The organism is Exiguobacterium sp. s28 (genome assembly GCF_018618135.1).
Taxonomy (GTDB): domain Bacteria; phylum Bacillota; class Bacilli; order Exiguobacteriales; family Exiguobacteriaceae; genus Exiguobacterium; species Exiguobacterium mexicanum_A.
In genome coordinates this window covers 57,384-105,575 of record NZ_JACSLL010000010.1, presented here as the reverse complement: position 1 = coordinate 105,575, position 48,192 = coordinate 57,384, and the positions used below count along the sequence as shown (strand labels likewise).

The window sequence follows — 48,192 nt, the reverse complement described above, 5'->3', positions numbered from 1 at the left end:
AAACGGCTTGAGCCCTGTCGAATACAGGGCTCAAGCCGCCTAGGCTAGTTTTCATTATTTGCCCTGTCTACTTGACGGGGAGCAGTTCAACTTGCAATGGGGCCTTTCGACTCTTTTTATGATTAGCATTATGACGGGGCCATGAATCAACACTGAATTACTTGTGAACGGAGAAACAAGGCTGTAAGCAAAATGAGATAAAAATTATCTGGTTCTCTATATCGCGTTTTAAAATGAGGTTCTGAGTATAAAGTGAAAAAAACTTTCAGGGAGATGGGATAAACTCATGAAAGAAGACAAACACGAACACTCAAATATTCCGATTTGGGCTTATGAGACTATTGAAATAGAAGATTCTAATGTGCAGTGGGCACGGTTAGGTCTACAAGAAACAAGAGAGTTGTTCGACTTACTTTCAAAGTTTGACATCAAGGAAGCAGAACACATAGGTAGTACGGCCGTTCCTGGTCTACCCGCAAAACCTATTATAGATGTGATGATTAGTATCGAATCGTTTGAAAAAATCCACGATATTGTTGATACGTTAACGTTGCATGATTGGCACTATGTACCACCTGAACTAGATGGACAAGCCTGGCGGAGATTTTTTGTGAAAGTAAAAAATGATAAGCGAGTTGCTCATTTACACATCATGAAAGTGACAGAAGATCGTTGGGGAAAACAGATTGAGTTTCGAGATAAATTACGAGACAATCCTTCGCTTGTAAAAGAGTATGGGCTTCTTAAAAGGCATTTAGCAAAAGAATTTCGTAATGACCGAGAAAAGTATACTCAAGCTAAAGCTGCCTTTATAAATCAAGTATTAAACACCTGACTTGGAGGCACGGAAACACGAATTGGGCAAACATGACTGCAGCAATGCTTCACTTTGGGCAGAACCATCAATAAAAAAAGAATCAGACCGCATGTTGCGATTTGATTCGTTAAAAGCTCGAGACCCCATCGCAGTTTAATCCGCGATGGGGTCTCGTTTATTTCTGGGCGACAAAAAAGATTCGTTCTGCGTTCGGGCCCGGGGCTTGGTCCGTGAAGTCAGCGGTGACCGATTTCACATGGAAGCCGGCCCCGATGAGCCACTGCATATATTGCCCCGGCTCGTACGTCCGTTGCTCGTGTGTCTCTTCAACACGCTCATACGTGCCATCTTCGAGGGCGACGAAGAACGTCAAATCGTGAACGACCGAGAGCGGTGCTTCGCCCGGGTCGGCGAACCAGATGTACGAGCAATCTTCTCCGTTCGAGGCATACGTCTTCTGATTGAAGAGCGTCTGCATCTTGTTCGGCGAATGTACATCGAAGATGAACATGCCACCCGGTTTCAATTGTTCGTACACCGCCTCGAACGTGTCGATGACGTCGGCCTCATCCTCGAGGTAGCAGAGCGAGTCACAAAGGATCGTCACGGCGTCGACCGGGTGTGGCAATTCAAGCTCCCGCATGTCCTGTTGCCAGAGCGGGAGTGTGATGCCTGCCTCGAGCGCCTTCTCTTGGGCGACTTCGAGCATCGACTCGGATAAATCGAGTCCGATCGTCTCGTAATGTTCCGCCAAGCGAATCGTGGCCGAGCCCGTCCCGCATCCGACGTCAGCAAGCGATGCACCGTCTTGGACGTGGCGACGCACGAAGGCGACCCAGTCATCGTACGGGGCATCTTTCATTAACTCATCGTAGACGTAGGCGAACCCTTCGTACGCCATTAGCCGACTTCCACTTCAACGTGTGGCGCATCTGCCCACAATTTTTCAAGGTTGTAGTAGTCGCGGTCATCGCGATGGAAGATGTGGACGACGACGTTTTCGAGGTCAGCGAGCACCCAACGTGCCGAGTCCATGCCTTCGAATTTGTGGAGCGGAAGCTCATGCTCGCCGGCCACGTCTTTGATTTCGCGTGCAATCGCTTGGACTTGCTTCTCTGAGTTACCGTGGCAGATGACGAAATAATCTGCGACCGGTGAGATGCCTTCCATGTCGAGGACGACGATATCTTCGGCACGCTTATCGTCAGCGGCCTTCACGATCAATTCCAATTCTTCTTTTACAGTCATACTGTACCTCCTAGGGTGTTTTCACAAAATGGTTATACGTCTCAATCGTCAGTGGAAAGATTCGCACCGACTTCTTCAATAAATAATCGATTGTCTGACGCAACGTCGCGACGACGGCCGCTTCGAGCGAACGGTCCGCGAGGTCACGCAACGTGTCGACGCCCGGATACGACCGGTTCGGTTCAATCGCGTCCGCGACGAATAAAATCTGGTCGAGGCGTGACATGCCAGGCTCTCCGGTCGTATGGTTCTTAATGGCCGATACAACGGCCGGGTCAAGGTCATACGCCCGGTCTAACAGAATCGCGCCGACCGGTGCATGCAGCAGTTCGTCATCGAACGCAAGCAAGCTCGGGTCAAGGTTTTCCTCGACCACGACTTGGCGCATCATATCGCTATCCAAATATTTCGCATAGTCATGCAACATCGCCGCGAGACGTGCTTGCTCCACATCGGCACCGTATAAACGGGCCAACCGATCTGCCGTCTCAACGACACCGAGCGTGTGGATATAGCGTTTCTCCGGTAATGTCACCTCAATCAATGATTGTGCTTCCTCATACGTCATACAAGTTGCGCTCCTTGATATAAGTTTCGACATCGCGTGGGACGAGATATTTGATTGATTTGTCCCGTTTCGCCCGTTCCCGGATATCGGTCGATGAGATCTCGAGTTGCGGCATATCGATTGTGCGCACATCTGCCTGTCTCGGGATGCGGTACCGGCTACCCGGACGCGCAACGGCCCCGAACGTGACGAGGGTCACGAGCGTGTCGTAATCGTACCACTTCTCGAGTGACTCGAGCGAGTCCGCCCCGATCAAGAAGAAAAACGTGTCCTCTGGGTACATGTCCCGCAACCGTCTCATCGTCTCGACCGTGTAAGACGGTTCGTCGCGTTCAAACTCGATCAAGCTCAGCTTGAAATCGGCTTGGTCCGCGATCGCCCGTCGTGTCATCTCGATCCGATCCTCGGCCGGACTGAACCCCGCCTTGTGAGGCGGGGTTGCCGCCGGTAGAAACCAGACCTCGTCGAGGGCGAGCTGTTCACGTGCCTGCTCGGCAATCAACAAATGACCGAGATGCGGCGGGTCGAACGTGCCTCCCATCAGGCCGATGCGGCTCATGGGAGTTTGATTTGGCGATTTTCTTTCTCAGTCGCCTGTTTGTACAAGACGATGACTTTTCCGATCACTTGAACGACTTCGGCTTTCGTGCCCTCAGCCAATTCACCGGCTACATCTTTCGGCGTATCGGCACAGTTTTGGAGCACTTGAACTTTCAAGAGCTCACGTTTTTCGAGCGCGTCGCTGATGTCTTTGCACATCGCTTCGCTGACTCCATTTTTCCCGACCTGGTAAATCGGTGAAAGGTGGTGTGCTTCAGCACGTAAAAAGCGTTTTTGTTTACCTGATAACATACTATTTATTCCTCCAATAAGCTTTCAATTAACTTCATTCCGACATGTTGATCCGGTCTCACACCTGTCCAATATTCAAACGCCAAAGCACCTTGTCCGACGAACATGGCAGTTCCGTTGACGATTTTCGCGTCATTTTTGGCGGCTTCCTTTAAAAACGGTGTGACGAGTGGACGATATATGATATCACAAACGACGGTGTTTTGTCGTAAACCTTTTAATGATCGAGGCGAATGGATACCATCCATCCCCACCGAAGTCGTCTGGATGATCACGTCATAGCATGAGGGATCAACGTCGGTGAGCGCCTGCGCTTCAATGCCGAACGTCTCCGCGAGGCGCTCCGCTCGTTCAATCGTTCGGTTCGTGACCGTGACGGCTCGGGTCGGCAAGGCGCTGATAATCCCGCGCGCTGCCCCACCTGCCCCGATAACGAGCACACGTCCCGTCCAATCGGTATGACGGTCGAGTGCGCTGACTAGACCCACACCGTCCGTATTCGTCCCAATCAGCTTTCCGTCCCGTTTATAGACGGTGTTGACGGCACCGGCGGCTTCAGCCGCCTGATCAAGTTCGTCGAGATACGGGATGACCGCCTCTTTGTACGGAATCGTGACGTTAAAGCCGTCCCAGACGCCGTCCCGCATCGCTTGAAACAAGTCCCCGAGCTCGTCCGGGGCGACATCGAGTGCTTCATAGCGCCCGAAAAGCCCAGACGCGCTCAGCCACTGCTCGTGCAGGACGGGAGAGAGCGAATGAGCAATCGGGTGACCGAGAACGGCCAGTCTCATACGAGCGCCTCACGCAATGTGACGGCCACTCCTTTTGGTGCCCATGCGGCGATGCGTCCACCTTTTCCGTGAATCGCAACCCAACCGAGTCCGCTGAAGACTATGTCGGTCTTGACGCCGTCACGGAGACTGAACTCGTGACGCACGAGCGGAGGCAACATTTGTAATGTCTTCTCGTTCGGCGGGTTGAGCATCTTACCGATATGGTTTTCGTATAGTTCATCTGCTTTGTCGAGCTTCGTCCGGTGTGTCTTCAACTCGTTTGACATGTAGACAACGAATGAGCGCTTGTTGCCTTCCATGTAGTCGAGACGGGCGAGTCCACCGAAGAAGAGCGTCTGCTGCGGGTTCAACTGGAACACGTGGGGCTTGATCTCTTTTTTCGGGGTGATCGTTTTCAAATCTTTCGCATCGACGTAATGCGCCATTTGGTGACGGTTGATAATCCCTGGCGTGTCATAAAGGTTCGCATCATCATCGAGCGGGATATCGATCAAGTCGAGCGTCGTTCCCGGGAAATGACTGACCGTGATGATGGCCTCGTCCTCTGCCCCAAAACGTTTGATGACTTGGTTGATGAGCGTCGACTTCCCGACGTTCGTACAACCGACGACATAGACGTCCTTGCCTTTCCGATAATATTCGATTTTTTCGGCGAGCTCGTCGATCCCGTGACCTTTTTTCGCACTGATCAAATGGACGTCAATCGGTTCCAAACCGAGCTCTTTCGCTTCGGCCTTCATCCAGTTGGACATCCGGTTCGGGTTAACCGATTTCGGCAACAAGTCGACCTTGTTCCCGACCAAGAGGACGGGGTTCGTGCCGACCGAGCGTTGGAGCCCCGGCAACCAGCTACCGTTGAAGTCGAAGATGTCGACGATTTTGATAACGAGCGCTTCTTTCGCGCTGATGCCGTTTAAGATACGCAAGAAGTCGTCATCTGTCAGTTCGACGTCTTGAATTTGATTATAGTGCTTTAATTTGAAGCAGCGTTGGCAAATGACGATCTCGCGATCGAGTGCCGATTTTGGTGCATAACCGACACCGGTCGGGTCTTCCGTTTGAATGGCGACGCCGCAACCGGCGCAATAACGTTTTGTTTCTTCCATAGTGTTGTCTGCTGTCATTTGAGTTGCCTCTTCTTCATTCACCGTAGCGCCTCGCCGCTACTCCTGAAGCGTTAATTCCGACGCCTTACGCGCCGTACATGGACAGCCTCCTTCTTCCTGTGCGTTCGAGGTCCTTATTCATCTTTTTTATGTGAATCTTCGGAACGAGAGTGCATCGCTTCACCGATTTTCTCAGCGACCGCCACTTTGGCGCGCTTCGCATCGACAGCGATTTCCTCAACTTTTTTCGTGATCAACACGTACTTCCCGCGACGTTTCATATGGGCGAACACGACTTTTTCAAGCATTCGATTGAACTTGGTGACGAGTCCGTCCGTCTTGACGACCGGTTGCACGTGGATGACGTGAATCCCGGCAATATTGGCGCCGAGCACGTCCGTGAACAATTGATCGCCTAAGAAGATGGCTTCTTTCGTCGAGTATCCATATTTTGCGAGCGCCTGTTTGAATCCAGACGGCAACGGCTTTTTCGCACGCGCCACATAGTGAAGGCCGAGCGGTTCCGTGAACGTACGTACGCGGTTCTCGTTGTTATTCGAGACGACGATGACATCGAGTCCGTGTGATTTCACTTTTTCAAGCCATAGCAAAAGAAGCTCCGGTGCGTGCGGGACGTCCCAGGCCACGAGTGTATTATCAAGGTCCGTCAAAATGACGCGAACCCCACGGTCTTTCAATTCTTCAAGGTCGATGTCAAAAACTGACGCGACGAACTGTTTCGGATAAAGTCGATTAAACACGTTTAAATTCCTCCAATTAGCTAAAGCGATTCAACTACTATACATGTAGTGATATCCCTTCTATGGTAAACGAAAACCGACCAAACGACTAGTGTATCGTTCGGTCGGCCTGAAAAAGTTTTTAAAATCAATCGTTTTGCATCGTACCGATGACTTCTCCGAGTCGCACCGGACCGATTTTGGCTGGGTCGATCGTGACGCGGTCTTTCTCAAAACACAGGATGACGGTCGAACCGAACGAGAAGTATCCGACCTCTTCTCCTTTGGCAGCGCGGCCGCCGTCAAGCGTCCATTCGATCGTGTTGACGTTTAAGGCGCCGACCATGATATGTTCGTACAACCCGGCCGCCGTTTCAAAGCGTGTGACGCGGCGATAGTTTCGTGAGAGTGGACGAACCGTCTCCGTCAAGCCGATGTCATTGACCGGGGCCGAACGGTCACCGAGCTCGTAGTGGCTGAGCACCCGCCCGGCGAGCGGGACGTGAACGCGATGATAGTCGCGTGGACTCAAGTAGAGAACACAGACCGTGCCGCCGGCGTAACGTCTCGCTTCTTGTTGCGACCCGAGCAGTTCGGCGAGCGTGTACGATTGTCCCTTCACTTCGAAGCGGCTATCGTCCGTGATATCGGCCACGATGGATAGTTTCCCGTCACATGGCGAGACGACCGAGTCCGGACTTGCATCGATCGGCCGGACCCCTTCTTTCAAGTGCCGTGTGAAAAAGGCGTGCAAACTCGGATAAGCCTCGATCGGCTCCGCCGCTTCATCAAGATTGATTTGATACGTTTTCGCAAACGAAGGGATCAAGGACCGGCTCGCTGACGATTCAGCGAAGGCACGGAGTCGTTTGGCAATGACCGGGGTCGCGTTCAACTCAAACAAAGTCTGATACAAGCGGCTTTTGATCACTGTGCGCCCTCCTCGTTTTTAAAGAACGTCTCGTATTGTTGTTCAGAGACGGCACCTTCCACACGACCGACTTCTTTTCCATCTTGGAAACGAATCATTGTCGGTGTTCCGTTGATGCCGTAAGTCGTCCAGACGTTGTGGTCGGCCAAGTTGATCGACACGGCGTCATATTCTTCGATGAGTGGCTCGACGTACGGTTTGACTTGCTCACAGTATTCGCAACCAGTCTGCCAGAAGTAGACGACGACTTCCTCTTCTTCTGAAATCTTCGTTTCAAGCTCGTCCGGTGTGACAGCGTTGACGCCTGTCTCCTCGTTCGCATTGTTCAAGAAGAACAAGAGAGCGATCCCAACGATGATGATGACACCGATGATGGCGAACGTGATGAAGTTCGCCCGTTTGGCACTGTTTTTCATGTTCGATTCCTCCTAAATAATATAAAAAGAACTGACTCGGATATGAGCCAGCTTGGTTGTAGACGTCTTACTTCTCTTGTGCGACGTCGCTAATCCCCATATCTTGGTTAAGCGTGTCCAAGAGTACAATAAAGATCGTGATGACGACGCCAAAGAATGTCGCGAGCATCGCGTTGAACGACACGCCATCGACAGCAGAAATAATAAAGATTGCTGTATTCGAAAGCAAGATCGCCCAGAACAATGTGACTAAGTAACGCATCGATAGTCCCCTCCATCTCACAGATGATTCATGAAAAATTCATACGACCTTAGTATAGCATTGTTACCGTAAAATGTGCGACCTCGATTGTATATTCTTTCCGTCGAAACGGGAAATATGGTACGGTTTGAGAAATAAGCATCTCGTAGAAAAGAGGAACCCTTTATGTCACGTTATTTAATCGCAGTCGATTTAGATGGAACGTTGTTGCGCGACGACAAGACGATCAGTGAGCGCAACGTGCGCGCGCTTCAAGCGGCCCGTGAGGCCGGTCATGAAGTCATGATCGCGACCGGACGCCCACAACGCCATTCGATCATGTATTACGAAGAGCTCGGCTTGACGACACCGCTCATCAACTTTAACGGAGCGCTCGTCCATCACCCGAAAGATCCGTCATACGAAGTGACGCACCGGCCGATCCCGCTCAAGACGGCGCACGAGATCATCGAAGAAGTCTCGGACACGAAAGCGCACAACATCGTCGTCGAAGTGACCGACCACGTCTACTTCCATAAAGACCCGCAAGAGTTTTATAGCCCGTATGCCGAGCGCGCGCTCAGCGTCACGTCAGGCAACTTGCTCAAGCATTTGCAGGATGAGCCGACATCGCTCCTCATCCACGCGACGAAAGAGCACGTCGACAACGTCCGCGCTCGTTTGAATAAAGTCCACGCCGAGGCCGTCTTGAACCGCCAATGGCGCATGCCGGAGCACATGATTGAGGTCATGAGCCAGAACACGTCGAAAGCGCTCGGGTTGCGCGAAGTGTCGAAACATCTCGGCATCAACCGCAAAAACATCATCGCGTTCGGCGACGAGGAAAACGACCTCGAGATGCTCGACTACGTCGGCACCGGCGTCGCGATGGGCAACGCCATCAGCCAGTTGAAAGCCGTCGCGGATGAAGTGACCGCGTCGAACATGGAAGACGGCATCGCCATCTACCTCGAAGAAAAACTTGGCATCAAAGCATAATCCACACACCGGCTGTTCCTGCAGTCGGTGTGTTTTGCGATTTGCCTACAGAAAGCGCATCAAGTAGTCGTCAAAAATCTTCGTCATCACTTTCGGGGTATTAGCCAAATACACATTGATTTGTTCCGCATTCGAGGCAACGGCGTCACCCTGTCTCTCGTCTGTCGGAAAATCGGAGATGCCTTTGACGATAATACACTCGACGCCATTTTTCTTACAGACATACGCGATGGCTCCCGCCTCTGTATCCGCGATGGTGATGTCGTGTTCCTTCAGTTCTAAATAGTCTTTCCACATCACGACCGCTCGATCGGCCGTCGCGATGGTCCCGGTCAAAAAATCGTTCCCGTATTTCGCTAGTTCAATGTCGACGATGAACGATTGCTTGATCAGTGGTTCCACTTCTTTGACCGTGCAATCATATTGAACGGCGCGATGAGGGACGAGGATATCCAACGGGTTGAACGTATCGTCGATTCCGGCACACGTTCCAGCCACAATTACTTTTACTAAGTTGAACCGAGACATCATATATTGATTGGCGCCCACCCCGTTCGCTTTCCGCACACCGGTGCTGTAGAATACGAGTTCGACGTCATCAACCGTCCTCATGAAGTACTCGCCATACGGGTAGCTGAACCGCTCATCCGCTTTGACGTCATAATGCTCCAATGTCGCTTCGTATTCCCACTTCGTCGCAATACTGACTCCAATCATCACACGTCCACCCCATCTCTTTTTATTCCTATCTATAGAATAACCCCCGCTGAGCGTTCAGCGGGGGTTCATTTCAGCGTCGGAACGCACCTTCGACATTTTCAGTCGGAACCATGTTGATGAAGACGCTTGGATCGGCGTCTTTACAGATTCGCGTGATCTCACGCACTTCGTGGCGCTGGGCGACCATCATGAGCGTTGCTTTCTCGACTTTCGAATACGTACCGATTGCCGGCATGAGCGTAATGCCGCGGAAGACGTGCTGATGCAGTTCTTTCGTCACTTCGTCCGGATGACTCGTGACGATGAAGAGCGTCTGCCGCTGCGTGTTCGTATAGATCTCGTCGATGACTTTCGACGTGACGTATAAGAAGACGATCGTATAAAGCGCGGTCGGCCACCCGAACAAAGCACCGGCCCAAAGCGCGATCATCATGTTCATGAGGAACAGATAGACGCCGACCGAATTGTTCGTGAACTTCGCCAAGATGAGGGCGACGATATCAAATCCACCGGTCGAGGCACCGAAGCGAATCGTGATTCCCGAACCGATGGCGAGCAAAACCCCGCCGAACACAGCGTTCAAAAGCGGGTCGTCCGAAATGATTGACGACTGTGGAAGCACGCGAATAAACACGGTAACTGCCGCAACACTGATCAACGTATGAATCATCATGTTCTTGCCGAGCATGAAGTAGCTGACGATCAAGAGCGGCACGTTCAAGACGAAGAACCAAATCCCTTCTCCGAGCTCAAACGGTGTCCCCGCAAACAGTTTCGTAAAGATTTGGGCGAGCCCTGTAAATCCGGTCGAGTATACCCCCGCCGGGATTAAGAATAATGTCATGGATAATGCAACGAACACTCCCCCGATAATCGAAACGATCCCGATGCGTGCGTGTTCTTTAACGGCTTCCGTCAAGTTCTGTCTCCCCTTTCAAAAATGGCTAAGAATCAAGATAACATAGTTTTCTAGTGCTGCCTACCATAAAAATAATGGGATGTGTCCGTGCTTCTCATAAAAAAACAAGCCGGCCGGAGCCGACTTGTTGAGCTGATGCGTTTGGTCACGCTTTCACTGTCTCGATGGTCACCGCATCGTTTGCCGGGACCGTGACGACGTTTCCGTAGACGCGGATCGACACGTCCGTACCGCCCGTCTGTTTGATCGTCACTTGTTCACGCGTCGACGTGACCGTCAAGTGATGACCGCGCCAGAGCATGTTGAACGAGTACCCGTTCCAGCCCTTAGGAATCATCGGGCTGAACGTGAGTTCCGTCTCGAGGGCGCGCATGCCTGCGAAACCGTGAACGATCGACATCCATGAGCCGACCATCGATGTGATGTGAAGCCCGTCTTCTGTGTCGTTGTTATAGTTGTCGAGGTCGAGGCGCGCCGAACGCTGATACAACTCGACCGCTTTATCTTCGTAACCGACTTCGGCCGCAATGATTGAGTAAACACAAGGTGACAAGCTCGACTCATGGACCGTACGCGGCTCATAAAAGTCGAAGTTGGCCCGCTTCTGTTCGACCGTGAAGCGGTCGCTGAACGTATACAGCCCTTGGAGCACGTCCGCTTGTTTGATGAAGTTCGAGCGGAGGATGCGGTCCCACGACCAGTTTTGGTTGAGCGGCAAGTGTTTCGGATCAAGGTCTTTCACCAAGATCTGTTCTTTATCCATGAAGCCGTCCTGTTGCATGAACACGTCTGGGACGAGGTCATCTTTCGGATAGTACATCTTCGTTTGGATATCGTTCCACTTCGCGAGTTCTTCATCTGAGAGACCAAGCGTCGCGATAAGTTCTTCAAGGCGCGCCGGCTCTGCTTCTTTCAAATAGTTGTACACTTCTTGCGTGTACTCGAGCGTCCAAGCGGCAATCAAGTTCGTATACCAGTTGTTGTTGACGTTGTTGTCGTATTCGTTCGGACCTGTGACGCCTAGGATCATATACACGTCTTTGTGCGGGACAAAGTTGACGCGGCTCGCCCAGTAACGCGAGATCTCGACCAATACTTCAAGTCCGTATTGACCTAGGTATGACTTGTCGCCCGTGAAGTTCGTATAGTTGAAGATGGCGTGGGCGATCGCACCGTTCCGGTGAATCTCTTCATGCGTGATTTCCCACTCGTTGTGGCACTCTTCCCCGTTCATCGTCACCATCGGATAGAGGGCACCTTCCATGCCGACGTTCTTGACCGAGTTCTCTTTTGCTTGCGGCAATTGATTGTGACGATATTTGAGCAAGTTCCATGAGACTTCCGGTTTCGTCGTTGCCAAGTAGAAGTGGAGGCAATATGCTTCCGTATCCCAGTATGTGGCACCGCCGTATTTCTCACCAGTGAACCCTTTCGGTCCGATGTTGAGGCGCGAGTCTTCGCCCGTGTACGTCTGATACATATTGAAGATGTTGAAGCGGATGCCTTGTTGCGCTTCAGCGTCCCCATCGATGCGGACGTCGGCATCTTCCCAGCGAGCGAGCCATGCTTCTGTCTGCTCGGCGAGAAGCGTTTCAAAGCCTTTCTCAAACGCCATCTCAACGCGTTGCATTCCCGTCGACTGCAATTCCTCGACTTCGTAGTCACGGTTCGTGACGACCGAGACGTATTTGTACGCTGTCGCCGTCTCGCCAGCTGCCGCCGTGACCGTGAATTTGTTGGCGACGTAAAGATCAGTCGCTTCGAGCACTTCACAACGGGCTCCTTCGACGTCTGCGATCATCGAGGCCGTGATGTGCCAATCGAGCTTCTTCGTTTTCGTTGTCACGAATCCGAAACGTTCTTCAACACCATGCTCGACCGGTAACCAGAACTTCTCATCATAGTTCGAATCCTCATTGACGACATCGCCGTCCAAGTAAGGTGTGAATTCAACTTTCGCTTCGTAGTTCACCGGAGTGACGTTGTAACGGATTGCCAAAATCTCTTTATCGACGATTGAGAAGAAACGGACGACTTCGACGTTCGTCTCTTCCGTTCCGTTCACGAGCGTGAACGTCCGTGTGAGAACGCCGCGTTGCATATCGAGCTCACGCGTGAAGTCTTTCACTTCCCACTTCGCCAAATCGACCGGTGTCCCGTTGATGGCAACACGAAGACCGACGACGTTCGTCGCGTTCAATACTTTTGCGAAGTACTCCGGATATCCATTTTTCCACCAACCGACACGTGTCTTATCTGGATAATAGACGCCGGCCACATAGAAGCCTTGGTGTGTATCGTTTGAATAATCTTCTTCAAAGTTACCGCGCATCCCCATATGACCGTTACCAAGCGAGGTAATCGATTCTGCGAGGCGGTTTTCTTTCGGATGCAAGTTCTCTTCCGTTACTTTCCATTCATCGACTGCAAACAATCGTTTCATCTGTCTGCCACTCCTTTTTCTCTACAAGGCTACTCGTCATCAGACAATCGAATCATGCAACCGTTTGTCTATGAAAGCGCTGTATTTCAATCTCACCTCTCATTTTACACGACTCACACAAGAATGCAATCGTTTGCATAAATTTTTTTCTTACTTTTTGGAGCAAACAAAAAACCTACCACCTTTTCAAGAAGGCAGTAGGTGCTCTAGTCACTTGTCTTGGTCGCGTCCAAACGCGGCGTTCGCTTCGTGACCCTCGAATGCCGGGTTGTTCCCGTCATTGAATCCCGTATCCGGTTCGTCGAGGATGAGGGCATACCCTCCGTTTAAAATGTCTCCGTACGCCCGGTTGACGTCATCGTCAGTGAGACCAAGGTCAAGCAAGGCCCGCTTCACTTCCTCCTCGCCTTCCGCGACGCCAGTGAATTTCTGCATCCAGTTCGCGCTCGCTTCTTCCACTTTCGCATCGGTATTCCGTTTGACGAGCGAGACATCGTCTTGATCTTTCGCGACGACGAACACATCACTTTCGTCGTAACCCTCTTCGGTCAGTTGATCGATTTTGGCGACGAGTGCCGCCTCCTCTGGATACGTATCTACAAAACGACGTTTACTCATTGTGTCTCATCCTTTCGCGTTGTATGGTCTTCGACCGTGACATCGGCTTGTCCGACTTCGGTCACTTCGATTTCTTCTTTGCGGAGCGTTTCCGTCATCGTCTTGACGTCTTCGGTCACTTGTTTTCGAACGATGATTTCTTCGACGACGACAGGACGCTTCACGATGAAAGCCCGTTCCTCGATGACTTGGATTCGTAAGTGGTCCCCTTCGTCAATCGTGCGAATGCCGGGTTGATCGAAGTCATAATCTTCGACCACATCTTCTGATCCGGTCGTCCGCTCCACATGGACCTGTTCCCTCCGAACGGGCACTTCAATCTCTTGTTCGGTCTCCGCTACGTGACGATTAATGACGACTTCTCCTGCTTGGACCGCTTGCTTCTCGATCGTCAGCCGTTCCTCGTGTAAGGCGAGCGTCTGTTCTTCCGTCTTCGGTGCAGGTTCGGTCTTCGAACTCGTAGCATTAACCTGTTGTTCACTCCGGTCCGCGTCGACATAGAGGAAGAGTCTACCTTGTTCGACTTCTTTCGCGAAGCGGTCTTGTTGCTCTGACGTCAAGCGCATGCTTTTGAGCCAGCGTTCGATTGGCCGCTCACTTGACGTGACGAGCGAGGCGACCGTTCCCGGTTCATCGGTGACGAGAACATAGAGGTTCGAGTGACGGCGGACAGCGTCCGCCACATCGGCCCGCTTGACAAGGACGTACATGTCTTCTTCTTCATACCCTTCTCGTTTTAAATCGACCGTTCGATTGAGCAACGCTTCGGGATGATCAAATACTTCTGAGATGATTGCATGTTTCATGGCGTTCGTTCCTCCTCTAGTCAATTGGCGAAAAAAAGGATGGTCCCTCAGAGAGAGCCATCCTTGTCGAGGTACTTAGTCAATCAGATTAGAAGCGGTCGCGCTCATCACGACGTGTATGGTCGCGGTCATGATCACGATGGCGAAGGTCGTCTTCCCCTTCGACGTGCGCCTCTTCTTTACGTAACGTCTCACGTACCGTTTCTGTATCTTTCACTTTCTCTTTGCCGACGACGATTTCTTCGGCGACGACATCTTTCTTCGTCACATCGACGCGCTCTTCCGTGACCGGCACGCGAATCTCATCGCGGTCCGTTGTCGCATCGAATGAATGTCCTGTCGCTTCACGGTCCCCATCAACGCGACGGCGTTCGACGTAGACTTCGTCGCGCTCGACTTCGACATCGACACGTTCTTCGTGTTCGACGACATCTTTCTCGACGCGAACCTCTCCTGTTTGAACACGCTCTTTGTTCACTTGGAGACGCTCTTCATGCAATTCGAGCTTTTGCTCATCCGTCAAATCCGTGCGGTTACGAATATCTTCATCCATATCGTTGAATCGTTCCGATGGAATTCCAGTGTTTGAAGCTCCTGTCATCCCGACGTCACGTGCGGTCATGTTGCCTGCTTCGTTACCTTCTGAACCGTAGCCAGCTGATGTGCGGCCACCTTCGAACGTCGAGTTACGACCGTCATCTAAGATGCCGTCGTTCGAGTCCAACAAGAGGACGAATCCACCGTTCTCGATGTCTTGACGGTGACGTGCTGTCTCTTCTTCTGAGAAACCGAGTTTATCGAACGTATGACGAACTTCGTCTTCTCCGTCCGCGACTCCAAAGAAGCGATCAAGCCATGACGCTTTCGTTTCTTTTACTTCTGCATCCGTTTCGCCGCGAACCATCGAAAGGTTCGATTTATCTTTCACAACGACGTACAAATCGTCTTCGCGATGCCCCTCGGCACGAAGTTGATCAATTTTTGACACGAGCTCTGACTCCTGATAGTAAGTGCCTACATAACGTTTGTTATCCATGATTGTATCTCCCTTTCACATTCTGTATTTTTTGGTTATTGGCTGGGCGGATTCGTAATGATCTGCCATTCGGCCGGTAATGTAGATGTTCCCTTGCAACTCCGTTTCAATCGTTTCTTTCATGATTGTAATCTGTTTGTAACATCATGACTTTCGACCGATTGCTTTCGCTTCTATTATATGCATTGAGATTTTCCGCAAAAAAACCTTCCGCATGATACGGAAGGTTTGCACTCATTCAACGATTTCAGTCTTCTTTTTCTGACCGCACGACTGGCGTACGACCAAATAGTGCGGCACGATGACGCGTTTCCCGTAAGGTGGTGCGCTATCGCCGATCTGTTCAATCAAACAGTTCGTCGCCTCGAAACCAAGGCCGAAAATGTTGATTTCGACCGATGTGAGTGGCGGGTTCGAGTGTTCTGCGATGTAGACGTTGTTAAAACTGACGACGGCGACATCCTCAGGGATTCCGAGTCCCATCTCACTGAGCGTGCTGATGACACCGAGCGCCATCATATCGTCACTGACGACGACGGCTGTCGGTGGTTCCTCTAGTTGGAGCAACTCGCGCACGGCTTTGGCGCCGCCTTTCGTCATGAACTCGGCCCGGGCGATATAGTCTTCGCGAACCGGGATCCCTGCTTCCATGAGCGCCGTCGCATACCCGTTGCGCCGGTCTTGCGTGACCGCCAGTTTATCCGAGCCTCCGATGAAGGCGATACAGCGATGGCCGAGATTGTATAGATGTTTCGTCACTTCTCGTCCGGCCAAATAGTTGTCCGTGTCGACGTATGTGATTGATGAAGCATCCCCGAACGGCTTCCCGACGACGACGAACGGGAATTTCGTCTGACGTAAGTATTGAACGACTTTGTCGTCTTCTCGTGAATACAAGACGATGACCCCGTCGACGCGACGTCCTTGCACCATCTCGATGACACCGGACAATACTTCTTCTTCGGTGACACCAGTCGTCATATAGAGCGAGTAGCCGTTTTGATGGGCTTTCGTACTGATCCCACGCAACACTTCCGGGAAAAATGGGTTTTGTAGCGTCTTCGTCGCTGCGCTCGGCATGACGAGACCAATCGACTGCGTCGAGCGGTTGGCGAGGCTTCGCGCGTGAATGTTCGGATGGTACCCGAGTTCTTCCATCGAACTGCGTACACGCTCTTTTGTTTTTTGACTGATACGCGGACTGTTGGCGATGACGCGTGACACGGTCGACGGTGCGACATTGGCGTGTTTGGCGACATCTTTAATCGTGATTTGCATGATGCTCCCCCTTGCTTCCGTTAGTTCAAAGTTCCCTATCACAGGGTATCGTCAGCTCGCACTCTTGCGACGCTTCCACATGACCAATCCAGTCAAGAAAATCGGGATGGCGACGACGAGTAGACCAATCGTCCACATGTTCACTTCCGATTCTTCGACGATGTAGGCGTTTGCACTTTCTCCTGCGAGTTTGATGGTGAACGTGCCACGGCTGTCCGTGACAAGTTGTGAGAACAAGAGACCACGAAGCCGTGTATCTTCTCCGACCTCGCTTACCTCGAATTCAATCTCTCTGTCCTCGGCGTTCATATTGATGGCGTACAGTGCGACATCGTCGCCGTCACGACGTTCGAACACGGCCATGCCGTCTTTCGAAGCGATCATCCGTTGTTCGCCGGTCGCAAACACCGGGTAATCGGCCCGCATCCGGTTCATCGTCGCAACGTATTCATGGAGCTCTTCATTTCCAGGGAAATCGGTCATGACCCGGTTCGCGGGGTCAGCCCCGCCCTTTTGTGCATTCTCCGTGCCTTGGAAGACGATTGGCATCCCCGGTGACGCGTAAAGGGCGAACAATCCGAGGCGGAGCCTGCGTTCGGCCGACTCGGCACCACCTAGTTCCGCGACGTGCATGAAACGTTCGACGTCATGGTTATCGAGGAAGGTCGCCATTTGGTTCGGATCATTAAAGAACGTCTCGGCGTAACTTGCGGCCACGTCGATTTCGTCGACGTTCGCCGTCTTTTGCGTCATCGTCTTCGAGACGCGGTCATAAAACGTGAAATTGGTGATGCTGTTGAAGCCTAAGTCATCATACTCGGCGACATACTGCGGGTCCGGATCGAACACTTCGGCCAAGAGATAAAAATCTGGATCGACTTCACGGACCGCTTTGACGAAATCTTCCCAAAACGGTTTATCGACGTGGCGCACCGTATCGAGACGATAGCCGTCGATCCCGGTCTCTTCGATCCAATACGTGGCCGCCTCGAGCAAGTAGTCTTTCACTTCCGGGTCTTCGGTTTTAAAGTCGGGCAAATCGAACAGCCAGTGCGTCTCGACTTGTTCTTGATCGTTCCACAACACAATCGGTAGCTCGTCATGGAACCAGTCTGGTTTTTCTTCGACCCACGGATGGTTCGGCCCGACGTGGTTGACGACAAAGTCGAGGATGACTTTCATATCCCGCTTATGCGCCTCATCGACGAGTTCCTGCAAATCTTCTTTCGTCCCGAATTGGGGATCGATGTCATAAAAATCTTTAATCCAATAGCCATGGTAACCGCCCGGCATGTTTTCAAACACCGGCGTCAACCAGATGGACGTGAATCCGAGCGACTCGATGTAATCAAGTTTTTCAATCACGCCTCGGATATCGCCCCCATGAAAGGCTTTCGGGTCATTCTGATCGACCTGGTCATTGTTATCGGGATTCCCGTCAACGAACCGATCGACCATGATAAAGTACATGCGTTCCTGTTCCCACGATGCTGCTTCTTTCGCTCCGACGACTGTTGGAAACAAAAGAAGCGACAGAAGAACGAGCACGACGCCTCGCCTCATATCGCTTCCCCCTTAAGTGAGTATTATCCTTTCGTACCACCGGCAGTAAGACCCGAGACGAAGTAGCGTTGGAACATGAAGAACAAGAGAACGATTGGGAGGGCCGAAAGGACGGCGCCTGCCGCGAACAACGTGAAGTTGTTGTCGAACTGTCGAGAAATCATGTTGTAAAGACCAACCGCGAGCGTCTGTTTCTCTGGTGTCCGAAGGACGAGCGATGCCAAGATGAAGTCGTTGAACGGGCCCATGAAGTTGAAGAGGGCGATCGTTGCGACGATTGGCTTCGCGAGCGGCAAAATGATTTGCCAGAAGATACGAAGGTGACCGGCACCATCCATCCGAGCGGCTTCATCGAGCTCTTTCGGAATCGTATCGAAATAACCTTTTGCCAAGTACGTATTCATCGGAATCGCGCCACCGGCATACAGCAGAATGAGCGCTGTGTGCGTGTCGAGAAGACCGAGCATGTTGAGCAATACGTAGATGGCGATGATGGCGACGAATTGCGGCACCATTTGCAAGACGAGGAACAAGACGAGCGAGTTCTTCCGTCCCACGAAACGATAGCGCGAGAACACATAACCAGTGATCGTCACCAAGATGACAGCGAGCGCCATCGTAATGAAAGCGATTTTCAACGTGTTCACATACCATAAACTATAATCCGAAATCGTTAGATCAAACAAGTTTTTATAGTGAATGAACGTCGGATTTTCTGGAATGATTTTTGACGTGATGGTACGACCCGGGTTGAATGACGTCCCTACCACCCAAAGCATTGGATAGAGAATGATGATCGACGCAAGCGTCAAGATGACATAAGAGAACGCCAAATTGATTCGTTTTTGTTTTTTCATATCAGATCATATCCTCGTCTTTGAAAGATTTTGTCCGACGGAACTGGATGACGGCAAGTGTCATGATGAAGAATGACAAAATGAGCGTGATCGCAGCCGCAAGTCCGTATTGCGGGTTGGCTCCGAGAGACAATTTGTAAATCCATGAAATCAAGATATCGGTACCACCGGCAGTTTGTCCCGGTACAGCCGGTCCACCGCCGTTAAAGAGATAGATGATGTTGAAGTTGTTGAAGTTGAACGTGAACTGCGTGATGAGAATCGGTGCTGTTGCGAACAAGAGCATCGGTAACGTAATCAAGCGGAACTTGTCAAAGATGGTCGCACCGTCAATCGTCGCCGCTTCATATAAGTCGCCAGGGATCGATTGCAATACCCCAGTCATGAGCGTCATGATGAACGGGAAGCCGAGCCACCATTGAATCAAGATGAGCGCGCTGCGCGTCGCCGTCGGATCGGTCATCCAGTTGATCGGATCAAGTCCGAACGCTGGAAGGATCGTCGTGTTGAACACACCGAACGATTCGTTAAACATCGAACGGAAAATCAAGATTGTGATGAACGCTGGAACGGCCCATGACAAAATCAAAATCGAGCGGAACAAGCGGCGGAAGCGAAGGCCTTCTTGGTTCAAGAGGACCGCAAGGAAAATCCCGATCGCGATGACACCGACCGTCGAAGCGACCGTCCAGACGAGTGTCCAGCCGAGAACGCCGACGAATGTGTCGCGCCAAATGTCGATTTCAAAAATTCGTGTGAAGTTCTCAAACCCAATCCACTCGACAAGTTTTGCCGGTGGTGCGTTGTTGTAACGATAGTTCGTGAACGCGATCAAGAATGTGAAAATGAGTGGTAATACGACTGTGAAGACGAGCAAGATGAGCGACGGGATCAACATCAAGTATGGGAATCCATGGTCGCGCAAGTTGCGGAGTTGCACTTGGAACGTTGGGACGTTTAGGTGCTGATCACGAATGCGACCGACTCGGTAGGCGTCACGAATGTTCCAGATGTAGAACGCGATTCCGAAGAAAAGTAAGATTAATGCGACAATCCCTTCTACCATCAAGAAGATGGAGTGGTCGTTACGAGGTCCTGCCACTTCGCCAAGCGTGATCAATCCCCAAAGGCCACCACGGTCGCCAGGTCCTGCGCCCGCTCCTTTGAAAAAGAGATCGTAGTTTACTGCAAAATAAGACATGATAACGATAAAGAAAGCGATCGCTTTCGCTTTTTGATTGTTATAGAATTGACCGGCTCCCGGAATGATCGAAAGTAATGCGGCGTTCCGAGCATGATTGGTCGGTTTTTCCGGACGTTGTTCCGGCGTTTTAGGGTTCGCGATTGAAGCCATCCTCAATTTCTCCTTTCAATTTGAGCAAATCAATCGAGCAAGCGTTTGCTCAATTCTAGAAAATGAGGGGGAACGCCAGTCGACGTACCCCATCATTTCATATCCTTATTGGTTGTTTGCTTGGATTTGTTGCTCGATGACTTTAACAGCATCGTCAGCTGATTTTTTTGCATCTTGCTTGCCAGTTGCTACGAGCTGAAGCGCTTGTGCCATTGGCTCCCAAACTTGTCCCATTTCAGGAATGTTAGGCATTGGGATCGCGTTCGTTGCTTGATCGAATACCGCTTTCGCAACTTCGTTCGACGTGATTGTCTCGTTCGACTCGAGTGCTGCTACTGGTGGGATCTCGTTGTAAGCTTCAAACATCTTCAATGCGTTCTCTTCGTTCGTGAGTTCTGCGAGGAACATTTCAGCCCACTCTTGGTTTTCTGTGTAAGCCGAAAGTGCATATGTCTTCACGCCCATGAACGTCTTGATTGGCTCACCGTTTGGAAGTGTCGGCAATGCAGACGCTCCAAGGTTGATGCCGGCATCTGTGTAACCAGCTACGGCCCATGGTCCGTTCATGACTGTGTGTGCTTTCTTCTCAGTGAAGAGTTGGTCCATCGCTTGGCCGCCAGACTCGCCGATCAACCCTTTAGGGAAGAGGCCTTCTTGGTACCATTTGCCGATGTACTCGAAGCCTTCGACTGCGCCTTCGTTGTTCAAGCCGATGTCAGTTGGATCGAGCGCGCCGCCGTCTTCTTTGAAGACGTAACCGCCGAAGCCAGCCACGACACCGTGAGCGAAGTAGAAGTTATCCCAAAGACCGAGGAATCCGTACTCGCCTTTATCTTTAAGATCTGTAGACAACTTGTACAAGTCGTCCATTGAAGCAGGAGCTTCTGATACCAAATCCTTGTTGTACATGAGGACTGGCGTTTCAACTGATTTCGGGTAGCCGTAAGCTTGTCCGTCGAACATGACAGCCGATTTCGAAGCGTCTGTGAACGCGTCAAGTGCGCCTTCGTCAGTAAGTGGAGCCAAGTGACCTTGGTCAGCGATCGTTCCGATTTGGTCGTGCGGTACGAGAACGATATCAGGACCTTTACCAGCCGGGCCGTCAAGCGCCAACTTGTCCTTTTGATCCGTCATCTGGACTTCAACGACTTCAACTGCGACGCCGTGTTCTTCTTCAAACGCCTTCGCAACTTCTTTCGTCGTTTCCGACTTTTCAATATCTTCCCAAATTACGATTTTTTCTGGCTTGTTCTCGCTAGAAGAACCGCCTTCGTTAGTAGAACCATTGTCCGTACCGCCACCACATGCAGCAAGTGCACCGAAAGCGAATACTGCCGTTGAAAGTCCTGCTACCATTTTTTTCATCTTCATGATGAAAAACCTCCCCAAGGAAATAGTATGGTCAGATTTGCGCAATCGCACTGGCCTACTGATTTTAATCAACTCCGCTACAGAATCAGTAGGTTAGTGAAAACGTTTGCATCCTCACCTCAATTTTTATTATACAGTTGTGTAAGCGTTTTACAAGTCTTTTTTTTCGCTTTTTTTATTGTGGTTGTCCCATTTATCTCTTTTTGAATTATTTATGACCCTATTTCGCAAAAAATGACGAATCGGGCGATTGACAAAATGTAAACGCTTTATTACCCTTTGCTTGAGCAAACGTTTTCACAACTGTTGTTTCTTTTCTGAACAGACAGTGTAAAATGGTTATAACCCTTAATAGAGAAAGGAATTCAAACCCATGATCAAAGAAGCCATCTACCACCGCGCCATGTCCCCTTTCGTGTACAAGTATGACCGAGAAACGATACATATTCGCTTCCATACGAAAAGAAATGATATCCAATCTGTTGACTTAATTTGGAACGACCCGTACGACTGGCACTCGGAAGATCCGGCCATGTGGAATTTCGACCCGGACAAGCCGAGCTTTTGGCGTACGTTCGAGACGCCGATGGAAAAAATCGGCCATGATGATCAATACGACTATTGGTTCATCGCCATCAAACCGCCATTCCGCCGCCTCCGTTACGGCTTCCGGCTCCATGACGGCAATGAGACGGCCGTCTATACGGAAAAAGGTTGGTTCGAAGATAAACCGCTCGACGACACGGGCTACTATTTCTGCATCCCGTTCATCAACCCGGTCGACATCTTCCACGCCCCATCGTGGGTGAAGGACACAGTCTGGTATCAAATCTTCCCGGACCGGTTCGCGAACGGTGACCCTTCTAACGATCCCGAAGGCACGCTCCCATGGGATAGTACCGAACCGACGATCACGAACTTCTTCGGCGGCGACTTCCAAGGGATCATCGACCATATTGACCATATCGTCGATCTAGGGATCACCGGGATTTACTTCTGCCCGATCTTCAAAGCGACGACGAACCATAAATACGACACGCTCGATTATATGGAAATCGATCCGCAGTTCGGAACGAAAGAGCAGTTCAAACAACTCGTCGATCTTCTCCACGAGAACGGTATCAAAGTCATGCTCGACGCCGTCTTCAACCATGTCGGCTACAACCACCCTTGGTTCTTAGACGTCGTCGAAAAAGGACCACAGTCAGAGTACCGTGACTGGTTCTATCTTCGTGACTTCCCGATCGAGACGACGCCGAAGCCGAACTACGACACGTTCGCGTTCGAGAAGAACATGCCGAAGATCAATACGGAGCACCCGGCGTTGAAAGCTTATCTATTAGAAGTGGCCCGCTACTGGGTCGAAGAATTCGGCATCGACGGGTGGCGGTTAGACGTGGCTAACGAGGTTGATCACGCGTTCTGGCGCGATTTCCGTAAAACGGTCAAACAAGCGAATCCGGATGCGTACATCCTCGGTGAGATTTGGCACGATGCCCAGCCATGGCTTAAAGGTGACCAGTTCGATGCGGTCATGAACTATCCGTTTACGAACGCGAGCCTCAACTATTTCGCGCTCGACCGGACGTCTGCTTCCGAGTTTCGCAATGAGTTGACACGCGTCGAGATGATGAACACGACGAACGTGAACGAAGTGACGTTCAACTTGATCGATTCGCACGACACGCCGCGTGCCCTTACACGAGCGAAAGGGCATAAAGGAAAGTTCAAGTTGCTCATGACGTCGATGCTCACGTACACGGGCAGCCCATGTATCTATTACGGGGACGAGATCGGCCTCGAAGGTGAACAAGACCCGGGCTGCCGCCGTTGTATGCCGTGGGACGAAGCCGAAGAAGATCGCGAATTGTTCCGCTATGTGCAGAAATTGATTCGACTCCGCAAAGAGCATCCGGTGCTCGCGAACGGCGGCTCGTATCGTTTCAATCTCGTCGACGATGAGGATAACGCCCTCATCATCGAGCGTTGTACGAAAGATGAGACGTATTTGATATACTTCAATAACTCTGATTCCGTATCGAAACTTAACCCGCTCGGCCATACCGGAAGCGCTTACGACTTGCTGCGCGACCGGGATGTAGACTCGCTCGAAGTCGAGCTCGCACCGTACAGTGCCACGATTTTAAAAATGAAATAAATTCCGTTTTGCACCCGTTTCGGCGGGTGTTTTTTTTGTTGAAAATAATTTGCCAAATCCCTTTCTTTTTCATTTCAAAAGGAGTAACATGACCCTTGTGATTTTGACAACGTAAATATTTCATATAGAGAATTGTAGAAACAAGGGAGAATACAACATGCCGACAAAAGACACCGAACAGCTCAGTTTATTTAAAATTTCGTGGCCGATTTTCATCGAACTCGCACTCCATATGGGGACCGGGATTATCGCCACGCTCATGCTCGCCCATTACTCCGATGCTGCCGCTTCCGCGGTCGGCGTCGCCAACCAAATCTTGAACGTCTTCTTAATCGTCTTCAGCGTGACCTCGGTCGGTGCGACCATCTTGATCGGTCAAGCGATCGGCGCCAATCGGATGAAGAAGAGCCGTGACTTCGCCCGTTCCGCCGTCAGCTTGAACATGTGGCTCGGCGTGCTCATGGTCGCGGTCGTCTTCTTGTTCGGTGAGACGTTCCTCCGTTTGTTCGGCTTATCGGATGAGCTGTTCGACCATGGCCTGTTATTCTTGCAGATTGTCGGGTTGTCGCTGTTCACCGAAGCGCTCATCATGGCGCTCAGTTCCGTCCTCCGGAGCCACGGGATGACGAAGCACGCGATGCTCGCGACACTTCTCATCGATATCATCACAGCTGCCGGGGCGATGCTCGCCGTCATGGGCTGGTTCGGTCTCCCGGTCACGGGTGTCGCCGGCGTCGCATGGGCCATCGTCATCGCCCGTTTCTCGGCGATGGTGCTATTGTTCTGGATCGTCAAGAAGCGGCTCATGCTCCGCTTCCCGCTCAAGGAATTGATTCGTCCGAAACGCGACGACATTCGCGCCTTGCTCCAAATCGGCGTACCATCAGCCGGAGAGAACTTGTCATATCAGTTCTCGCAAATCATCATCACCGGTTTCATCGCCACGATGGGCGAGGCTTCCCTCGCCGCACGGGTATACGTCATGAACTTGTCGATGCTCGCCTTCTTGTTCACGGTCGCCGTCGCGCAAGGGACGCAATTATTGATTGCCCGTGACATCGGCGGGAAACGGTTTAAAGAAGCGTATACCCGCGCCGTTAAGACATTGAAGATTGCCATGTTCGCTTCACTCGTGGCGTCGCTCGGGCTCGCTGTCTTCGGCAAGTCGCTGCTGGGCTTGTTCACATCGAACCCGGATATCATCGCCGTCGGGGTGCCGATTTTATGGGCGACGCTCATCCTTGAGCCAGGTCGCGCCATGAACATCGTGTTGATGGGATCGCTCAAGTCGGTCGGCGACGTTCGCTTCCCGGTCATGATCGGGATCGCCTCGATGTGGGGCGTTGCCGTCGTCTTCAGTTATTTGTTCGGACTCCAAATGGGGCTCGGCGTCCTCGGCATTTGGCTCGCCTTCTCGCTCGACGAGTGGTTCCGCGGTTTCTTCGCCTTCCGTCGTTGGAAATACGGCACGTGGCAACAAAAAGGCTTCCAGTTCGAACCGAAGCCAACTTCATAATCAACCAAAAAGAAGCGGTCGCTGTGACCGCTTCTTTTTTCATCGATTTAGGAACGCCTGCATCGCCTGCCGATGAACGTCCGTCTGACCACATTTCCGTTGCCAGATGATCTCTTGCTCGAGACCGTCCTCGAACGAGTCGGCCCGGAACAACGCCTTCATGCCTTGCACCGCCGTCGGTGACTTGGCTGCGAGCGTCTCGGCATAGGCCGTCAACCGCTCCAAGTACGCCTCATCCTCGACGAGCTCGGTGACGAGACCGAACGTTTCGGCCTGTTCGGCATCAATCGTGCTGCCGCTCCACATCCAAGCGAGCGCGAGATCGGGCCGCATCAAGCGTCGTAAATGGTACGGTCCCCCGGCATCGGCGACGAGGCCGATTTTGATGAAGGCGGAACTGAACTTCGTCGACCGGGCGACGAGACGGACGTCCGCCGCGAGCGCCAGACTGAGACCCGCCCCCGCGACGACCCCGTGAATGCCGGCAATGATTGGTTTCGGACAGTCGGCAAGCGCCCGCACGAGCGGATGGTACACCTCTTCCAAATACACCCCATAGTCGGCGTCACTCTCAATCGTCAAGTCCTGTCCCGATGAGAAGGCACGCCCTTGCCCGACGAGCACGATGACGTGGACGGCCTCATCCGCCACGAGCTGCTCCATCGCTTCCCTCGCCTCGCGAAGCAACGTCTCATTTAATGCGTTCAATTTTTCCGGCCGGTCCCATTTCAGCCAGCCGACCCCGTTCCGCTGTTCCAGTTGAATCGTTTCCATCCCATTTCCCCCTTCACTAAAATGAATCACTATTCATTTCTATGTCGTTCATTCTGTTTCCTTCTTGTCATAGAAACTTTCCGAGTTCGATTGCCCGACGCTACCACTATTTGCTATTCTTAAAAGAGTCGTTCAACGAAAGGGTGGGGCTGATGCAACTGACGAATGCCGCAAGACAATTGAAACAACGGAACATCCCGTTCACGTACCACTCCTACGAAGTGGACGCGTCCGACGTCTCCGCCAAACATGTCGCCGCGTCACTCGGTAAACCGCTCGACCAGCTCTATAAAACGATTTGTCTCGAGAATGAGCAACGGCGCTACGCCTTCTTCCTCATCTCAGGAGATTTAGATATCGATTTGAAAGCGGCCGCGAAAGCCTGGGGCGCCAAAAAAGCCTCCCCTGTCCCGATGAAGGAGCTCGAAACGCTGACCGGCTACATCCGCGGCGGTGTCTCGCCAATCGGGGCGAAAAAACGGTTTCCTGTCTTCTTGCATGATAGTGCCAGACAAAAAGATACGATCATCATCTCGGCCGGCAAGCGCGGCTACCAACTCGAACTCACACCGACCGACCTGCTCCGGTTCACGGACGGTCACTGGTTCACTCAATGACAAAGAAAGATGGAGGCAATACCTATGTGGAAAGAACGAATCCGCTCATGGATTCCTAACTCGTTTACGTTCGGCAACTTGTTCTGCGGCGTCTTGGCGATCGTTTATGCGGCGCGCGGTGACTTCTCGAACGCGACGCTGCTCATCATCATCGCCATGATGCTCGACAGTTTGGATGGACGGCTGGCCCGTATGCTCGGCGTGGCCGGTGACTTTGGAAAAGAACTCGACTCGCTCGCCGATGTCGTCACGTTCGGGGTCGCCCCGGCGCTTCTCGCCTACTATACGTTTTTCATCGATTACGGCAACTACGGTCTCTTCTTCGCCGCCTTGTTCCCGTTGTTCGGTGCTTACCGCTTGGCCCGCTTCAACTTGTCGGCGACGAACGTCACGGCCAGTTACTTCTCGGGCGTCCCGATTACCGCGGCCGGTGGCTTGCTCGCCGTCGTGACGACGTTCGGGGACCAGATCAACGAGTTGCTCACTCCGATTTTCTTCACGGGTCTCGCTCTGCTCATGGTCAGCCGTGTCCGCATCCCGAGCTTTAAAGACGTGCCGCTCCCGCGCCACTCGTTCATCATCACGGTCAGCCTCATCTACTTGACGTACATGATTTTTGCCCGGTGGAAAGAATGGCCATCGTTCTGGTTCATCGCCGTCACGTTCTATGTCTTATTCATCGCTTTCTCGTTCGTCAAAAAACGAAAGCGGATGGCGAATTGACGGGTCCCTCTCGAGGGACTCTTTTTTTTGCATGCATTTATTAGACGCAAGCCGCAAACCTCTCTAGAATGAGAATAGAGGTGATGAAATGAAAGTGTATCCATGGATTTGGAAATGGTTTTTGGTTTGGTATGTCGTCGGGGTCGTCCTCGTCGGCTTTGATTTGTTGCCGAGTTGGCTCGAATGGGCGAACCCGGTCTTCTTATGGCTCGCCGGTCTCATCGGCGGTTGGGTGATTGCGGACGGCGTCCGCCACGCCCGCCTGATCGTCCCGTTCATCTTCTTCGGTTCAATCGCTGTCGAGACGCTCGGTGTCAAAACCGGGTTCCCGTTCAGTGAGTACATCTACGCGGAGGCGTTTGGTCCGACCGTGTTCGGTGTACCGGTCACGATCGGGGCGGCTTGGCTCGCCGTCATCGGCTCGAGTTTTGCCGTCGCCCGCTTGTTCTCGTTCAAGAACCGGACGCTCTGGCTCGTCCCGTTCCTCGCCGTTTGGCTCGATATGGCGATTGACCCGGTCGCAGCGAACGTGAAAGGCTACTGGGAATGGGCCAATGACGGTCTGTATTATGATATCCCGACGCAGAATTTCGTCGGTTGGTTCGGACTGTCACTCATTTTCTCTTGGTTGCTCGACCGGTTTGAAGTCGAAGCCGAGCCGATGTTACTCGGACACGGACGTTATTTGTTCGTCATGCTGCACGCCCTGTTCGGTGTCACGGCCGTCAACGCCGGTCTTTACGGCATCGGCGTACTCAGCGTTGTCACAGCCGCAGGCCTCATCTTGATAGAACGGAGGAGCCGACATGATCGAAGCGAGCAAAAAGAAATGGTTCAATAATCTGTTCTCGACGTTCGTCAAAGAACGTCAAATCCGTCCGTTTTTCCATACGATCCACGTCCGGGCCGATGACGTGCCGACACCAGGATTGTTTTTGAGCACACATAGCTCGTGGTGGGACGGGATGATTTTGCTCATGTTGAATGAATACTATTTGCGTCATGACGTTCACGTCTTGATGGATGAGGACGGGTTGCGCCGCTTCCCGTTCTTCCGTCACTTGGGCGCGTTCTCCATCAAAAAAGGCAAACTGTCGGATGTGCGCGCCTCGCTCGACTACGCCAATCGGCTCTTACTTGCAGGCAAGTCCGTCTGGGTGTTCCCACAAGGACGCGAGTATCCACAAGAGCATCGTCCGCTCGAGATTGGATCAGGTGTGACGATGCTGCTCCACCAGCCGGAAGTCCGGCTATGTGCCATCTATTATACGTTCGCGTCGCACGCCGCTCCGCTCGTCTATGTGCGCTTCCGCAACCATACGGTCGTCTCTAAGACGCGACGTGACCAAAAACAAGAGCTCGCCGAAGCACTCGAACGCCTATATGACGATACGCGCGACGACGTAATCAAGCAGTCCGACCGCTATATCGCCTTGTTCCCGCCGAAGCGCAGTTTGGCAGATTGGACGGAGCACTTGCTCCAAATCGGAAGAGGCCGCTGATGGTGATTTTGTCGCTCACATTTTTGATGCTACTGTTCACGTTGGTCAACTTGCTATTCCTCCGTCCGCTCACCGCACCCATCCCAGCTCCTCCGACCGCGGTGTGCATCCCACTGCGGAACGAGGAACGGAACGTGCCAAAACTGATCACGAGTTTGAAGGCCGCCTTGACGGATGAAAGCCACGTCTATTTATACGAGGACCGGTCCGAGGATGCTACATACGAGGCACTCGTCCGGGAAATCGCGGACGATGCCCGCTTCACCATTTTCCGTGGTGTGCCGCTCCCGGAAGGTTGGGCCGGCAAAGTCCACGCGTGTCACCAGCTGGCGACCCGGACGACCGAACCGTACGTGTTGTTCCTCGATGCCGACGTGACGATCGACCCGACGTTCATCGGGCGACTGCACGGCACACTCGCCCGTGAAGGGGCGGTCTTCTTGTCAGGTTTTCCTCGTTTCCCGACACCAACGTGGCTCGGGAAACTGTTGATTCCGATGCAACACGTCTTGATCGCCCAACATTTGCCGTTGTTTTGGCGAAAGGTGCGTCATCCCGCCTTCGCCGCCGCCAACGGAATGAACGTGCTCGTCGAACGGAAAAGTTATGACGACGTCGGTGGACACGCCTCGATCCACAATTCATTGATCGATGATATCGATCTGTGCCGTGAGTTCAAGCGACGCAAAAAAGTCACGTCGCTCGTCAACGTCTCGCCTTACATCACATGTGACATGTATGCGACGAACGAAGAAGTGTGGAACGGGTTTTCAAAGAACGTATTCAAGGGAATGAATGAAGCAGTGGGCATCGCCCTTTATTTCTTCTTATACTACGGCACCCAGCTGTCTGCTTTCATCGCACTCCTCGTCCGCATGGACTGGATCTCGTTCTTGGCGTGCGTGTTCGTCTTGCTCGCTCGACTGGCGATCGACGTCAAATCGGGAGGACGCCACTTTTGGCTCCATCCGTTCAGCCTCATCGCCTACTTGTTGCTCCTCGCGAGCGCGGTCGTGCGCAAATGGCGACGAAAGCCGATTTCATGGAAAGGCCGGACGTATCAATAATCTCGCTAGGAGGCACAACATGAAACATATCGCTATTATCGGGGCCGGGCTCGGCGGCTTGAGCGCCGCCGTCACCTTGGCCGCCCGCGGTTACGACGTGACCGTCATTGAAAAGAATGAACATGTCGGCGGAAAACTCATGCCGATCATCACCGATGGACACCGGTTCGACTTCGGGCCGAATACGATTACGATGCCGGACGTGTTCCGCTCCGTCATTCGCAACAGCGGGGCCAACCCGGATGACTATTTTGAGCTCGTCAAACTTGAGTCGCACACGGTCAATCATTTCTCTGACGGTTCGACGTTCACGTTTCATTCAGACCGCGAGAAAATGGAAGCCGAGGTACGCCGTCTGACCGGCGATAAGGCCGACAAGAATCAATTGACCGACTACTTAGACGAGGCGGAGAAGTTGTTTGAAATCGCCAATAACCGGTTCTTCACACGGATGGATTCAAAAATCGATACCGGCCTTTGGGCTGACATGATGAAAGTACATCCGCTCAAGAGCCTTCATGCGCTCCATAAGAAGTATTTTAAAGACCCGCGCATCATCCAGGCGCTCGACCGCTATGCGACGTATATCGGCAGCAGTCCGTACGTCACACCCGGCACGTTCGCGCTCATCTCGCACCTGGAGCTGAATGATGGCGTCTATTTCGCCAAAGGTGGGAACTGGACGATTGCGAAAGGCTTCGCCAAACGGGCGAGCGAGCTTGGCGTCGAGTTCCGGCTCGGTCATGAAGTCACAAAAATTGAAGTGACGAACGGAAAAGCGCACGCGGTCGTCATCGACCATGAAGAAGTCATGTCTTGTGACGCCGTCTTATTGAACGGAGAACTGCTCACGCAGTATCCGCGACTCGTCGATGCTTCTGACCGTCCGTCGTTCCCGGTACCGACGCGTGACACGATTGAACCATCGGTGTCCGCTTTCGTCATCATGGTCGGCTTGAACAAGCGGTTGAACTTGGCGCATCATAACGTCTACTTCTCAGACGACTACGAAGCGGAATTCCGGGCGCTGTTCGACGAGGAACGGTATGCGGACGAACCGACGATTTACATCTCGAACTCGGCCCATACGGACCCTTCGATGGGAGAAGCTGGCGACAACTTGTTCATCCTCGTCAATGCGCCGGCCCATATGACCGACATCGATGCCGAGACGTATGAACATTTGATTCGCCGACGCCTCCGGAAATTCGGCGTTGAATGGGAAGATCGCGATGTCGTCTTCCATCGCCGTGTCACCCCGCTCGACTTGACGCGTGATTTTTACGCATATTACGGGGCACTCTATGGGACATCGGCCAACTCGAAAAAAGGAGCGTTTTTCCGACCTTCCGCTCGCTCGGAAGATGTGTCCAACATTTGGTTCGCGGGCGGCTCGACCCATCCTGGCGGCGGCAGCCCGATGGTGACGCTTTCAGGACAATTTGCGGCCCGGTCGATGTTAGAGGACATACCTCTGACAATTTGAACATTTTGTGAACAGAAGATTCGACACTTGTCGACACGGGATAGACGTGATAACATCATATTCGAGTTCAAGCAGTTTTGTAACGTTTGTTACACCTGTAGCGATCGAATGGCTTCCCCGAGCCTATCGCGTTTTGAACTTGTCACACCCGAGAAAAAAGTGATGAGCGAGTTTCCCCACTCGTATCCCGCGGCTGGAACAGCATGCATTATGATGTTCCCCCTTAGTCCATCAAGCATCCTGCTTCAGCGAAGATGCCCCATCGTTTCATTCCCCATGAGACGAGGCACATCTTTAGGGTACATCACGTCCGATTCGTTCGTTTCCCCGATGAACGAATCACACAACGCTTACACCACTTTTGGTCCCCCGCCAAAAGTGGTTTTTTTGTGCACAAAAAAGGCAGCCGTTTTGCGACGGCTGCCTGATTTTATAACTTGGCCAACAGTTTCCCTTTTTGAATCGTCGAGACAAACGCCCGTTTCGTGAAGACGTCGTGCCCATTCTGCCGGGCCGCGTCCAAGATGCCTTCATAGAGCAATCCCGCCGCGCTGACCGGCTTTCGGCTCGTCGCAGGATATAAGTGATGGGTCTCTCGGGCCCGGACGTATAGGTGTTCGGCCCGGCGCGCCATCGTCTCCCAGACGTCGATGAACGCCGGGGTCACTTGGCGCGCGAACAAATCGGCTTCCGCGACACCGAACTCGGCGAGCAACGATTGTGGGACATAAATCCGATCTCGGTCGAGGTCTTCCCCGACGTCACGCAAAATATTCGTCAACTGCATCGCGATGCCTAAGTCGATCGCACCTTGTTTCAACTGGTGCCGTCCCGTCGCATCCACGTCCGGCGCGAGGATCGGCAACAGCATCAAACCGACGGTGCTGGCCGCATAGTAACTATATTGCTCCGTCTCCTCGAGCGTCGCGTAGCGCGTTTTATGTAAGTCCCACTTCATGCCTTCAGCCAATTCAAAGAACGGTTCGACGTCCATGTCGTACCGTCCCCAAACGTCACGCAACGCCACCCAGAGCGCATCGGTCAGATGTTCACCGGCCAAGAAACGATCGAACTCGGCCAAAAAGTCCGTCAAGCTCTCTTCAGGACGGTCGGATTCATCGACCGCGTCATCGAGCGTCCGACAAAACGCATAGACCGCGGCCACGGCCTGACGGTCTGGTTTGGAGAGCAAAGAAAAGGCCCGATAAAACGTGAGCGAGCCTTTTTTCATTACGTCTTCACAGTGACGATACGCTTCTTGTGTCGTCATGGTACAATGCCCCCATTTCTTCTTCCATTCTCTTCACTAACAGCTGCGAGCCGATCATGACGATCGGGACGCCTCCGCACGGATGCACCGATGCTCCGACGGCGTAAAGTCGGTCGATGTGCGCGTACGGGCGAGCCTGTGGTTTGAACGCGGCCGATTGGGCCAATTTCGGGGCGATGCCGAAGCTCCCGCCTTCAAATAACCCAAATCGTTCCGCATCCATCGGCGTCCGAACTTTCATCTCAATGACACGATCCCTGAAGTCGGGGACCATCTGTTCAATCCGACCAATCAAATGCTCGATCGCACCGCTCGTTTCAAAGTCCTCACGCTCCAATTTACGTGGGACCGGCACGAGGACATAGAGAACGCTCGTCCCGTCCGGTGCCAGCGTGTCGTCCATCAAAGACGGATTGAACGTATACATCGCCGGATACTTGCTTAGTTTACCATCTTCGAAGATGGTCCGCATCGACCCGGCAAAATCATTCGGCAAGTCGAATTGGTGGATCGGTAAATCGATGTCCCCGGTCACGGTGAAGTAAAGCAGGAGCGTCCCGCTCGACGGTTCGTATGATTTCGGCTTAACGCCATCAATCAACCGTTCCATGAGGGGGAAATCACCGTTGACGACGACCGCATCATACGGATGAACGACACCATCCACGATGACCGCGTTCGCTCGGCTTTGTTCCACCTGCACCCGTTCGACGTTCGCGTTCAACTCGAACTTGACGCCGCGTCGTCTCAACTCTTGTTCTACTTTCGTCGCAAGTGAGAAATATCCTCCCTTGACGTACCAGATTCCTTCTTCTTGTTCGCGGTACGGGATCAAACCATAGAGGGATGGGGTATCATATGGGTTCCCACCAATATAGAGCGTTTGGAGGCTGTAGGCGACGCGCAGACGCTCGTCTTTAAAGAAGCGTTTCATGTTCTCGTGTGCCGTCTCATACGCCTTCAAGCGCATGAGGAGCATCAATAGTTTCGGTTCGAACAAATCGGTCTTGCCTTTATAGCCCCGGTCTAAGAATGCATCGAACCCGAGGCGGTACTCTTCTCGTTTTTGAGTCATATACTTTCTAAAGCCGTCGCCCTCGTTGAACAGACGGTCAATTTCGGCCGCCTGACGTTCGATGTCACGGTATTTGTAGAACGTCGTGCCATCCTCGTAACGGAGGCGATAAAGCGGGTCGACCTCGATCAACTCGAGCTCTCGCTCCGGGAAACCGGCCTCGAGGAGCTGACTTTTCAATTTTCCGGGCAATAAGACGATGGTCGGCCCTTCATCGACGCGGGCACCGTTCTCGAACTCGACATAATTGAGCCGGCCGCCGACACGAGCTTCTTTTTCATAGACGGTCACGTCTAGCGACGGATATTTGTGGGTCAGGAGCAAGGCCGCGTAAAGCGACCCAATGCCGGCACCGACGAAACTGATGTTCATTGGCCGACACCTGCCCGGTCACGCAATAGGTTGGCGGTGATGCGCGCCGATTCAAAAATCGTCGGCAGTCCGCTGCCTGGATGTGTCCCACCGCCGACGAGCCAGACGTGGTCGAGCTCCTCGAACTGGTTATGGGGACGGAAATACATCATCTGTGACAAGTTATGTCCTAAGTTGAACGTCGCCCCTTCATAGACACCGAACGCTTCCCAATCGTTTGGCGTGAGCGGCTGCATCACCTCGATATGGTTCCGGATATCACGATACGGCGAACGAGTCTCGAGTGCATCGAGGACGCGCTCGGTCATCGTCGTCTCGAGCGTCTCCCACGGTAAATTCGACAGGTTGTTCGGCACCGGGACGAGCACATAAAGCGAGGATTTCCCTGACGGTGCGAGTGTCGGGTCAATGTTTGACGCATTCTGCACGTAGAAGGAGAAATCTTCGCTCAGCTTCAAGTCTTGCGTCATCTCTTTCACATTACGCTCGTAGTCGTCGGCGAAATGAATCGAGTGATGGGCGACGTCGTCATAGACACGATCGAGTCCAAGATAAAGCATGAACGTCGAACACGAGTAGCGTTTCTTCTTCAGCTGTTTTGGACTCCAACGTGTGAGTGCGTCGCTTGGGACGAGTGTCGTCATCGCATGGGCGAAGTCCGCACCGACAATCACTTCGTCAAAGGCATAGTGGACATTGTTCGCTACGAGTCCGTTGACGCGTTTCCCGTCGAGCAAGAGCCGGTCGACGCCTTCTTTGAGACGAATCTCCCCACCCTCTTCTTCGATGACACGGGCCATCGCTGTGCAGAGTTGATTCACGCCGCCGATCGGATGATGGACGCCGTAAGCATGTTCCATATACGACAAGATTGAGAAGCCACCCGGGCAATCCCACGCCGACATGCCGAGGTATTTCGCTTGGAACGTGAACGCGTACTTCAGCTCTTCGCTCGTGAAATATTCTGACAAGACATCGTATAACGACTTGCCGATCGATAAGAACGGGAGCGCCTTCAAGACGCGCGTCGCCACGTAATCGGTCAATTTGTCATGTGCCGTCTGGAGCACCGGCATCAGTTTCGACAGCTTGATGGCTTGTTCGGCCATGAAGCGTTCGTACCCTTCCCCGTTGCCTGGGAACTGCTCTTCAATCGCCTGATGCATTTGATCGCGATCGGTCGTCATCGATAGGACCCGATTTCCTTTATCGAAATAAAGATCATACATCGGCTCGAGTCGTTTCATCTCGACATAGTCGTGTAAATCTCGACCTGTCTCTTCGAAAATCTCTTCTAAAATGTATGGCATATTTAAAAAAGTCGGGCCACGATCGAACGCGAATTCTCCGACTTGCAGACGCGACGTCCGTCCACCGACGAACGCCTGCTTCTCAAACACTGTTACTTTCACACCACGACTTGCGAGCAGCATAGCGGCCGCAAGTCCTCCTGGTCCGGCACCGATTACGGCGACTCTTTTTTCCGACACGTTGAACAACTCCCTATGTGAAAAGTCTCTTATGCTTCTATCCCATTATAGAAATGACTGGAGACAAGTTCAAATCTGAATCGGCTCGTCGTGTGTCCGCGATGTGTCAATTGTCGCGTTTCGCGATGACAATGTACCATGACCCTTCTGGGATGAACGGGATGAAACGGACGTTGTCGAAACCGACCTTGTGCATTTGACGACGTAACTCACGAATCGTTGGGAGCGGATAGAGGTTATCATGCAACGTCATGAACGCATTGAACGCTGAGGCAAATCGAGCACCGAGCGGCGTCTCGGCGAGAGGCGTGACGAGGACCGCGACACCTGCTTCGTCTAAGTTTTCGAGCATCCGTCCGAGCAGTTCGATTCGTTGTTCCGGGGAGAAATAATACAACATATTATTCATCATGACGGCATCAAATCGTTCGTCGTGATCCCACTCCATAAAATCGGCTACTTCATAGCGAATCTCACCGGACTCATCTTGTTCCCGCGCCTCTGCGATCACGTCTTCCTCGAGATCGATGCCGGTCAACTGCCAATCGGGTTCGAGTCCGTGCAGTTTGCGTAAGTAACCCCCGTGGCCGCACCCGATATCGAGCATCGTCTTGACGTCGGCTTGCCGCAACAGCTGCTGCACGACCGGGAACGCGACCGTCTCGACGAGCGTCGACGTCTGTGCGACGACCTGGCCATGTGTCGCCCCATCGAACGTTTTCTGTTTGCCCGACTCTAAAAAGTCAGGATATGCGATGAGTGCCGGAATATGAAGTTCCATCATCTCTTGGAGCATAAAGCCGATGCTGCGCTCATCTTCGTGCGACAACTGATATTTCAAACTACGGGTCGGGAAATAGCGCCAACCTTTCTTCTTCAAATGGCGCACGGCGACCCCGACGTCGAGCCAACGCTCGAGCGCGAGTTTCGTCAACGGTTGCTTCAAGCGAAGCGTCATCTCCGCAAAGCTCGCCCCGCCTTGGAGCGCATCGAACAACCCATATTTATAGCCGATATATCCGTGCCAGAGCGGCAGGAACGATTCGGTTTGTTTCATCCATCTGCGTGCGTGCAAGACGCGTGACCATTCATTCATCTGTTGTTCCATCGTTTCACCTCATCATCGTTATCACTGATTTTTTTATTTTCCCCTAATAATTTACGGACAAACAAAAAAATCCCACTCCGATGTGCGAAGTGGGAATCAAACTTAAATGAAGTTGCTGAAGAACGACTGTCCATACGGCAACGCATAGCCGATGAAGATTGTCACAAGCGCGAGAATCGCAAAACCGCCGAACATCGTGCCCGCAGGTTTGTTCTTCTTCACACGGATGAGCGTCATCTCACCAAAGATGAGTGTCAAGAGTCCGACCGTGATCTTCACGTGGTAGAACATGCCGCCTTCGAGTAATTGAAGATACAAATAAAGTCCCGTGCCGAACGCGACGAGCAACATGAGTCGAAACGCCATGTGGGCGATCTTCCCGCTCTTGTTGGCATTTTTGTAGCCGATATAGGCGACAGCGAACAAGACGAGTAACAAGACCCAGCTCGTGACGTGCGTGTGTAGGAATGCAATCAATGGCATTCTAAGTCCCCCTTTCCATTATGTACAACCTCTATTGTACACGAGTCGCTCTGATTGCGGTCAAGCAGGCCACTGAAAAATCTGATTGCCTATCAAAAAGACGCCTGATCGAGGAATGATCAGGCGCCTTGTCGTATTTCATTTATTAAGCTGTCGTTGACTCTTGTTCGCGAACCGCGTATTCGAAGCTCGGAATCACGACCGTGAACGTCGACCCTTGATGTTGGACCGACTCGACATGAATCTGTCCGGCGTGACCGCGCACGATCTCTTGACAGATCGGAAGACCGAGTCCGGTTCCGCCGATTTCTCGGCTGTCGGAATTATCGACCCGATAGAACTTGTCGAAGAGACGGTCGAGCGCGTCGCTCGGAATACCGATACCTTGGTCCTTCACTTTAATCGACACCGATTGATCGTGGTGGGCCAATTCGACGGTGATTTTTCCGCCGCGCGGTGAATACTTCACGGCGTTCGAGAGCAAGTTGCTCATCAACTGCTTGAACTTTTGACAGTCGGCGAACAGTTCATACGGACGGTCATCGGCCGTGATGAGTTCAAACTTATGCTTCAGCGAAGAAGCCTCATAGAACGTCATCATGTCGCGGATGACCGGCTCGATATCGAGCTGTTCGCGGTCGTACATCTGACTGCCGGCTTCCATCCGTTGCACGTCGAGGAAATCGTTGACGAGATGCGTCAGGCGCTCCGTCTCGGCGTGAATCGTCTGCAAGTACTTCGCTTGCTTCTCGTTCGGCAACTGCTTCTTGACCATGAGTTCGGTGAACCCGTAGATCGACGAGAGCGGTGTCCGCAACTCGTGGGAGATCGTCGAGATGAATTCGCTCTTCAAGCGTTCCGCCTCGGTCTCGCTCGTGATGTCACGGAAGACGAGCAACGTCCCTTTCGACAACCCGCCGACGACGATGCGTTCCGCATACATCTGCAAGTTCATCTCGCCTTTACGGATCGAGAAGCTGACGCTGTCATGCGGGAAGTCGTCGGTGAAGAGGCGATCGGTATACTTCAAGAAATCATCTTCTTGGTCGACTGTCGTCGAAATCGTCTCTCGCCATTCGTTCCACGACAGTTCCGCGAGTTCTCTCGACGTGATGTCGTCAAGCTCAGGGAACATCTCATAGAGCGGACGGTTGACGAAGACGTCATCGGTCGAATGTTCGACGTAAATGACCGCCTCGCGAATTGAATCGAGGATCCGTTCCGTCTTCCCTTTCTCACGGGTCATCTCTTCAAACAGACGCATCCGGAGAAGCGAGAGCGACAACTGACGAGCGAACGACATGATGTCACCCATCTGTGTCTGCGTAAAGCGATCTTTATAGCGGACGAGATAGATGAACGCGATGATCGAGTCATCTGTCGGGTCATGGACCGGTACAGCCGTCTCATACATATAGTATGGGTACGGGAGCGGGTGGTCGCTTGCGACTTGTTTCGACGAATGGACTGTCGTCCGAAGCGTCATCGCCCGCGTCAAGACTGAGTTCTCGCTGTCGAGCAACTGACGCGTGAGCGTCTCGTTCAATCCGTGGCTTGTGATTGAGAACGAGCCTGTCGCATCGACAAATACGAGGGCGCCGACTTCGGAGTCGGTGATGGCGACCAGTTTCTCGATAATCTCTGGGTAAGCCGTCAACGAATCGCGGGCCGCGAGCGTCTCGGTCAACTCGTTGCGGTAAGCCAAGTGTTGCTCGTTCTGTTGTGTCTGCTCCAAGATTTCTTCGAGTTCTTGCTGTTGCGCTTGAAGTTCTTCTTGTTGCGCAATCAACTCTTCTTGTTGCGCCTGTAATTCGTGGTTCTTTTCAATCAAGTGACGTTCATTGTCACGAAGCGTCTCGGCCATCTTGTTGAACGATCGTGACATGATCCCGATTTCGTCTTCACGTTCCATCTGATCACTCAAATCGACGATCTCGCCTTTCAACAACCGGTCAGATGCGACCGAGAGACGTGAAATCAAACGCGTTTGACGGCGCAAGAATGGTTGGATGAACAACAAGATCAATGCCGCGAACGACAAGATGCTCGCGATCCACAAGAATTGAAGAATATCATTATTCAATTTCCAAGCGTCGTACACTTTTTGTTTCTCGCTATTCATCAACTCTTTATAATCGGATAAGGCCGTTTCAATCTGTTCAATCGGGCCGAGCGTGTCGATGCCGCGTTCCGGGCTATAGGGAACGACGCCTTGTTCAATCAAACGTTCGGCAGTCGGCAATGCCAATACCGTCTCCGGATCAATCGTATCTTCGGTAATTTCACCTTCGGCGCGCAATTGTCCGTATTCTGTCGTCACCGGAAGGATGACGCCAAAATAGAAGTCGTGGAATTCTTGCAAGTCGTCTGCGAAAATTTCACCTTGCTTCGTTTGGACGACGCTCTTGAACCAGTTGATTTCTTGCTGGAACTCGTTCTCTTTCGACTGAGCCCGTTCAAGCGACTCGGTGTCTCCGAACAAGAGATAACCGCGCGAATCATACTGGACGCCTTGCCACTCATCCCACAGCGTGTTCAACCGCTCAATCCGTTCATCAACGTCTTCAAGCCGTTGTTCGTTTTCAGCAACTCGCTCTTGCATGTACGTGTACATGATCATCGATCCGACCAGCGCGAGCGCGAGGAAGGAATAGAGAACGACCATAAGGTCGCGACCGAGTTTTTGTTTAAACCATCTGTTCAATTCACGATTCCTCCTATAATCTTCACCAACTCAAGTGGACTGAACGGCTTAGATATAAAGTAGTCGACGCCAATCTCGTTCGCGCAATCACGATCAGATTGTTGGCTCTTCGCCGTGAGCATCATCACTTTTGTATGTTGACGTCCCGGTAGTTTCCGAACTTTCTCGATGACCTCAAGACCGGTCATGCCTGGCATCATATGGTCGACAATCACGAGGTCATACTCGTTCTGTTCGATTAGCCGGTAGGCTTCAAGGCCGTCTGGCGCTTCATCAATGTCATATCCTTCATCTTCTAATGTATCTAAAACAAGCATCCGTAATACTTCTTCATCTTCTGCTAGTAAAATTTTTACCATGACGATTCCTCCATTTTTTATCCCATTCCATTATTTTAACGGATTCAGTTCGTAATCACAAAAAATAAGGGTGTACGGTGTATAACCGTACCCCTTTTTCTTCACAACGTCTACATTATAATACAACAATTTCCTGTAATTCGAGCGAATAAATGAGCATCTGCCCGACCGTGATCCCCCAAATCGCCTCGATGGCCTCGCGATAGAGCGATAATTGGACATGATAACGGTCGCGCAACATTTGTTTCGCCGCGTCACGGGATTCGCTCGAAAAGAGCACAGAATCCGATTTATAGTCGAGAAGCACGTATGTCTCGCCGTCATGGAACAGACAATCGATAATCCCTTGAATCAGCACATGTTCGTCAGTGAACGTCCCGCTCGGATTGACCCGTTCGGCCGGAACCGTGTACGTAAACGGCAACTCGCGCCAGCCAGTCCCGGTTTGAAGCGCTACCGTTAATGCGCGCCCCGTGTCTGAAGCAAAGAACGCCTCGATTTCAGGGATGGCAAGCCTTGCCGTCTCGACCTCGACCGGGCTAAGCATGCCGTCGGCTTCCCAGCGATCGATTTGTAAGGCGAGCGGTTCAGACGGGTCGATCAATTGAAAGACAAGGTGTAACGTCGTACCCCGCTCGGCTCCCGTCTGTTTCGATTGTTTCCACTTCGGCTCTCGGTACGGGGTGTCACTCGCCCGGTACGTCTCTTCAAACGCCGCCTGCTCGAGTTGGAGAGCGCGTTTCAGTTCCGTGACCGTTTGCTTGGCAGCCGTCTCGGTCGCGGCTTGGGCCAGATATTCATAAGTGAACGCCCGGCGGACAAAATCTGTGACGTTCGCCTCGTCTTTGACCGGAAAGTCGATCGCTTCGAACTGTTTGACGTGATGGAGCTGCGCCATCATCTCTTGGAGCGTGGCGACTTCCGCCAAGTCCTCTTCGCCGATGATACGGTACGTCCACGGGGTCGCTTCCGATTGGGGTGCGACGATCGGCAACCCTTGCTCTTCTAAAAATGGGGCCGCCCCTTCGAGTTTTAAGAGCGCCGGAGCGACCCAATCGAGATACGTCTTCGCCTCACGACGCGCATCGGCCGATAAAGTCGTCCCGGTTTGCTCGACGTGCAACCATTGCCCGATCTGTTTTCCAGGCTCTTTGACCGTCCCGACCAAAATCAGTTTTTCTTTCGCGCGCGTGAGCGCGACATACAAGACGCGCATCTCTTCGGCTTTCATCGTCGCATCGAGATCGCGGCGAATCATCTCTTTGACGAACGTCTCCGTTTTCGTGCGCGTGACCACGTCAATCGCGTCGAGGGAGATTCCGTAACGTTTATGGAAGATGACGCGCTGCATTTGATCGCGCTTGTTGAACTGCTTCCCTAGCTGAGCGACGATTGTGACCGGAAACTCGAGTCCTTTCGACTTATGGACAGTCATGATCCGGACGACGTTTTCTTCTTCACCGAGTGAGCGCGCCTCGGACAAGTCCTCACCGTTATCCTGAAGCCGATCCATCACACGGAGGAAACGATACAAGCCGCGGTAACCACTCCGCTCATACGACAACGCCCGGTCATAGAGCGCCTTCAAGTTTTCTTGGCGCCCTTTCCCGCCCGGCAGTCCGCCGGCAAAATCATAAAATCCTGTGTCGTTGAACACTTGTTGAATCAATTCTGACAAGCTGTGGTTGCGAGCGAACGTGCGCCACGCTGATAACGCGTCAAGAACATCGCCACACTTCAGACCGAGATCGTCCTCATCATCTGCTTTCGCTTTGAGTGCCTCAAAAAACGACTCTTCCGACTCAAGGCGGATTTTCGCCAACTCTTGGTCGCTGAACCCGAACATCGGCGAGCGAAGCGCCCCGGCAAGCGGGATGTCTTGGAGCGGGTTGTCGATCAGTTTCAACACCGCGAGCATCATCCGAATCTCCGTCGCTTGGAAGTATCCCCCGTCCGAATCGGTGTAGGCCGGAATGTTGTACTGTGTCAAAATATCCATCAACTGTTCGACCCGCTCTTTCTTTGAACGGACCAAGATGACGATGTCACGATATTCACACGACCGGAGCAAACCTGTCGCTTCATCGGTCACTTTGAACGGTTCCTCGCCCGAGACGAGCTCTAAAATCCGGGTCGCGATGGCCCGGCCTTCGAGTTCTTGTTTCGACAAGTCGCGGCTCTCCCCGTTGACGAGAATGAGTTCAGGACTCGCCTCGAGCGCCTCATAGTCACGCCCCGGGACGAGACGTGCCGCCTCATCGTATTCGATTTCGCTCACTTCCTCGTCCATCAACCGGACGAACAAGTCGTTAATGCCGTGGAGTACTTCGGCTCGGCTTCTGAAGTTTTGGGACAAGTCGATCCGTTGTCCCGACCCATGCTGTTTGAAGCGCGTCGCCTTCTCGATGAACAAGCGTGGTTCGGCATGGCGGAACCGGTAAATCGACTGCTTGATATCGCCGACCATGAACAGATTTCCGACATGCTCGACTTCATTGCTGACAAGCCCGATGATCGTCTCTTGAATCTCGTTCGTGTCCTGATACTCATCGATCAATACTTCGGCGAAACGTTGCTTGTAAAGCGAAGCGACCGAAGATGGTCCTCCCTCGTCTCGTAAAATGGCGAGCGCATAATGCTCGAGGTCGCTGAAGTCGACAAAAGCACGGTCCCGCTTCGCCTGTTCATAGGCGGCACCGAACGTCCGAACGGTCTTAACGAGCGTCTCGACGAGCGGACGTTGTGTCATCAACACGTCCAAATAATCGGCCCCACTCGTGCTCGCTTGGGCGATGGCTTCACTTAACTTCTTTTTCGCCTGATCGTACGCCGGCTTCAATACCGTGTGATAGACGTGATGTTCTTCTTTCTTTTGAACGGATTTCATCGTCCCGAACTTGACGGCGCGGGAAGCCGTCTCGAGCTCGCTCCACTTGAACGAGTCCGGATCGAGATTCGCAAATGGTAAAATCGCCTGTTGCACGTTCTCAGATTGCGCCTCATAACCGGCGAGGCGAAGTTCGATGGCGACGCGACGGAGCTGACGCAATGCTTTTTCGATGTCTACCCAAAGCAGGCGCCCGAATTCAATCAACAGTTGTTCCTCGTCAGGATCCCCATCGAACTGATACAACGACACAAGTTCGTCCAAGTACGCTTCCGGGTCTGGTAGCGTCCGTGCATAGTGATAGAGACCGAGAATCAATTCCTCGATCTCACTGTCGCCCCGGTCCGACGTATAAGCGTCAATCAAAGCGAAGAAAGCTTGGTCTTGTTGACCGTACGCCTCCTCGAGCACATCTTCGAGCACATCGTCCTGCAAAAGCACCAAGTCCCGTTCCTCGGCGATTTTGAACGCCGGGTCGAGGTCGAGCAAATAATAATTCTCCCGAATCACTTCGAGACAGAACGAGTGAATCGTCGTGATGAGTGCCCGGTTGAGCATTTGGCGTTGTTTTCGAATATATGCGTTCTCGGGATCATCACGGAGTGCCCCGTCGAGTGCTTTGGCGATTCGACGTTTCATCTCGGCCGCCGCCGCATTCGTGAATGTGACCACGAGCATGCGGTCCGCCGTCAATTCGTCCGTCTCATCCAAGAGACGGCTCGCGAGCCGTTCCACGAGGACGGCCGTCTTGCCGGAACCGGCTGCCGCCGAGACGAGCACGTGCGATCCTCTGGCATCGATGGCCGCTTGTTGGTCATTCGTCCACTTCATCGACGTCACCTCCTAATCTTGACAAGACGTCATCTTTTTCTAATTTCTTCAATTGCCGTGGCTCATTAGACAGCGCCTCATCAAAGTGACAGACACTTTGGAACGGGCACGTCTGGCAGGGCCGTCGTTCTTTATATTCATATGGCTCGACTCCGATTTCACCGTCATACATCGCCTCGGCGCTCGCCTCCGCCAAATTAAGGGCATGGTCCATCAATTGCTCGAGCTGCGGCGGGGAGACGACTTTTTTCGTCGTATTCGCATCGATCGTCCCGTCTTTCTTGTACTTGACCGGGATGACGATTGATTTTTTCTGATCGAGTTTCGCCGTCCGGTCCATCGCCTCTAAAATGGCCGGATCGTCGACGAGCAACCCTTGCATCTGATACGACTCGAGCACCTTCCGCTCGGTGTCCGTGTCCGTCTCGCCCGGTGCGACGAGCGGCCGGTGGACGTGGAAATAAAGCGCCGCTGCTGGGGCGACATTCTCTTGCGTCCACGCGTTCGCCTGCTCGATCAGCACTTTCAAGTAGATGAGCATCTGCATGGCGAGCCCGTAATAGATTTCGGCGAAGTCGATTTCTCGTTTGCTCGACTTATAGTCGACAATCCGGACGTAAAGCTGATCATGGACCGAGGCCGTGTCGACGCGGTCGATGCGACCGACAAGTTCACACGTCGCCCCGTTACTGAGCGTGAACGACACGGGCGGGAAATTGCCGCTGCCGAAGGCGAGTTCGAAAGCGACGGGGTCGAATCCGTCCCGTTTCGATTGCTCGATCAATACTTCCGCCGTCTTGCTGACGACATCGGTCAATTTCTTCTTCAAATAGCCATACCGGTTCGAACTCATCAAAATCGCATTTTGAATTTCCGGCGTGACGAGTTCGACGGCCGCCTCGGCGAGTGACGAACACTCGTCGCGGCTCACATCCCGCCATTCTTTCCCGTCCATTTTCACGGTCTGGGACATATGCTCAATCGTGCGATGGTACAAGTTTCCGATATCCGGCGCTTCTAACCGATACAGGCGACGTTCTTTTAAACGGAGCCCATAGCTCGCAAAGTGACGGAACGGACAAGCCTGGAACGTCTCGAGCCGCGAGACGCTCGCTCGAATCGAGTTTGTATAAAGTGACTTGGCGACATCTTCCGGCAACGGTTGTGGCACGTTTTGATAGAAGAGTGCACTCGTCAATAAGCGAATCCGTTCGCGGCCTTCCGGATGTTTCAACAGTTCGTTGTACACCGTGAACCACGTATCTTGAATCGGATAATGCCGGCTGAGTCGTTGCAGTTCGAGCGCTGTCACCGCTGCCGTCTGATTCACGTTCGTGATAAAAGACAGCTGGTCGCTCGGGCGATGTTCCCCGGCTTCCGCGAAATGGGTCGTCACGACTTTCCCGCCACTGAGGCGGGCTTTCAGGTCAGCGATAAAACTCGCCGGTTGAATCGCCTTGCCAGCCCGGTCGACGAGGGCATAGCTGACGAACACACGATGGCTCGGTGCCGTGAGCGCCTTGTATAAATAGTACGTCTCGTCATCAAATAAATGCTCGGTCGCTTTCCCGGCCCGAACGCCGTTGTCATGCATGAAATCAAGGTCCTGGTCGGTCAACAGTTTCGACTGGGTCGCTACGAGCGGGATTTGATCTTCGTTTGCCCCGAGTAAGAAGACGACCTTTTTATCAATCAAGCGGCCCCGGACGTAATCAGTGACCGTCAATTGGTCCAGAGATGGCGGGACGAGCGCGTAACGCAAACTGTCGAGCCCGGTATCCATCATCTGCAGGAACAGTTCGGTCGAGAGCGTCTCATCTGGCGCCGCCGCTTCCAACTGTTCGAGCAAGTGCAACACGGCATCCCACACTTGGGTATGTTCTCTCGCTTCGAGCAATCTCGATTCCTCGAGCGCCTCCTCGCGCCAATAGGCGAGACAAGACGCCACATCAATCCGTTCTAAAAAGGCATAGATGGCGTGCGTGTAAGCTTGCATCGTCTTCGCCGCTTTTAAATCGGCCAACAGCGGGTCGAACGTGTCAACGACGGTTTGGCGGTAACGATTGAGTGCCGTCTCCAAGTCCAGTTCTTCCCCGGTCAGCCGTGCCTCTTCTTCGGCTCGGCGTCGCAAATACCAATCCTCGTGCCAGTGATAATGTTTGATCCCGCGCTCGATGACGAACGCCTCGAGCCGGTCGACCGACGTGCGTCGATGCTCCGCATCGAGCAAAATCAGTTCGGTTTTGAGCGCCCGAAACACCGGTTCTTCCCGGTAGCCGCGAATCGCGACCTCAATCGTCGCCTTCAATAATTCGACGACGGGATGATCGAGCATCGGTTGACGCTCATCGAGGAAGAACGGCAACCGCATTTTTTGGAGCGCTTGTGTCGCCAAGTCGCCGTACTCCTCAAGCGAGCGTGACACGAAAGCGATATCGCGATAGCGGAATCCTTCCTCGCGGACGAGCCGAACGACCTCACGGACGGCCGCCTCGACTTCTACCGACCGGTCGACGGCCGCGCTCAACACCACATTCGAATCAGGACGCGTGTATGGGGCTGCCGTCACTTGCCCGAACGTCGCCTCGAGATAGGCCAGGCTCGGATGTTGGAAGCGCGGAGATCCTGTATGAGGGTGGTCGTTTGACGAGAGACCGCGCTCAGCCAACAGCTCTTTGAAACGCATGAGTGTCCGTTGCGTCGGTCCGAACGACGGATGAGGCCGATAGAGCGAATCCGGGTCAATCGTCAACAGCACGTCGAGCGGCGCCTTCTCCGCTAAAGCGACGAGCACGGCTAGCTCCTGTTCCGAAAATTCATTGAACCCATCGACATAAAACTGCGTCCCGGTCAAATCGATGTCCGGCAACAGTTGTAGCAACACGTTGAAATAGTCTTCCGCGTGGAGCGATTTCCCTTCCGTCATCATCAAGAAACCCTCGTAAAGAATCGACAAATCTTGGAGTTTGAGGGACCGATGTTGGTCTTGCTCGCTTAAGCGGAGCAACTGCTCGGGATCGACGAGGCCGCGCTTGAGGAGCGTGATCAACTGGTTCAGTTCCTCGTAAAAGCCGAACTGGTTCATCGTCCGGCGGAACAACGTCAATCGTTCCTCGTTCATCTCGACGACGCGGCGCAACAGCAAGTGCGTCCCTGTCTGATCTAAAAACTGTTCGGTCGCGACGCCCCGGTCGCGCATCATCAAAAAGGCGAGTCGACGCATTGATAAGACTTGAATCCGGGTCGACCCGTTCAAGCCGTCCGTCATCGCCATCTTCCGTTCCATCTCAAACGACATTTGGTCTGGGACGAGCATATAGATGGTCGGTCCGCTCGGGTCACGCTTCAGCTCTTCGATGACATGTTTCGTCATCCATTCGCTTTTTCCGCTCCCGGAACGCCCGACATGAAAAGTGACCGTCATTTAGGCGAACACCCCTTCCCTTTTTTCTTTATTATGACCCATTCGACCTCGTTTGTAGAGGGAAATCCTTTAATAGCCCGGGAAGAAAATTGACCAGCCCGCTTCAGTCCCCTTTTACGCAAAAATCGATTAGACTGAACGTATGAGGGGGAAAGAAGATGAGTGCATATGAACAATTTGGAGGCGAACGTGGCGTTCAGCAACTCGTGGACGCTTTTTACGACCTCGTCTACGCCGATCCGATCTTATTGCCTTTGTTCCCGGACGACAAAGACCGGGTCAAAGCGCATCAGTTTGAGTTTTTAACACAACTGCTCGGGGGACCGAAACTGTATACGGAACGTCGCGGTGGCGGCAACTTGGCGATGATCCATCGCGACCACCCGATCTCGGAAACGCACGCCGGCCACTGGCTCGGCTGCATGGAGCAAGCGCTTAAAACAGTCGATGCCCCCGAATCGGTCAAGCAACAACTGTTCCATCGTTTGATCATGTCATCCTCGAACGTCGTCCGCGTCTGCTCCCACCATTTTGAGTAGTCAGCCTTTCGAAAAGCGGGTATGATAAGAAAGTAAGTAAAGGAGGTCGTTTTTCATGACAGAAGAAGAAAAAAAAGAGGCCGTTTCCTCTGAAGAAGAAACGGAAGAAGTAGAACCGACGGCAGTCCTC

The 48,192-nt window shown here is 52.6% G+C and carries 44 protein-coding genes (1 of these 44 cut by a window edge); 12 read left to right on the top strand and 32 right to left on the bottom strand.

The window, feature by feature from the left end:
- Window positions 1-286 precede the first annotated feature (286 nt).
- A complete protein-coding gene (locus KNP78_RS11295; protein ID WP_214824296.1) occupies window positions 287-835 on the top strand; it encodes a GrpB family protein in 549 nt (182 codons plus the stop codon).
- A gap of 157 nt (window positions 836-992) precedes the next feature.
- Here the strand turns inward: KNP78_RS11295 and KNP78_RS11290 are convergent, their stop codons facing one another.
- The 11 genes from KNP78_RS11290 to KNP78_RS11240 form a co-directional block, all read right to left on the bottom strand.
- Window positions 993-1,718: a class I SAM-dependent DNA methyltransferase gene (locus KNP78_RS11290; protein WP_214824293.1), complete on the bottom strand. Its 726-nt coding sequence runs from the start codon at window positions 1,716-1,718 to the stop codon at window positions 993-995.
- Window positions 1,718-2,065 (bottom strand): ribosome silencing factor, encoded by a 348-nt coding sequence (gene rsfS, locus KNP78_RS11285; protein WP_034776639.1) that lies wholly within the window; start codon window positions 2,063-2,065, stop codon window positions 1,718-1,720. The genes KNP78_RS11290 and rsfS overlap by 1 nt, the downstream gene beginning before the upstream one ends.
- Before the next feature lie 10 nt (window positions 2,066-2,075).
- The gene (yqeK, locus tag KNP78_RS11280; RefSeq protein WP_214824290.1) at window positions 2,076-2,633 is read right to left on the bottom strand and encodes a bis(5'-nucleosyl)-tetraphosphatase (symmetrical) YqeK; all 558 of its coding nucleotides are present in this window, start codon (window positions 2,631-2,633) and stop codon (window positions 2,076-2,078) included.
- Complete coding sequence (locus KNP78_RS11275) at window positions 2,623-3,192, bottom strand: nicotinate-nucleotide adenylyltransferase (protein ID WP_214824287.1); 570 nt, start codon at window positions 3,190-3,192, stop codon at window positions 2,623-2,625. Before KNP78_RS11275 ends, yqeK begins: the two co-directional genes overlap by 11 nt.
- Window positions 3,189-3,485: a ribosome assembly RNA-binding protein YhbY gene (gene yhbY / locus KNP78_RS11270; protein WP_034776635.1), complete on the bottom strand. Its 297-nt coding sequence runs from the start codon at window positions 3,483-3,485 to the stop codon at window positions 3,189-3,191. Before yhbY ends, KNP78_RS11275 begins: the two co-directional genes overlap by 4 nt.
- A gap of 5 nt (window positions 3,486-3,490) precedes the next feature.
- Window positions 3,491-4,276 carry a shikimate dehydrogenase gene (gene aroE / locus KNP78_RS11265; RefSeq protein ID WP_214824284.1) on the bottom strand — a complete coding sequence of 262 codons (786 nt, stop codon included), beginning with the start codon at window positions 4,274-4,276 and terminating at the stop codon, window positions 3,491-3,493.
- Window positions 4,273-5,385, bottom strand: a complete 1,113-nt coding sequence (yqeH, locus tag KNP78_RS11260; protein WP_034779781.1) for a ribosome biogenesis GTPase YqeH — start codon at window positions 5,383-5,385, stop codon at window positions 4,273-4,275. The genes aroE and yqeH overlap by 4 nt, the downstream gene beginning before the upstream one ends.
- A 134-nt stretch (window positions 5,386-5,519) precedes the next feature.
- Window positions 5,520-6,146 carry a YqeG family HAD IIIA-type phosphatase gene (locus tag KNP78_RS11255; RefSeq protein WP_214824282.1) on the bottom strand — a complete coding sequence of 209 codons (627 nt, stop codon included), beginning with the start codon at window positions 6,144-6,146 and terminating at the stop codon, window positions 5,520-5,522.
- Window positions 6,147-6,273: 127 nt separating this feature from the next.
- Window positions 6,274-7,056: a phosphatidylserine decarboxylase gene (locus KNP78_RS11250; protein ID WP_214824279.1), complete on the bottom strand. Its 783-nt coding sequence runs from the start codon at window positions 7,054-7,056 to the stop codon at window positions 6,274-6,276.
- Window positions 7,053-7,472, bottom strand: a complete 420-nt coding sequence (locus KNP78_RS11245; RefSeq protein WP_034776627.1) for a thioredoxin family protein — start codon at window positions 7,470-7,472, stop codon at window positions 7,053-7,055. Before KNP78_RS11245 ends, KNP78_RS11250 begins: the two co-directional genes overlap by 4 nt.
- A 67-nt stretch (window positions 7,473-7,539) precedes the next feature.
- Window positions 7,540-7,734, bottom strand: coding sequence for a YjzD family protein (locus KNP78_RS11240; RefSeq protein WP_034776626.1), 195 nt, complete (start codon window positions 7,732-7,734; stop codon window positions 7,540-7,542).
- Window positions 7,735-7,899: 165 nt separating this feature from the next.
- On the opposite strand from KNP78_RS11240, the gene KNP78_RS11235 reads away from it, so the two are divergent.
- On the top strand, window positions 7,900-8,712 hold the full coding sequence (locus tag KNP78_RS11235) for a Cof-type HAD-IIB family hydrolase (protein WP_214824269.1): 813 nt from the start codon (window positions 7,900-7,902) through the stop codon (window positions 8,710-8,712).
- Window positions 8,713-8,757: 45 nt separating this feature from the next.
- Here KNP78_RS11235 and KNP78_RS11230 read toward each other — a convergent pair whose 3' ends face one another.
- From KNP78_RS11230 to KNP78_RS11180, 11 genes are all read right to left on the bottom strand, one after another.
- Window positions 8,758-9,429, bottom strand: a complete 672-nt coding sequence (locus tag KNP78_RS11230; protein ID WP_214824267.1) for a 5'-methylthioadenosine/S-adenosylhomocysteine nucleosidase family protein — start codon at window positions 9,427-9,429, stop codon at window positions 8,758-8,760.
- Between the two features lie 73 nt (window positions 9,430-9,502).
- Window positions 9,503-10,351 carry a YitT family protein gene (locus KNP78_RS11225; protein ID WP_034776620.1) on the bottom strand — a complete coding sequence of 283 codons (849 nt, stop codon included), beginning with the start codon at window positions 10,349-10,351 and terminating at the stop codon, window positions 9,503-9,505.
- Window positions 10,352-10,496: 145 nt separating this feature from the next.
- Window positions 10,497-12,794: a glycoside hydrolase family 65 protein gene (locus KNP78_RS11220; RefSeq protein ID WP_214752411.1), complete on the bottom strand. Its 2,298-nt coding sequence runs from the start codon at window positions 12,792-12,794 to the stop codon at window positions 10,497-10,499.
- A gap of 210 nt (window positions 12,795-13,004) precedes the next feature.
- Window positions 13,005-13,412 carry a general stress protein gene (locus KNP78_RS11215; protein ID WP_034776616.1) on the bottom strand — a complete coding sequence of 136 codons (408 nt, stop codon included), beginning with the start codon at window positions 13,410-13,412 and terminating at the stop codon, window positions 13,005-13,007.
- The gene (locus KNP78_RS11210; RefSeq protein ID WP_214824265.1) at window positions 13,409-14,218 is read right to left on the bottom strand and encodes a YsnF/AvaK domain-containing protein; all 810 of its coding nucleotides are present in this window, start codon (window positions 14,216-14,218) and stop codon (window positions 13,409-13,411) included. The genes KNP78_RS11215 and KNP78_RS11210 overlap by 4 nt, the downstream gene beginning before the upstream one ends.
- Window positions 14,219-14,306: 88 nt before the next feature.
- Window positions 14,307-15,254 carry a YsnF/AvaK domain-containing protein gene (locus tag KNP78_RS11205; RefSeq protein ID WP_214752405.1) on the bottom strand — a complete coding sequence of 316 codons (948 nt, stop codon included), beginning with the start codon at window positions 15,252-15,254 and terminating at the stop codon, window positions 14,307-14,309.
- A 234-nt stretch (window positions 15,255-15,488) separates the two neighbouring features.
- Window positions 15,489-16,532, bottom strand: a complete 1,044-nt coding sequence (locus KNP78_RS11200) for a LacI family DNA-binding transcriptional regulator (protein ID WP_034776611.1) — start codon at window positions 16,530-16,532, stop codon at window positions 15,489-15,491.
- Window positions 16,533-16,583: 51 nt separating this feature from the next.
- Complete coding sequence (locus KNP78_RS11195) at window positions 16,584-18,095, bottom strand: alpha-amylase family glycosyl hydrolase (protein ID WP_034776609.1); 1,512 nt, start codon at window positions 18,093-18,095, stop codon at window positions 16,584-16,586.
- 23 nt (window positions 18,096-18,118) lie between these two features.
- Window positions 18,119-18,952: a sugar ABC transporter permease gene (locus tag KNP78_RS11190; RefSeq protein ID WP_034776607.1), complete on the bottom strand. Its 834-nt coding sequence runs from the start codon at window positions 18,950-18,952 to the stop codon at window positions 18,119-18,121.
- A gap of 1 nt (window position 18,953) precedes the next feature.
- A complete protein-coding gene (locus tag KNP78_RS11185; RefSeq protein ID WP_052090084.1) occupies window positions 18,954-20,306 on the bottom strand; it encodes a carbohydrate ABC transporter permease in 1,353 nt (450 codons plus the stop codon).
- Between the two features lie 105 nt (window positions 20,307-20,411).
- A complete protein-coding gene (locus tag KNP78_RS11180) occupies window positions 20,412-21,677 on the bottom strand; it encodes an extracellular solute-binding protein (RefSeq protein WP_034776603.1) in 1,266 nt (421 codons plus the stop codon).
- A 373-nt stretch (window positions 21,678-22,050) separates the two neighbouring features.
- Between KNP78_RS11180 and KNP78_RS11175 the strand changes: the two genes are divergently transcribed.
- Both KNP78_RS11175 and KNP78_RS11170 read left to right on the top strand, forming a co-directional pair.
- Window positions 22,051-23,835 (top strand): glycoside hydrolase family 13 protein, encoded by a 1,785-nt coding sequence (locus tag KNP78_RS11175; protein ID WP_214824263.1) that lies wholly within the window; start codon window positions 22,051-22,053, stop codon window positions 23,833-23,835.
- 157 nt (window positions 23,836-23,992) lie between these two features.
- Window positions 23,993-25,351 carry an MATE family efflux transporter gene (locus tag KNP78_RS11170; protein ID WP_034776600.1) on the top strand — a complete coding sequence of 453 codons (1,359 nt, stop codon included), beginning with the start codon at window positions 23,993-23,995 and terminating at the stop codon, window positions 25,349-25,351.
- 39 nt (window positions 25,352-25,390) lie between these two features.
- On the opposite strand, the gene KNP78_RS11165 is transcribed toward KNP78_RS11170, so the two are convergent.
- Window positions 25,391-26,125: an enoyl-CoA hydratase/isomerase family protein gene (locus tag KNP78_RS11165; RefSeq protein ID WP_138859858.1), complete on the bottom strand. Its 735-nt coding sequence runs from the start codon at window positions 26,123-26,125 to the stop codon at window positions 25,391-25,393.
- A gap of 152 nt (window positions 26,126-26,277) precedes the next feature.
- Here KNP78_RS11165 and ybaK point away from each other — a divergent pair, with 152 nt between their 5' ends.
- The 6 genes from ybaK to KNP78_RS11135 all read left to right on the top strand — a co-directional run bounded on the left by ybaK (window position 26,278) and on the right by KNP78_RS11135 (window position 31,520).
- Window positions 26,278-26,742 carry a Cys-tRNA(Pro) deacylase gene (gene ybaK, locus KNP78_RS11160; RefSeq protein WP_034776595.1) on the top strand — a complete coding sequence of 155 codons (465 nt, stop codon included), beginning with the start codon at window positions 26,278-26,280 and terminating at the stop codon, window positions 26,740-26,742.
- Between the two features lie 24 nt (window positions 26,743-26,766).
- A complete protein-coding gene (pssA, locus tag KNP78_RS11155) occupies window positions 26,767-27,465 on the top strand; it encodes a CDP-diacylglycerol--serine O-phosphatidyltransferase (protein ID WP_021066674.1) in 699 nt (232 codons plus the stop codon).
- Between the two features lie 88 nt (window positions 27,466-27,553).
- Window positions 27,554-28,306, top strand: coding sequence for a carotenoid biosynthesis protein (locus tag KNP78_RS11150; protein WP_034776593.1), 753 nt, complete (start codon window positions 27,554-27,556; stop codon window positions 28,304-28,306).
- On the top strand, window positions 28,272-28,967 hold the full coding sequence (locus KNP78_RS11145; protein WP_214752399.1) for a lysophospholipid acyltransferase family protein: 696 nt from the start codon (window positions 28,272-28,274) through the stop codon (window positions 28,965-28,967). Before KNP78_RS11150 ends, KNP78_RS11145 begins: the two co-directional genes overlap by 35 nt.
- Entirely contained in the window at window positions 28,967-30,034 is a 1,068-nt protein-coding gene (locus KNP78_RS11140) for a glycosyltransferase family 2 protein (protein WP_138859860.1), read from the top strand. The genes KNP78_RS11145 and KNP78_RS11140 overlap by 1 nt, the downstream gene beginning before the upstream one ends.
- Window positions 30,035-30,053: 19 nt before the next feature.
- The gene (locus KNP78_RS11135) at window positions 30,054-31,520 is read left to right on the top strand and encodes a phytoene desaturase family protein (RefSeq protein WP_034776586.1); all 1,467 of its coding nucleotides are present in this window, start codon (window positions 30,054-30,056) and stop codon (window positions 31,518-31,520) included.
- Between the two features lie 430 nt (window positions 31,521-31,950).
- Here KNP78_RS11135 and KNP78_RS11130 read toward each other — a convergent pair whose 3' ends face one another.
- The 9 genes from KNP78_RS11130 to addB form a co-directional block, all read right to left on the bottom strand.
- Window positions 31,951-32,790 carry a phytoene/squalene synthase family protein gene (locus KNP78_RS11130; protein WP_034776584.1) on the bottom strand — a complete coding sequence of 280 codons (840 nt, stop codon included), beginning with the start codon at window positions 32,788-32,790 and terminating at the stop codon, window positions 31,951-31,953.
- The gene (locus tag KNP78_RS11125) at window positions 32,759-34,237 is read right to left on the bottom strand and encodes a phytoene desaturase family protein (protein ID WP_214752397.1); all 1,479 of its coding nucleotides are present in this window, start codon (window positions 34,235-34,237) and stop codon (window positions 32,759-32,761) included. Before KNP78_RS11125 ends, KNP78_RS11130 begins: the two co-directional genes overlap by 32 nt.
- The gene (locus KNP78_RS11120; protein WP_214824299.1) at window positions 34,234-35,760 is read right to left on the bottom strand and encodes a phytoene desaturase family protein; all 1,527 of its coding nucleotides are present in this window, start codon (window positions 35,758-35,760) and stop codon (window positions 34,234-34,236) included. Before KNP78_RS11120 ends, KNP78_RS11125 begins: the two co-directional genes overlap by 4 nt.
- Window positions 35,761-35,833: 73 nt before the next feature.
- Window positions 35,834-36,835: a class I SAM-dependent methyltransferase gene (locus tag KNP78_RS11115; RefSeq protein WP_034776575.1), complete on the bottom strand. Its 1,002-nt coding sequence runs from the start codon at window positions 36,833-36,835 to the stop codon at window positions 35,834-35,836.
- A gap of 102 nt (window positions 36,836-36,937) precedes the next feature.
- Window positions 36,938-37,318, bottom strand: coding sequence for a YisL family protein (locus KNP78_RS11110; RefSeq protein ID WP_034776573.1), 381 nt, complete (start codon window positions 37,316-37,318; stop codon window positions 36,938-36,940).
- 145 nt (window positions 37,319-37,463) lie between these two features.
- Window positions 37,464-40,022, bottom strand: a complete 2,559-nt coding sequence (locus KNP78_RS11105) for a sensor histidine kinase (RefSeq protein WP_214824261.1) — start codon at window positions 40,020-40,022, stop codon at window positions 37,464-37,466.
- Window positions 40,019-40,381, bottom strand: a complete 363-nt coding sequence (locus KNP78_RS11100) for a response regulator (protein ID WP_021066686.1) — start codon at window positions 40,379-40,381, stop codon at window positions 40,019-40,021. Before KNP78_RS11100 ends, KNP78_RS11105 begins: the two co-directional genes overlap by 4 nt.
- Window positions 40,382-40,496: 115 nt before the next feature.
- Window positions 40,497-44,099 carry a helicase-exonuclease AddAB subunit AddA gene (gene addA, locus KNP78_RS11095; protein WP_214824258.1) on the bottom strand — a complete coding sequence of 1,201 codons (3,603 nt, stop codon included), beginning with the start codon at window positions 44,097-44,099 and terminating at the stop codon, window positions 40,497-40,499.
- A complete protein-coding gene (gene addB / locus KNP78_RS11090) occupies window positions 44,083-47,523 on the bottom strand; it encodes a helicase-exonuclease AddAB subunit AddB (RefSeq protein WP_214752392.1) in 3,441 nt (1,146 codons plus the stop codon). The genes addA and addB overlap by 17 nt, the downstream gene beginning before the upstream one ends.
- 158 nt (window positions 47,524-47,681) lie before the next feature.
- On the opposite strand from addB, the gene KNP78_RS11085 reads away from it, so the two are divergent.
- Both KNP78_RS11085 and KNP78_RS11080 read left to right on the top strand, forming a co-directional pair.
- The gene (locus KNP78_RS11085) at window positions 47,682-48,062 is read left to right on the top strand and encodes a truncated hemoglobin (RefSeq protein WP_138859867.1); all 381 of its coding nucleotides are present in this window, start codon (window positions 47,682-47,684) and stop codon (window positions 48,060-48,062) included.
- A 55-nt stretch (window positions 48,063-48,117) separates the two neighbouring features.
- Window positions 48,118-48,192 carry the 5' portion of a hypothetical protein gene (locus tag KNP78_RS11080; RefSeq protein WP_034776562.1) on the top strand. Its footprint extends 282 nt past the window's final position, so 75 of the gene's 357 nt are visible here — the first part of the coding sequence; the start codon lies at window positions 48,118-48,120; its stop codon lies off the right edge, out of view.

What these genes read in the sequence shown, in the direction of transcription:
- KNP78_RS11295 (WP_214824296.1), top strand. Translation starts at nt 287, where the DNA reads ATGAAAGAAGACAAACACGAACACTCAAATATTCCGATTTGGGCTTAT.
- KNP78_RS11290 (WP_214824293.1), bottom strand. Translation starts at nt 1,718, where the DNA reads ATGGCGTACGAAGGGTTCGCCTACGTCTACGATGAGTTAATGAAAGAT.
- rsfS (WP_034776639.1), bottom strand. Translation starts at nt 2,065, where the DNA reads ATGACTGTAAAAGAAGAATTGGAATTGATCGTGAAGGCCGCTGACGAT.
- yqeK (WP_214824290.1), bottom strand. Translation starts at nt 2,633, where the DNA reads ATGACGTATGAGGAAGCACAATCATTGATTGAGGTGACATTACCGGAG.
- KNP78_RS11275 (WP_214824287.1), bottom strand. Translation starts at nt 3,192, where the DNA reads ATGAGCCGCATCGGCCTGATGGGAGGCACGTTCGACCCGCCGCATCTC.
- yhbY (WP_034776635.1), bottom strand. Translation starts at nt 3,485, where the DNA reads ATGTTATCAGGTAAACAAAAACGCTTTTTACGTGCTGAAGCACACCAC.
- aroE (WP_214824284.1), bottom strand. Translation starts at nt 4,276, where the DNA reads ATGAGACTGGCCGTTCTCGGTCACCCGATTGCTCATTCGCTCTCTCCC.
- yqeH (WP_034779781.1), bottom strand. Translation starts at nt 5,385, where the DNA reads ATGGAAGAAACAAAACGTTATTGCGCCGGTTGCGGCGTCGCCATTCAA.
- KNP78_RS11245 (WP_034776627.1), bottom strand. Translation starts at nt 7,472, where the DNA reads ATGAAAAACAGTGCCAAACGGGCGAACTTCATCACGTTCGCCATCATC.
- KNP78_RS11240 (WP_034776626.1), bottom strand. Translation starts at nt 7,734, where the DNA reads ATGCGTTACTTAGTCACATTGTTCTGGGCGATCTTGCTTTCGAATACA.
- KNP78_RS11235 (WP_214824269.1), top strand. Translation starts at nt 7,900, where the DNA reads ATGTCACGTTATTTAATCGCAGTCGATTTAGATGGAACGTTGTTGCGC.
- KNP78_RS11230 (WP_214824267.1), bottom strand. Translation starts at nt 9,429, where the DNA reads ATGATTGGAGTCAGTATTGCGACGAAGTGGGAATACGAAGCGACATTG.
- KNP78_RS11220 (WP_214752411.1), bottom strand. Translation starts at nt 12,794, where the DNA reads ATGAAACGATTGTTTGCAGTCGATGAATGGAAAGTAACGGAAGAGAAC.
- KNP78_RS11215 (WP_034776616.1), bottom strand. Translation starts at nt 13,412, where the DNA reads ATGAGTAAACGTCGTTTTGTAGATACGTATCCAGAGGAGGCGGCACTC.
- KNP78_RS11210 (WP_214824265.1), bottom strand. Translation starts at nt 14,218, where the DNA reads ATGAAACATGCAATCATCTCAGAAGTATTTGATCATCCCGAAGCGTTG.
- KNP78_RS11205 (WP_214752405.1), bottom strand. Translation starts at nt 15,254, where the DNA reads ATGGATAACAAACGTTATGTAGGCACTTACTATCAGGAGTCAGAGCTC.
- KNP78_RS11200 (WP_034776611.1), bottom strand. Translation starts at nt 16,532, where the DNA reads ATGCAAATCACGATTAAAGATGTCGCCAAACACGCCAATGTCGCACCG.
- KNP78_RS11195 (WP_034776609.1), bottom strand. Translation starts at nt 18,095, where the DNA reads ATGAGGCGAGGCGTCGTGCTCGTTCTTCTGTCGCTTCTTTTGTTTCCA.
- KNP78_RS11190 (WP_034776607.1), bottom strand. Translation starts at nt 18,952, where the DNA reads ATGAAAAAACAAAAACGAATCAATTTGGCGTTCTCTTATGTCATCTTG.
- KNP78_RS11185 (WP_052090084.1), bottom strand. Translation starts at nt 20,306, where the DNA reads ATGGCTTCAATCGCGAACCCTAAAACGCCGGAACAACGTCCGGAAAAA.
- KNP78_RS11180 (WP_034776603.1), bottom strand. Translation starts at nt 21,677, where the DNA reads ATGAAGATGAAAAAAATGGTAGCAGGACTTTCAACGGCAGTATTCGCT.
- KNP78_RS11175 (WP_214824263.1), top strand. Translation starts at nt 22,051, where the DNA reads ATGATCAAAGAAGCCATCTACCACCGCGCCATGTCCCCTTTCGTGTAC.
- KNP78_RS11170 (WP_034776600.1), top strand. Translation starts at nt 23,993, where the DNA reads ATGCCGACAAAAGACACCGAACAGCTCAGTTTATTTAAAATTTCGTGG.
- KNP78_RS11165 (WP_138859858.1), bottom strand. Translation starts at nt 26,125, where the DNA reads ATGGAAACGATTCAACTGGAACAGCGGAACGGGGTCGGCTGGCTGAAA.
- ybaK (WP_034776595.1), top strand. Translation starts at nt 26,278, where the DNA reads ATGCAACTGACGAATGCCGCAAGACAATTGAAACAACGGAACATCCCG.
- pssA (WP_021066674.1), top strand. Translation starts at nt 26,767, where the DNA reads ATGTGGAAAGAACGAATCCGCTCATGGATTCCTAACTCGTTTACGTTC.
- KNP78_RS11150 (WP_034776593.1), top strand. Translation starts at nt 27,554, where the DNA reads ATGAAAGTGTATCCATGGATTTGGAAATGGTTTTTGGTTTGGTATGTC.
- KNP78_RS11145 (WP_214752399.1), top strand. Translation starts at nt 28,272, where the DNA reads ATGATCGAAGCGAGCAAAAAGAAATGGTTCAATAATCTGTTCTCGACG.
- KNP78_RS11140 (WP_138859860.1), top strand. Translation starts at nt 28,967, where the DNA reads ATGGTGATTTTGTCGCTCACATTTTTGATGCTACTGTTCACGTTGGTC.
- KNP78_RS11135 (WP_034776586.1), top strand. Translation starts at nt 30,054, where the DNA reads ATGAAACATATCGCTATTATCGGGGCCGGGCTCGGCGGCTTGAGCGCC.
- KNP78_RS11130 (WP_034776584.1), bottom strand. Translation starts at nt 32,790, where the DNA reads ATGACGACACAAGAAGCGTATCGTCACTGTGAAGACGTAATGAAAAAA.
- KNP78_RS11125 (WP_214752397.1), bottom strand. Translation starts at nt 34,237, where the DNA reads ATGAACATCAGTTTCGTCGGTGCCGGCATTGGGTCGCTTTACGCGGCC.
- KNP78_RS11115 (WP_034776575.1), bottom strand. Translation starts at nt 36,835, where the DNA reads ATGGAACAACAGATGAATGAATGGTCACGCGTCTTGCACGCACGCAGA.
- KNP78_RS11110 (WP_034776573.1), bottom strand. Translation starts at nt 37,318, where the DNA reads ATGCCATTGATTGCATTCCTACACACGCACGTCACGAGCTGGGTCTTG.
- KNP78_RS11100 (WP_021066686.1), bottom strand. Translation starts at nt 40,381, where the DNA reads ATGGTAAAAATTTTACTAGCAGAAGATGAAGAAGTATTACGGATGCTT.
- addA (WP_214824258.1), bottom strand. Translation starts at nt 44,099, where the DNA reads ATGAAGTGGACGAATGACCAACAAGCGGCCATCGATGCCAGAGGATCG.
- addB (WP_214752392.1), bottom strand. Translation starts at nt 47,523, where the DNA reads ATGACGGTCACTTTTCATGTCGGGCGTTCCGGGAGCGGAAAAAGCGAA.
- KNP78_RS11085 (WP_138859867.1), top strand. Translation starts at nt 47,682, where the DNA reads ATGAGTGCATATGAACAATTTGGAGGCGAACGTGGCGTTCAGCAACTC.